The 43,359-nt window shown below is 64.7% G+C and carries 45 protein-coding genes and 1 pseudogene (1 of these 46 running past the window's edge); 24 read left to right on the plus strand and 22 right to left on the minus strand.

Annotation, left to right across the window (positions count from 1 at the left end; genetic code table 11):
• The 3 genes from A3M7_RS44885 to A3M7_RS0124710 all read left to right on the plus strand — a co-directional run.
• Positions 1 to 663, plus strand: partial view of a glycosyltransferase 87 family protein gene (locus A3M7_RS44885; protein WP_049823659.1) — the 3' portion only. 654 nt of this gene lie to the left of the window's left edge; only the last 663 of its 1,317 coding nucleotides appear in the window; its start codon lies off the left edge, out of view; it ends in the stop codon at positions 661 to 663.
• Positions 664 to 764: 101 nt separating this feature from the next.
• Positions 765 to 3,122 carry an Orn/Lys/Arg decarboxylase N-terminal domain-containing protein gene (locus A3M7_RS0124705; RefSeq protein WP_027546310.1) on the plus strand — a complete coding sequence of 786 codons (2,358 nt, stop codon included), beginning with the start codon at positions 765 to 767 and terminating at the stop codon, positions 3,120 to 3,122.
• Positions 3,123 to 3,128: 6 nt separating this feature from the next.
• The gene (locus tag A3M7_RS0124710; RefSeq protein ID WP_027546311.1) at positions 3,129 to 3,707 is read left to right on the plus strand and encodes a GNAT family N-acetyltransferase; all 579 of its coding nucleotides are present in this window, start codon (positions 3,129 to 3,131) and stop codon (positions 3,705 to 3,707) included.
• A 3-nt stretch (positions 3,708 to 3,710) separates the two neighbouring features.
• On the opposite strand, the gene A3M7_RS49850 is transcribed toward A3M7_RS0124710, so the two are convergent.
• From A3M7_RS49850 to A3M7_RS0124725, 3 genes are all read right to left on the minus strand, one after another.
• Positions 3,711 to 3,923 (minus strand): hypothetical protein, encoded by a 213-nt coding sequence (locus A3M7_RS49850; RefSeq protein WP_027546312.1) that lies wholly within the window; start codon positions 3,921 to 3,923, stop codon positions 3,711 to 3,713.
• Between the two features lie 195 nt (positions 3,924 to 4,118).
• Positions 4,119 to 4,568 (minus strand): flagellar basal body rod protein FlgC, encoded by a 450-nt coding sequence (locus A3M7_RS0124720; RefSeq protein WP_027546313.1) that lies wholly within the window; start codon positions 4,566 to 4,568, stop codon positions 4,119 to 4,121.
• A gap of 118 nt (positions 4,569 to 4,686) precedes the next feature.
• Positions 4,687 to 5,736: a hydroxyacid dehydrogenase gene (locus tag A3M7_RS0124725; RefSeq protein WP_027546314.1), complete on the minus strand. Its 1,050-nt coding sequence runs from the start codon at positions 5,734 to 5,736 to the stop codon at positions 4,687 to 4,689.
• Positions 5,737 to 5,988: 252 nt separating this feature from the next.
• On the opposite strand from A3M7_RS0124725, the gene A3M7_RS0124730 reads away from it, so the two are divergent.
• From A3M7_RS0124730 to A3M7_RS0124740, 3 genes are all read left to right on the plus strand, one after another.
• Positions 5,989 to 6,540 (plus strand): thiamine pyrophosphate-binding protein, encoded by a 552-nt coding sequence (locus A3M7_RS0124730; protein ID WP_027546315.1) that lies wholly within the window; start codon positions 5,989 to 5,991, stop codon positions 6,538 to 6,540.
• A 10-nt stretch (positions 6,541 to 6,550) separates the two neighbouring features.
• Positions 6,551 to 7,159, plus strand: coding sequence for a thiamine pyrophosphate-dependent enzyme (locus A3M7_RS0124735; RefSeq protein WP_027546316.1), 609 nt, complete (start codon positions 6,551 to 6,553; stop codon positions 7,157 to 7,159).
• Positions 7,160 to 7,235: 76 nt separating this feature from the next.
• Entirely contained in the window at positions 7,236 to 7,613 is a 378-nt protein-coding gene (locus A3M7_RS0124740; protein WP_027546317.1) for a VanZ family protein, read from the plus strand.
• A gap of 36 nt (positions 7,614 to 7,649) precedes the next feature.
• Here A3M7_RS0124740 and A3M7_RS0124745 read toward each other — a convergent pair whose 3' ends face one another.
• From A3M7_RS0124745 to A3M7_RS0124795, 11 genes are all read right to left on the minus strand, one after another.
• Positions 7,650 to 8,033: a DUF1236 domain-containing protein gene (locus A3M7_RS0124745; protein WP_027546318.1), complete on the minus strand. Its 384-nt coding sequence runs from the start codon at positions 8,031 to 8,033 to the stop codon at positions 7,650 to 7,652.
• Positions 8,034 to 8,145: 112 nt separating this feature from the next.
• Entirely contained in the window at positions 8,146 to 9,033 is an 888-nt protein-coding gene (locus tag A3M7_RS0124750; protein ID WP_027546319.1) for a 2-hydroxy-3-oxopropionate reductase, read from the minus strand.
• A gap of 12 nt (positions 9,034 to 9,045) precedes the next feature.
• Positions 9,046 to 9,831 (minus strand): hydroxypyruvate isomerase, encoded by a 786-nt coding sequence (gene hyi, locus A3M7_RS0124755; RefSeq protein WP_027546320.1) that lies wholly within the window; start codon positions 9,829 to 9,831, stop codon positions 9,046 to 9,048.
• 11 nt (positions 9,832 to 9,842) lie between these two features.
• On the minus strand, positions 9,843 to 11,633 hold the full coding sequence (gcl, locus tag A3M7_RS0124760) for a glyoxylate carboligase (protein WP_027546321.1): 1,791 nt from the start codon (positions 11,631 to 11,633) through the stop codon (positions 9,843 to 9,845).
• Between the two features lie 151 nt (positions 11,634 to 11,784).
• Positions 11,785 to 13,587 carry an adenine deaminase C-terminal domain-containing protein gene (locus A3M7_RS0124765; protein WP_027546322.1) on the minus strand — a complete coding sequence of 601 codons (1,803 nt, stop codon included), beginning with the start codon at positions 13,585 to 13,587 and terminating at the stop codon, positions 11,785 to 11,787.
• Positions 13,588 to 13,672: 85 nt separating this feature from the next.
• Entirely contained in the window at positions 13,673 to 14,473 is an 801-nt protein-coding gene (locus tag A3M7_RS0124770) for an NYN domain-containing protein (RefSeq protein WP_027546323.1), read from the minus strand.
• Between the two features lie 54 nt (positions 14,474 to 14,527).
• A complete protein-coding gene (locus A3M7_RS0124775; RefSeq protein ID WP_027546324.1) occupies positions 14,528 to 16,027 on the minus strand; it encodes a tripartite tricarboxylate transporter permease in 1,500 nt (499 codons plus the stop codon).
• A complete protein-coding gene (locus tag A3M7_RS0124780) occupies positions 16,027 to 16,512 on the minus strand; it encodes a tripartite tricarboxylate transporter TctB family protein (protein ID WP_027546325.1) in 486 nt (161 codons plus the stop codon). Before A3M7_RS0124780 ends, A3M7_RS0124775 begins: the two co-directional genes overlap by 1 nt.
• Positions 16,509 to 17,477, minus strand: a complete 969-nt coding sequence (locus A3M7_RS0124785) for a tripartite tricarboxylate transporter substrate binding protein (protein WP_027546326.1) — start codon at positions 17,475 to 17,477, stop codon at positions 16,509 to 16,511. Before A3M7_RS0124785 ends, A3M7_RS0124780 begins: the two co-directional genes overlap by 4 nt.
• Positions 17,478 to 17,590: 113 nt before the next feature.
• Entirely contained in the window at positions 17,591 to 18,433 is an 843-nt protein-coding gene (locus A3M7_RS0124790; protein WP_027546327.1) for an IclR family transcriptional regulator, read from the minus strand.
• Between the two features lie 177 nt (positions 18,434 to 18,610).
• Positions 18,611 to 20,740: an acetate--CoA ligase family protein gene (locus tag A3M7_RS0124795; protein WP_027546328.1), complete on the minus strand. Its 2,130-nt coding sequence runs from the start codon at positions 20,738 to 20,740 to the stop codon at positions 18,611 to 18,613.
• A 349-nt stretch (positions 20,741 to 21,089) separates the two neighbouring features.
• On the opposite strand from A3M7_RS0124795, the gene A3M7_RS0124800 reads away from it, so the two are divergent.
• The 4 genes from A3M7_RS0124800 to A3M7_RS0124815 all read left to right on the plus strand — a co-directional run bounded on the left by A3M7_RS0124800 (position 21,090) and on the right by A3M7_RS0124815 (position 25,561).
• The gene (locus A3M7_RS0124800; protein WP_166819518.1) at positions 21,090 to 21,785 is read left to right on the plus strand and encodes a GntR family transcriptional regulator; all 696 of its coding nucleotides are present in this window, start codon (positions 21,090 to 21,092) and stop codon (positions 21,783 to 21,785) included.
• 60 nt (positions 21,786 to 21,845) lie between these two features.
• Entirely contained in the window at positions 21,846 to 23,579 is a 1,734-nt protein-coding gene (oxc, locus tag A3M7_RS0124805) for an oxalyl-CoA decarboxylase (protein WP_027546330.1), read from the plus strand.
• A 145-nt stretch (positions 23,580 to 23,724) separates the two neighbouring features.
• Positions 23,725 to 25,002 carry a formyl-CoA transferase gene (frc, locus tag A3M7_RS0124810; RefSeq protein ID WP_027546331.1) on the plus strand — a complete coding sequence of 426 codons (1,278 nt, stop codon included), beginning with the start codon at positions 23,725 to 23,727 and terminating at the stop codon, positions 25,000 to 25,002.
• A 361-nt stretch (positions 25,003 to 25,363) separates the two neighbouring features.
• Positions 25,364 to 25,561 (plus strand): hypothetical protein, encoded by a 198-nt coding sequence (locus A3M7_RS0124815; RefSeq protein ID WP_027546332.1) that lies wholly within the window; start codon positions 25,364 to 25,366, stop codon positions 25,559 to 25,561.
• A gap of 58 nt (positions 25,562 to 25,619) precedes the next feature.
• Here the strand turns inward: A3M7_RS0124815 and A3M7_RS0124820 are convergent, their stop codons facing one another.
• The 3 genes from A3M7_RS0124820 to A3M7_RS0124830 form a co-directional block, all read right to left on the minus strand.
• The gene (locus tag A3M7_RS0124820) at positions 25,620 to 25,844 is read right to left on the minus strand and encodes a hypothetical protein (RefSeq protein WP_027546333.1); all 225 of its coding nucleotides are present in this window, start codon (positions 25,842 to 25,844) and stop codon (positions 25,620 to 25,622) included.
• 156 nt (positions 25,845 to 26,000) lie between these two features.
• Positions 26,001 to 26,243 carry a hypothetical protein gene (locus tag A3M7_RS0124825; RefSeq protein WP_027546334.1) on the minus strand — a complete coding sequence of 81 codons (243 nt, stop codon included), beginning with the start codon at positions 26,241 to 26,243 and terminating at the stop codon, positions 26,001 to 26,003.
• A gap of 98 nt (positions 26,244 to 26,341) precedes the next feature.
• Positions 26,342 to 26,551, minus strand: a complete 210-nt coding sequence (locus A3M7_RS0124830; RefSeq protein WP_011085938.1) for a cold-shock protein — start codon at positions 26,549 to 26,551, stop codon at positions 26,342 to 26,344.
• Between the two features lie 364 nt (positions 26,552 to 26,915).
• Here A3M7_RS0124830 and A3M7_RS0124835 point away from each other — a divergent pair, with 364 nt between their 5' ends.
• Positions 26,916 to 27,113, plus strand: coding sequence for a hypothetical protein (locus A3M7_RS0124835; RefSeq protein ID WP_027546335.1), 198 nt, complete (start codon positions 26,916 to 26,918; stop codon positions 27,111 to 27,113).
• Between the two features lie 94 nt (positions 27,114 to 27,207).
• Here the strand turns inward: A3M7_RS0124835 and A3M7_RS44890 are convergent, their stop codons facing one another.
• Together A3M7_RS44890 and A3M7_RS0124845 are read right to left on the minus strand one after the other, a co-directional pair.
• Entirely contained in the window at positions 27,208 to 28,182 is a 975-nt protein-coding gene (locus tag A3M7_RS44890; RefSeq protein ID WP_049823660.1) for an alpha/beta fold hydrolase, read from the minus strand.
• A gap of 150 nt (positions 28,183 to 28,332) precedes the next feature.
• The gene (locus A3M7_RS0124845) at positions 28,333 to 28,563 is read right to left on the minus strand and encodes a helix-turn-helix transcriptional regulator (RefSeq protein ID WP_049823661.1); all 231 of its coding nucleotides are present in this window, start codon (positions 28,561 to 28,563) and stop codon (positions 28,333 to 28,335) included.
• Between A3M7_RS0124845 and A3M7_RS50640 the strand changes: the two are divergent.
• Positions 28,510 to 28,653 (plus strand): annotated as a pseudogene (locus tag A3M7_RS50640) (DUF2147 domain-containing protein); the annotation flags it as partial. The gene A3M7_RS0124845 and the pseudogene A3M7_RS50640 overlap by 54 nt on opposite strands.
• A 139-nt stretch (positions 28,654 to 28,792) precedes the next feature.
• Here the strand turns inward: A3M7_RS50640 and A3M7_RS0124850 are convergent.
• A complete protein-coding gene (locus A3M7_RS0124850) occupies positions 28,793 to 29,344 on the minus strand; it encodes a TetR/AcrR family transcriptional regulator (protein ID WP_027546337.1) in 552 nt (183 codons plus the stop codon).
• A 175-nt stretch (positions 29,345 to 29,519) separates the two neighbouring features.
• Here A3M7_RS0124850 and A3M7_RS0124855 point away from each other — a divergent pair, with 175 nt between their 5' ends.
• The 3 genes from A3M7_RS0124855 to A3M7_RS0124865 all read left to right on the plus strand — a co-directional run bounded on the left by A3M7_RS0124855 (position 29,520) and on the right by A3M7_RS0124865 (position 32,003).
• Positions 29,520 to 30,374: an oxidoreductase gene (locus tag A3M7_RS0124855; protein ID WP_027546338.1), complete on the plus strand. Its 855-nt coding sequence runs from the start codon at positions 29,520 to 29,522 to the stop codon at positions 30,372 to 30,374.
• Between the two features lie 67 nt (positions 30,375 to 30,441).
• Entirely contained in the window at positions 30,442 to 31,446 is a 1,005-nt protein-coding gene (locus A3M7_RS0124860; RefSeq protein ID WP_027546339.1) for an NADP-dependent oxidoreductase, read from the plus strand.
• A 113-nt stretch (positions 31,447 to 31,559) separates the two neighbouring features.
• Entirely contained in the window at positions 31,560 to 32,003 is a 444-nt protein-coding gene (locus A3M7_RS0124865; protein ID WP_027546340.1) for an SRPBCC family protein, read from the plus strand.
• A 263-nt stretch (positions 32,004 to 32,266) separates the two neighbouring features.
• Here the strand turns inward: A3M7_RS0124865 and A3M7_RS0124870 are convergent, their stop codons facing one another.
• The gene (locus A3M7_RS0124870; protein ID WP_027546341.1) at positions 32,267 to 33,598 is read right to left on the minus strand and encodes an Hsp70 family protein; all 1,332 of its coding nucleotides are present in this window, start codon (positions 33,596 to 33,598) and stop codon (positions 32,267 to 32,269) included.
• A 290-nt stretch (positions 33,599 to 33,888) separates the two neighbouring features.
• On the opposite strand from A3M7_RS0124870, the gene A3M7_RS49855 reads away from it, so the two are divergent.
• Together A3M7_RS49855 and oxlT (A3M7_RS0124880) are read left to right on the plus strand one after the other, a co-directional pair.
• Complete coding sequence (locus A3M7_RS49855) at positions 33,889 to 34,026, plus strand: hypothetical protein (protein WP_198033808.1); 138 nt, start codon at positions 33,889 to 33,891, stop codon at positions 34,024 to 34,026.
• Between the two features lie 246 nt (positions 34,027 to 34,272).
• Positions 34,273 to 35,559, plus strand: a complete 1,287-nt coding sequence (gene oxlT / locus A3M7_RS0124880; RefSeq protein ID WP_027546342.1) for an oxalate/formate MFS antiporter — start codon at positions 34,273 to 34,275, stop codon at positions 35,557 to 35,559.
• Positions 35,560 to 35,638: 79 nt separating this feature from the next.
• Here oxlT (A3M7_RS0124880) and A3M7_RS48830 read toward each other — a convergent pair whose 3' ends face one another.
• Complete coding sequence (locus A3M7_RS48830) at positions 35,639 to 35,911, minus strand: hypothetical protein (protein WP_198033810.1); 273 nt, start codon at positions 35,909 to 35,911, stop codon at positions 35,639 to 35,641.
• Here A3M7_RS48830 and oxlT (A3M7_RS0124885) point away from each other — a divergent pair.
• The 7 genes from oxlT (A3M7_RS0124885) to A3M7_RS0124915 all read left to right on the plus strand — a co-directional run bounded on the left by oxlT (A3M7_RS0124885) (position 35,823) and on the right by A3M7_RS0124915 (position 42,693).
• Positions 35,823 to 37,145 (plus strand): oxalate/formate MFS antiporter, encoded by a 1,323-nt coding sequence (gene oxlT / locus A3M7_RS0124885; protein ID WP_027546343.1) that lies wholly within the window; start codon positions 35,823 to 35,825, stop codon positions 37,143 to 37,145. The genes A3M7_RS48830 and oxlT (A3M7_RS0124885) overlap by 89 nt on opposite strands.
• Positions 37,146 to 37,347: 202 nt before the next feature.
• A complete protein-coding gene (locus A3M7_RS0124890) occupies positions 37,348 to 37,776 on the plus strand; it encodes a CBS domain-containing protein (RefSeq protein ID WP_027546344.1) in 429 nt (142 codons plus the stop codon).
• A gap of 101 nt (positions 37,777 to 37,877) precedes the next feature.
• Positions 37,878 to 38,897, plus strand: coding sequence for a 2-dehydropantoate 2-reductase (locus A3M7_RS0124895; protein ID WP_027546345.1), 1,020 nt, complete (start codon positions 37,878 to 37,880; stop codon positions 38,895 to 38,897).
• Complete coding sequence (locus A3M7_RS0124900; RefSeq protein WP_245284314.1) at positions 38,897 to 39,682, plus strand: fumarylacetoacetate hydrolase family protein; 786 nt, start codon at positions 38,897 to 38,899, stop codon at positions 39,680 to 39,682. Before A3M7_RS0124895 ends, A3M7_RS0124900 begins: the two co-directional genes overlap by 1 nt.
• A 318-nt stretch (positions 39,683 to 40,000) precedes the next feature.
• A complete protein-coding gene (locus A3M7_RS0124905; RefSeq protein WP_027546347.1) occupies positions 40,001 to 41,407 on the plus strand; it encodes a hypothetical protein in 1,407 nt (468 codons plus the stop codon).
• A gap of 376 nt (positions 41,408 to 41,783) precedes the next feature.
• Complete coding sequence (locus tag A3M7_RS0124910) at positions 41,784 to 41,987, plus strand: hypothetical protein (protein WP_049823662.1); 204 nt, start codon at positions 41,784 to 41,786, stop codon at positions 41,985 to 41,987.
• Between the two features lie 58 nt (positions 41,988 to 42,045).
• Positions 42,046 to 42,693, plus strand: coding sequence for a hypothetical protein (locus tag A3M7_RS0124915; RefSeq protein WP_027546349.1), 648 nt, complete (start codon positions 42,046 to 42,048; stop codon positions 42,691 to 42,693).
• The last annotated feature ends 666 nt before the right edge of the window (positions 42,694 to 43,359 follow it).

Genomic DNA, 43,359 nt, shown 5'->3' on the forward strand with positions numbered 1-43,359 from the left:
GCGCTCGTGCTGAGGCGAACGATCCATTGGCTTTGGCTTGCAACGATTCCGATCGTTTATCTCGCCGTCGCGGCTCCCGCCTGGCTGCTTGGCCAACCTCTCTCCGACATCCTGACGGTCTATTTCAATCAGGCTGAAACCTACGCCCGGTTGTCAATGAACGCAGCAAACATGTGGTTGCTCGTGCCAAACCGGTTCTATGGACCCGGTGTAGCCGCCGGAATGGCCATTGCAGCGGCGGCAGGGCTCGTATTCTCAATCGTTGCCGCGCGAGCGAAAGACCTGCGCAAGCTCGAACATCTGGTCGCAGCCGCAGCCGTGTCTCTGCTCTTGATGCCATTCGTGCTGCCGAAAATGCACGACCGATATTTCTACGCGTTTGAAGTCATGGCGATCATACTGGCCTGCCTTAAGCCGCGCTTCTCCGTAGTTGCCATCGCCGCGCAGATCAATGGCGTGATTGCCTATCTGAGCTATTACGGCATTGCAGCGCCGTTGATGGGTCCGGCGGTCATTGGGAATGGCTGGATTCTGCTGCAGCTCGCTCTTTACACGCACCGCAAAGCGAAAGACCCGGAGCAGCCCGATTCAGTTGCATTCTCTCCGACGACATTCGCCGTCGGCGCGATCGCCTTCTGGGCCATCTATTTACTCGCCGCTTGAAGAGACCGCGGGGAGAGGCGAAAACGCGGACCGCGGCCGCTGTCATCCAATTGTCATCGAATGTGCCGAGAGCTGTGTCTCCAGTACATTCGGGACCGACAATGGACTATTTCAAGCGCTTCAACTTCCTGTTCGCCGCACCCGTGTTCGACGCCGACGACCTCGAAGGCGTCCGCTTCAACCAGATCATCGAGGAGATCCAGCGCTCCGGTTTCGAGGTGGTCCGGGCCCGCAAGCTGGAGGACGCGGAGATGGCGGTGCAGACCGACGCCGCGATCGGCTGCATGGTGGTGGACTGGGGCAAGAAGGGCCTGGAGGGCAAGACCTCGGCACTGATCAATTTGATGCGGCGCCGCGGCCTCGACTTCCCGATCATCCTCCTGATCCGGCGCAAGCGCTTCGAGGATTTGCCGGTCGAGGTGCTCGACTTCATCGACGGCTATGTCTTCCTGTCCGAGGAGACGCCGACCTTCATCGCCAAGAACCTGATCAGCCGGCTCAAGCAATATGCCGAGACGCTGAAGACGCCGTTCTTCGGCGCACTGGTCGACTATGCCGAGGAAGGCAACCAGCTCTGGACCTGTCCGGGCCACAATGGCGGCGTGTTCTACAATCGAAGCCCGATCGGCCGGGTCTTCGTCGAGCATCTCGGCGAAGCCGTGTTCCGCGACGACCTCGACAATTCCGTGCTCGATCTCGGCGACCTCCTCACCCATGAGGGCCCGGCGCTGAAGGCGCAGAAGGAGGCCGCGCAGATCTTCGGCGCGGAGAAGACCTATTTCGTGCTCAACGGCACCTCGACCTCGAACAAGGTCGCGCTCGGCGCGCTCGTCACCGACGGCGATCTCGTGCTGTTCGACCGCAACAACCACAAGGCCGCCCATCACGGCGCGCTGATGATCAACGGCGGCATCCCGGTCTACGTTCCGACCATTCGCAACGCCTGGGGCCTGATCGGCCCGATGCGCTGGGACGTGCTCGATGAGAAGGCCCTGCGCGAGGCGATCCGCAACCATCCGCTGGTTGGGGATCGCGACGCCTGGCGCAAGGAACGGCCGTTCCGCGTCGCCGTGGTCGAACAATGCACCTATGACGGCACGATCCACAGCGCCGAGATGATCCTGAAGCGCATCGGCCATCTCTGCGAGTACATCCTGTTCGACGAGGCCTGGGCCGGCTTCATGAAGTTCCATCCGCTCTATGCCGGCCGCTTCGCGATGGGCCTCGCCAATCTTCCCCCCGAGGCGCCGGGCATCATCGCGACGCAATCGACCCACAAGCAGCTCGCGAGTTTTTCGCAGGCCTCCCAGATCCACATCAAGGACCGTCACATCCGCGGCCAGAAGCGGCGGGTCGAGCACCGCCGCTTCAACGAAAGCTTCATGCAGCACGCCTCGACCTCGCCGTTCTACCCGCTGTTCGCCTCGCTCGACGTCGGCGCGCAGATGATGAAGGGACGTTCCGGCGAGGTGCTGTGGGACGACACGATCCGGCTCGGCATCGAGCTGCGCAAGAAGATCCGCGCAATGCGCCGGGAGTTCGAGGAGAAGGAGCAGAACCCGGACCGCCGCTGGTTCTTCGAGCCCTTCGTGCCGGATCGCGTCGCCATCCCCGACGTCAGCCGTCCCGGCGCCGCCCACAATGTCGCCTGGGAAACGCTCTCGACCGACGAGCTCGCCACCAATCCCGCCTTATGGCAGCTCTCTCCGGATACCAGCTGGCACGGCTTTCCCGATCTCGCGGAAGGCTTTGCCATGACCGATCCGAACAAGCTGACGCTGCTCACGCCCGGCTTCGACCGTGCCACCGGCGCCTATGCCGAGCACGGCATCCCCGCCCCTGTGGTCGCGCAATATCTGCGCGAAAACCGCATCGTGCCCGAGAAGAACGACCTCAACTCGCTGCTCTTCCTGCTCACTCCCGGCGTCGAGGCGAGCAAGGCCGGCACGCTGATCTCCGGCCTCGTCGCCTTCAAGAGACTGCACGACGACAATGCGTTGCTGGCGGACGCGATCCCGGAATTCCATCAGCGACGGCAGGCACGCTATGCCGGCGTGCGGCTGCGCGACCTCTGCGGCGAGATGCACCGCTTCTTCCGCGCCGCCGATGTCAGCGCGCTCCAGGCGCGGCAGTTCATGCCCGAGCACATGCCTGAGATCGCGATGTCGCCCCGCGATGCCGCGCGCTATTTGTTCCGCAACGATGTCGACTATCTGCCGATCGAGGCGATCGCGGGCCGCATCGCCACCACGCCCTTCGTGGTCTATCCGCCCGGCATCGCCACCATCGTGCCCGGCGAGCGGCTAACGGAACGGGCCAAGCCCATGGTGGATTATCTCAAGATGTTCGAGACCTGCTTCAACACATTCCCGGGCTTCGACGTCGAAATCCAGGGCGTCTACAAGGAGGTCGATGCGAATGGCCGCATCGGGCTCTATACTTACGTCGTTGCCGAGTAGGTGCCGATGACCGAAACAGCCGCAATCCTCGCGGNNGNCGAGCCGGTCCTGGTCCGCCCCTCACGCGAGAGCGATGTCGAGGCGATGCTGGCGATCTACCGCCATCACGTCCGCAACGGGGTGCCGCGCGATGTCGAGGGAACCGGCGCGCCGGAGCCGGACGATCTGCGCGACCGGCGCAAGAACCTGAAGCAGACCCGCCTGCCCCATCTGGTCGCGACCTACCGCGGCGAGGTCGTCGGCTATGCCTATGCGGTGCTGTTCCGCAAGCGCCCGGCCTATCGCTACACCGCCAAGCACTCGATCTACGTCCACCACGCGCATCTCGGCCGCGGCGTCGGACGGCTATTGCTTCAGGAGCTGGTCGATGTTTGTGCCGCGGCCGGCTTCCGCCAGATGATCGGCTATATCGATGCCGACAACGCGCCCTCGCTGGCGCTGCACGAGAAGTTCGGCTTCGCGCGCGCCGGCCTGCTCTGCGGCGTCGCCTACCGGCACGGCCGCTGGTCCGACACCGTCATGGTGCAACGCTCGCTCGGCGCGGGCGCAACCGCGCCGCCGCCGGCAACGGCACCCGGCCGGTAAGCCTTACGAGGGAAAGTCAGCCGGTTTGACGTGGATGCGATCGGCATGCAGCGACCAGTGACACAACGCCTGGTCCTTGCAAAACCGCGCCTTCGCCCGTTCCCTGGCCTCGTCCTCGTCGGCGGCGTCGATCTCGAGCGTGCCCTGACAGACCTCGATCTGCCGGCCGTACTCCCCGAGCACGTCCTTCATGAACCTGACGACATAAGTGGACATGGGACCTCCTGCTGCCCCGGCAGCACTCTTATCCCATTTACCCGATTTCGGGGAGGCAGATTTTGACCGGGATCAAAGCCGGCAACGGTTCCCGCCGACGATCCAGGCGCCGGTTCGATCCGTCAGCCGCCCCGCCCTGCCTGGAGCCTCGCGGAAGGCGAGCGCGACGCGGGGCGCACGGGACGACATCAACGATTACGTCGTGTTATCGAGCAGCGACTCTGTCATCTCGGAGTAGGCTTGAATGACCTTCGCATTGGCAATGAAGCTGTACTTCGCGGTCGCCAGTTCAACGAACTCGCCGGCGAGATCGACATTCGGCGCTGCGACCAGGCCGTCCTGGTTTGCGAAGGGCGCGCCTGGATCGGATTGTGCGGTAAAGCTCGGCGAAACGGCCGACACGGTCGCGACCGTACCGCCCGGGATCGAGCCGCTCGATTGGCCGACCTGTTCGACTCGCAACGGCACATAAGCCGCGGGAAAGGTCGGAGCAATGCCCGAACTGCCCGCACCGGCCGATGTGCTCGATCCGCCTGACGCAGGCAACGGGCCGGTCGTGCTGATATTGGCGATATTGCTCGCGGCCACGCTCACGCGCAAACTCGCTGCAGAAAGTCCGGATGTAGCAATCGAAAAAATGCTCATGACCCCTGATCTACAGGACAAGTCATACGCGTTCATTCACCCAATCGATAGGATGCGCCGCTTTGTATTTTCATCGCGGTAACCAATGATGGGAGCGCAATCGGACCTTGCGCGCCCCCTACCCCGGCGTCACGCCGAAAGCCTGCTTGAAGCGCTCGGCGTAGCGTGGCCAGACCTCGGGATTGATGATGCGCGGCGGGCGCTTGCCGTCGAGCGTGTCCAGCACCTGCTCGGCGGCGATACGGCCCATGTTCTGGCGCGCCTCGGTCGTCACCCCTGCGGTGTGCGGGCTCGCCAGCACGTTGTCGAACTGGAGCAGCGGATGCTCGGGCGGCGGCGGCTCCTTGGACCAGACGTCGAGACCGGCCCCCGCAATGCGCTTGTCGCGCAGAGCCTGGAGCAGCGCGTCCTCGTCGTGGATGAAGCCGCGCGCGGTGGTGATGAAATAGGCATGCGGCTGCATCAGCGCGAATTCGCGCACGCTGATCAAGTTGCGGCTGCCCTTGTTCAGCGGGCAGGAGATCGAGACGAAATCGGCGCGGCGCAACAGCTCGTCGAGCTCGACCTTCTCCCCGCCCCGCTCGGCCATCACCTCGGCCGACAGATACGGGTCATAGGCCAGCACCTTCATGCCGAGCAGGCCCTTGCACAGCGCGGCGATGCGGCGGCCGACATTGCCGAGACCGATGATGCCGACGGTCTTGTGCTCGACCTCGTTGCCGACGAGCTCGTTGCGGTTGACGTTGCGCTCCCGGCGCAACCGGCGGTCGGACTGGATGATGCGCTTGGACAGCGTCAGCATCATCGCCAGCGCATGCTCGGCGACCGAATGGGCGTTGCCGCCGGACTGGTTGACGACCACAACGCCCGCGTCGGTGCAGGCCTCGACGTCGACGGGATCGAAGCCCGCGCCGTTGCTGGAGACGAGCAGCAGGTTCGGCGTACGCTTCAGGAAGGCGGCATCGACATGGAAATGCGGGGCGAGCTCGTCGCGGGCGGCGCCGATCTGGTAGACATGGGCCGCGCTCAGGATGGGCGCATAGAAATCTTCAGGGCTTGCGTTCTCGATGCGATCGAGCCGGACGTCGGACCGCGCCTTCAGGATGTCGATATAGATCGGATTGGCCAAATAATTGGAGTAGACGACACGCTTGCTGTTGACCGACATCAGGACCCTTCCGACTCTCCAGGGATCAGCTAAGGCCAGCGCGGCGCGCGCCCCCTTCCGTGCTTCCTCCCACACTTTCTTTGCCCACATATGACATGGCGGTGCCGGCCACGGCAGGCCGTCCGGCGCAGATCACGGTGACGGCCCGGACATGTTGACAATCCCGCGGCCTGCGTCAAGTTCGGCAGATCGCCGCGACGGCCAGGACAATGGCAAAGACCAAGAAGCATGCGCGGCCGAAGGGAGAACGCAATGGCGATTGCGGAACAGGCGACACGGGGGTCCAGCGACAAAAGCTGGCATGGCATCGTCCTGCAAACCCTGAAGCGAAACGAGATCAGCCTGATCCCTTACGTGCCCGACCGCGTGCTGACGCCGCTGATCAAGAACCTGCATGCCGATCCGTTCTTCACCACCTTTGCCACCGCCCGCGAGGAGGAAGCCGTCGGCATCGTCGCGGGCGCCTGGATGGGCGGACGGCGCGGCGCGATCCTGATGCAGACCTCGGGCTTTGCGACGCTCGCCAACGTGCTCGCCTCGCTCGCGGTGCCCTACCAGATTCCGCTGATCATGTTCGTCTCCGAGCGCGGCACGCTCGGCGAGTTCAACTACGGCCAGTCGCTGGTCTGCCGCACCATGCGCCCGGTGCTGGATTCGCTGGCGCTGGAGCACCACACCATCACCCGGCTCGACGAGCTCGAATTCATCGCCGACCGCTCGATCAAGCAGGCGGTCACCACGCAAGCGCCGGTGGCCCTGATCCTCAGCCCGCTGCTCACCGGCGGCAAGGTCTTTGACAAGTGAGCGCCGCCAAATGAGTTCGAATATGAACACGCGCAACACCAAGGTGATGAACCGCTTCGACGTGACGTCGCGCCTGATCGGAAAGCTGAAGCACGAGGAGGCCGTGATCGGCGGCATCGGCAACACCAATTTCGACCTCTGGGCCGCCGGCCACCGCCCCCAGAATTTCTACATGCTCGGCAGCATGGGGCTCGCCTTCCCGATCGCGCTCGGCGTGGCGCTGGCACAGCCCGAGCGCCGTGTCTTCGCGCTCGAAGGCGACGGCTCGCTGTTGATGCAGCTCGGCGCGCTCTCGACGATCGCGATGTTGAAGCCGAAGAACCTGATCATGATCGTGATGGATAACGGCATCTACCAGATCACCGGCGCGCAGCCGACACCAGCCGCTGACGTGGCTGACATCGTCGCCATCGCCATCGGCTCAGGGCTCGCCAACAGCGCCTGGGCTGCCGACGAGGAGGATTTCGAGCGCCTGGTCGAGGAGGCCATGTCGGCCTCCGAGCCGAGCCTGATCGCGGTCCGCATCGACGACAAGCCCGGCGTCGGCACCACAAGGCGCGATCCCGTGCAGATCCGGGAGCGTTTCATGCACGGCCTCGGCGTGCGCGAGCCACTTTGACATTTCGTCATTAACTACACGCCGATCTGATCCGCAGCCCGCGGCAGACCCGCAAAATCCGTGCTAAGCGGGGCGGATGCCCATTTTGGTTCGTGCCTTTGCCTGGCTGCTCGCCACCGCCGTCACCTTCGCAACGCTCGGTCCGCCCGGCCTGCGTCCCCATTCCGACCTCGGCCAGGACGGCGAGCATGCGCTCGCCTTCATCCTGGTCGGGCTTGCGTTCGGCCTCGCCTATCGGAAGCAACGCCTGGCAGCGGCGGCCGTCTCGGTCATCCTGATCGGCCTGCTCGAGCTGATGCAGTTCTGGGCGCCGGGGCGCCATGCACGGCTGGAGGATTTTCTGGTCGATGCCGCCACCGCCTGCGCCGGCTTTGCACTCGCAGCCGCAGCCGATTGGGTCATGACACGCCTGCGCGCGAGCGTATCCGTCACAAGCGAAGGCCCCGCGGAGTGACGCTCCGCAGGGCCCGTTTTTCACTGACGTCTATGATCAGTCGATGATCTTGACGACGCGACGCGTCCGCGGCTCGACGATCACGCGGCGATCGTTCACGACCGCATAGCGATATTCGGTGTAGTTCGGCACGGGACGCAGCACCACGGTCGGGGGCAGCGGCTCGCCGACCACGACGCGCTCGTGGATCACGACGGAGTCATCGCGCGGAATTCCGCCCAGGATCGCATTCGGAATCTCCAGGCCGGCGCCGACGGCCGCACCGACGGTGCCGCCGACCATTGCTCCGACCGGGCCACCGATATCGCCGCCCGCACGCGCGCCGTCCCGGGCGCCCTGTTCGGTCGTCGACTGGGCAAAGGCTGCACTCGACGCCAGCAGCGACACGGCAGCCAACGAAATCGCAAGACGGGTCTTCATGTCCACACTCTCCAGTAGTTGTTCTGCGCCTTCAACCGCGGGGTCGGACCATTGTTCCGGTTCCCGCGCGACGAAAGACACGCCAAATCTAGAGAGTGTTACTGCGTAACACTTACGCTGCGGCGATCTCGTGCCCTGCCATCAGTTCCAGCGCGCGCACCATCGCCGAATGATCCCAGCCCTTGCCGCCATGCGCAGTGCAGGAGGAGAACAATTGCTGCGCCACCGCCGTGCTCGGCAGCGACAGGCCGAGCGCGCGAGCACCCTCGAGCGCGAGGTTGAGATCCTTCTGGTGCAGCTCGATGCGGAAGCCAGGATCGAAATTGCGCTTCACCATGCGCTCGCCATGCACTTCGAGAATCCGCGACGAGGCAAAGCCGCCCATCAGCGCCTTGCGCACCAGCGCAGGGTTCGCCCCGGCCTTCGATGCGAACAGCAGCGCTTCGCTCACGGCCTCGATCGTCAGCGCGACGATGATCTGGTTGGCGACCTTCGTGGTCTGGCCGTCGCCATTGGCGCCGACATGCGTGACGTTCTTGCCCATCCTGTCGAAGATCGGCCTCATGGTGCCAAAGGCGCGCTCGGGGCCGCCGACCATGATGGTGAGGCTCGCCGCCTTGGCGCCGACCTCCCCGCCCGACACCGGCGCGTCGAGATAGTCCGCGCCCAGCGCCTCGATCTTCCTGGCAAACTCCTTCGTCGCCAGCGGCGAGATCGAACTCATGTCGACGACGATCTGGCCCTTGGAGATGCCGCTCGCGACGCCGTCCTTGCCGAACAGCACGGCCTCCACATGCGGCGTATCCGGCACCATGATGATGACGGCATCCGCCTCCTCCGCGACCTCCTTGCCCGACTTGCAGGCGATGCCGCCCGCCGCGATCAGCTCGGGCGACACCGGCGCAACGTCATGCAGGAGCACGCGATGGCCCGCAGCCAGAAGATGGCCGGCCATCGGCCGTCCCATGGTGCCAAGTCCGATGAAGCCGATGTCGATCATGTCTAATTTTCCTCAGGTCTCGAAGGTTTGCGCCGCGTGCCAGGACAAGCCTTCCAGCGTCGTCGTGCGCGGCTTGTATTCGCAGCCGATCCAGCCGCGATAGCCGATCGCGTCGAGATGGCGGAACAGGAAGGGATAGTTGATCTCGCCGGTGCCCGGCTCGTGACGGCCGGGATTGTCGGCGAGCTGGATGTGGGCGATCTGGGGGAGATATTCCTGCATGGTACGGGCGAGATCGCCCTCCATGATCTGCATGTGGTAGATGTCGTACTGGATGAACAAATTGTTCGACCGCACCTCCGAGATGAGCTGCACCGCCTGCTCGGTGCCGTTGAGGTGGAAGCCGGGAATGTCGAGCGTGTTGATCGGCTCGACCAGGAGCTTGATGTTCTCCCGCGCCAGCGTCGAGGCCGCGAAGCGCAAATTGCCGACCAGCGTCTCGTTGAGCTCGCGCGGATCGGCATTATCGGGCGCGATGCCGACCAGACAGTTGAGCTGCTCGCAATCGAGCGCCTTGGCATAGTCGATGGCGCGGAACACGCCGTCGCGGAATTCGCTGACGCGATCCGGCAGGATCGCGATGCCGCGCTCGCCCTTAGCCCAGTTGCCGGCGGGGAGATTATGCAGCACCTGCGTCAGCCCGTGGGCCTCCAGCTGCTCGCGCAGCTGCGCCTTGTCGAAATCATAGGGAAACAGATACTCGACCCCGGCAAAGCCTGCCGCTTTCGCCGCAGCAAAGCGGTCGAGGAACGGCATCTCGTTGAAGAGCATGGTGAGGTTGGCGGCAAATTTCGGCATGATGCTGTCCCCTATTCCGCCGGCTGAAGCACGCCGGACCGCTTGGTCCCGACCTCGTCGAGGGCCAGGTCCAGCACCTCCTCGAACTCGACGATGTTGTCGATCTCCGTCCCCATCGCGATGTTGGTGACGCGTTCGAGGATGAACTCGACCACCACGGGCACGCGGTGCTTCGCCATCAATTCGCGCGCGGTCGCGAATGCGGCCTGTGAGTCCTTGGGATCGGTGACGCGGATCGCCTTGCAGCCGAGGCCTTCGGCGACGGCGACATGATCGACGCCGTAGCCGCCGAGCTCGGGCGCGTTGATATTCTCGAAGGAGAGCTGGACGTGGTAGTCCATGTCGAAGCCGCGCTGGGCCTGACGGATCAGGCCGAGATAGGAATTGTTCACGACGACGTGGATGTAGGGCAGGTTGAACTGCGCGCCGACCGCGAGCTCCTCGATCAGGAACTGGAAGTCGTAATCGCCCGACAGCGCGACGATGTCGCGATCCGGGCACGCCGCGCGCACACCGAGGGCTGCCGGCAGCGTCCAGCCGAGCGGCCCGGCCTGCCCCGCATTGATCCAGTTGCGCGGCTTGTAGACGCCGAGGAACTGCGCACCCGCGATCTGCGACAGGCCGATCACGGTGACATAGGCGGTGTCGCGGCCGAAGGCCTTGTTCATCTCTTCATAGACGCGCTGCGGCTTGATCGGGACGTTGTCGAAATGGCTCTTGCGCAGCATCGCGCGCTTGCGATCGCGGCAGGCCGCGGGCCACGCCTGGCGCTCGCGAAGCCTGCCCGACCGGCGCCACTCCCTGGCGACGGTGACGAAGAGCTCGAGCGCGGCCTTGGCGTCCGAGACGATGCCGAGATCGGGATTGAACACCCGGCCGATCTGCGTCGGCTCGATGTCGACATGCACGAAGGTGCGGCCCTTGGTGTAGGTCTCGACCGAGCCGGTGTGCCGGTTGGCCCAGCGGTTACCAATGCCGAGCACGAAATCGGATTCGAGCATCGTGGCGTTGCCGTAGCGGTGGCTGGTCTGAAGGCCGACCATGCCGGCCATCAGCACGTGATCATCGGGGATCGCGCCCCAGCCCATCAGCGTCGGCACCACGGGCACGTTGGCAATCTCGGCGAATTCGACCAGGAGATCGGAGGCATCGGCGTTGATGACGCCGCCACCTGCGACGATCAGCGGCCGCTCGGCCGCATTGAGCAACTCTAGCGCCTTCTCGACCTGCTTGCGCGTCGCGGCCGGCTTGTAGACCGGCAGCGGCTCATAGGTCTCGTCGTCGAACTCGATCTCGGCGAGCTGCACGTCGAGCGGCATGTCGATCAGCACCGGTCCAGGGCGGCCGGAGCGCATGACGTGAAACGCCTGGCTGAACACCCGCGGCACCAGCGCCGGCTCGCGCACGGTCACCGCCCATTTGGTCACGGGCTTTGCGATCGACTCGATGTCGACGGCCTGAAAATCCTCCTTGTAGAGCCGCGCGCGCGGCGCCTGCCCGGTGATGCAGAGGATCGGAATGGAATCGGCGATCGCCGAATAGAGCCCGGTGATCATGTCGGTGCCGGCCGGTCCCGACGTGCCGATGCAGACCCCGATATTGCCGGCCTTCGCCCGCGTATAGCCCTCGGCCATGTGCGAGGCGCCCTCGACATGCCGCGCCAGGATGTGGCGGATCGAGCCACGCTTCTTCAGTGCCGAGTAAAGCGGATTGATCGCGGCCCCGGGAACACCGAAGGCGGTCGAAATGCCTTCCTTCTCCAGAATTCGCACGGCCGCATCGATAGCTCGCATCTTCGCCATATCGGACCTCGCTCAAATTGCGTCAGCGAGCGAGATCATCGGGCGCGCAGAAGCCGATCTCAACGAGATCGATTTTATTTTCCACGATGCGGCAGCCGTGGAAAAATCGTGGACGTCTCAATCAGTTAGATCGAGACATCCGTGAAAGCGATCATTCGAACAGCGGCGCCAGTTCCATCTGCGGCACCAGCACGAGGCCCTTGTCGGTGATGCGAATTTCCGGAATGACCGATAGCGGAATCAAATTGAAGCCCATGTAGGGGATGGTGCAGCCGGCTTCCGCCCATTCCTTCTTCAGCACCTTGACCTCTTCGGCCACCTCCGTGACGCGCTTGTCGGACAGGAGCCCCGCGATCGGCAGCGGCACCAGCGCCCTCACCTTGCCGTCGGCGACGACGCAGACGGCGCCCTGGTGCTCCTTGATCGCCGCGATCGCGACCTGCATGTCGCCTTCGTTGGTTCCGGCGACGATGATGTTGTGGCTGTCATGCCCGACGCTGGAGGCGACCGCGCCGCGCTTCAGGCCGAAATCCTTCAGCAGGCCATAGGCGACATTGCCGGCCGATTTGCCGTGGCGCTCGACCACCGTGACGAAGCACAGGCCGTAGCTCGCGAAGAGCGACGGCCAGTCCTTGGCCGGCTCGATTCTGACCTTCTCATGGATCAGCGTGATGCCGGGCAGCGCGGTCTTGATGGCGTTGACGGTGCAGGCCTTGGCCGGCAGCTCCGGCGTCAGCTTCATCTTCTCCGGCAGCTTCACGGTCGCATAGGCCGCCTTCGGATATTGATAGCGCTGCGACAGCGCCTGATCGAGACGCGGCGTGATCTTGCGATCCTCCACCACCAGCTCGCCGCCATACCAGGTGCATTGCGGCTTGAGATTGTCGTCCATCAGCACGAGATCGGCGCGGCGGCCGCCGCCGAGCCCGCCGATATCGCCTTCCATGCCGAAGCGCGTGGCGCCGTGCAACGAGCCCATCGACCAGGCCTGCTCCGGCGACATCCCGGCCTTCACCGCCTCGCGCACCACCCAGTCGAGGCCGAACAGCAGGAGATCGTCGGCGTCGCGATCGTCGGTGCACACGGCGGTGCGCTTGTGCGAAGCCCCAAGCTCGGTGATCGTCCGGATCGCCTGCGGCAGCGAGTGCCAGGGCGTGGTCGGCGGGCCGCCGCGCAGGAACACCCAGACGCCGGCGTCGAGCAGATCGTCGGCGATGTCGCGGTCGATCGCTTCATGGGTGTCGGTGACGCCGCTCGCCGCATAGGCCGCGACGAACTCGCGGCCGTAGACGTGGCCGGACACCGGGCGGCCGCGCTTCAAGGCGGCGGCGAGGATCGCGTGGCTGCGCTCGTCGCCCATGGTCACCGGCACGAAATCCATCTTCTCGCCGAGCGCCACTGCCTCGGGCCAGCGGTCGAACAGGCCGGCGATCTTGTCGGGCGTGAGGTCGCCGCCCGCGGTCTCAAGCTCCGCCGACGTGGCCGGCACGGTCGACGGCACCGTCAGGAAGATCGAGAGCGGCGCCTCGCGCGCGTCCTCCAGCATCGCCTCCACGCCGGCGACGTCCATGACGTTGCCGATCTCGTGGCTGTCGCAGAAGATCGTGGTGGTGCCGTTCAGCAGTGCGGCCTCGGCATAGGCGCAGGCCGTCACCATTGAGGATTCGATGTGGATGTGCGGATCGACCAGCCCCGGCGCGATGATGCCGCCGGCCGCGTCGTAGGTCGTGACACCGCTCCACGCCTTCTTCGCTGTTCCAGCCGGCTTGACCGCGGCGACGCGACCCCCGGTGATCCAGACCTCGCGGTTCGCGTGGATGCGCTCCGAATAGGTCGACAGCACCCGGGCTCCCGTGACCACGAGATCCGGCGCGACGCGCGCGGAGGCGACATCGGCCAGACGCCGGGTCATCGCGTGCAGGGGCGAGACGGTAAAGCGGGTAAGTCTGGTCATCGGGACCCTCGCGTGGCGTTACGGCCCCGCGATGGTTACGCCCCGCGCCATAGCGGGCAAGCGCAAATATAACGGCAGGCCCTGCTTACGCCTTAGGCGCCGAACCGCCCGCCGCTCCCGCCCTTGCAGGCCGGCGCGGGTTCCGCCGTCTCGGCGGTGCTGCGGCAGCGGGCTTGACCCGAATCCGCATCGCCCGGCCTTTTGACTCGTCGATCTCGAACGAGTTCGTCTTCCGCACGAGATCGCTCAGCTTGCGGAACCCGAACGTTCTCGGATCGAAATCCGACGCCAGGTTGGCGAGCTGCCGTCCGACTTCCCCGAGCGCGACCCAGCCGTCCTCGCTCTCCATCTGGGTGATGACCTTCTTGATGATGGGGGTCGCGGCATCAGGCGGCTGAAGCGATGTCGATCTCGCGGCGGCGTCCTGGGTGGTCGCCGGGGCGGCAAGCAGGTTCTCGGTGTAGACGAACCTTCGGCAGGCCTGCCTGAAGCTTTCCGGCGTCTTCTGCTCGCCGAACCCGAAGACATCGACGCCCTGCTCCCGGATGCGGGCGGCCAGACGGGTAAAGTCGCTGTCTGACGACACCAGGCAGAAGCCGTCGAACCGGCCGCTGTGAAGCAGGTCCATGGCGTCGATGACCAGGGTTATGTCGGACGCGTTCTTTCCCGTCGTATAGGCGAATTGCTGCTGCGGGATGATGGCGTGCTTCGACAGGATGTCGGCCCAGCCCCTCGATCGCGCATTGGAGAAGTCGCCATAGATGCGGCGAACGCTTGCTTCGCCGATCTTGGCAATCTCCTCGAACAGTCCATCCGCGATCTTTGCGGAGGCGTTGTCGGCATCGATCAGGACGGCGAGACGGGGCGAGCGAAGTTCCGACGGCATGGCGTTTCCTCAACGGGATGGACGCAGCATTCAAGGACGCGCGCGCCGGGACGGCTAGTCCTCGTTCGCCTTGAAGCGCCCCATCCCCTTCAGCACGAATGGGGCCAGCAGCGCAACCAGCGCAATGCCGAGCAGCGTCGCCGAGATCGGGCTCTGGAGCAGCGTCATGGGATCGCCGAGGCTGATCGCGAGCGCCCTGCGCAACTGGCTCTCGGCGATCGGGCCGAGGATCAGGCCGACGACGACGGGCGCGATCGGAAAATCGAACCGCCGCATCAGGAAGCCGAGCACGCCGAAGCCGGCCAGCATCGACAATTCGACCACCGAGGGCTTTGCTGCGATGGTGCCCATGGTCGCGAAGACGAGGATGCCGGCATAGAGCCATGGCTGCGGGATCGCAAGCAGCCGCACCCACAGGCCGACCAGCGGCAAATTGAGCACCAGCAGCATGCAATTGGCGATGAAGAGACTTGCGATCAGGCCCCACACGAGGTCAGGCCGCTCGGCGAACAGCAGCGGCCCCGGGTTGAGGCCGTATTGCTGGAAGCCCGCCAGCATCATCGCGGCCGTCGCCGAGGTCGGCAATCCCAGCGTCAAGAGCGGCACCAGCGTTCCGGCGGCCGAAGCGTTGTTGGCGGCCTCCGGTCCCGCGACGCCTTCGATCGCACCCTTGCCGAATTCTTCCGGGTACTTCGTCAGCCGTTTCTCGGTCGAATAGGACAGGAAGGTCGGGATCTCCGCGCCGCCCGCCGGCAGCGCGCCGATCGGGAAGCCGAACATGGTGCCGCGCAGCCACGGCTTCCACGACCGCTTCCAGTCTTCCTTCGTCATCCACAGCGACCCGCGCACCGGCTCGAGCTTCTCCTCGGTGTGGTGGCGGCGCGATGCGACGTAGAGCGCCTCGCCGACTGCGAACAGACCGACCGCAAGCGTCGTCACCTCGACGCCGTCGAGCAGCTCGGGGATGCCGAACGCGAGCCGCGCCTGACCGGTCAGCTTGTCGATGCCGACGAGGCCCAGCGTCAGGCCGATGAACAGGCTGGTGAGGCCGCGGATCGGGGAATCGCCGAAGGTCGCCGACACAGTGACGAAGGCAACGCACATCAGCGCGAAATAATCCTCGGGGCCGAAGCGCACGGCGAAATCGACCAGCCAGGGCGCGAGAAAGGCGAGCCCGATGGTGGCGATGGTGCCGGCCACGAAGGAGCCGATCGCGGAGGTCGCGAGCGCCGGCCCGCCGCGGCCGGCCTTGGCCATCTTGTTGCCTTCGAGCGCGGTCGCCATCGACGCGCTCTCGCCCGGCGTGTTGATCAGGATCGCGGTGGTCGAGCCGCCATACATGCCGCCATAATAGATGCCGGCAAACATGATCAGCGAGCCGCCGGGATCGAGCTTGTAGGTGACAGGCAGCAGCAGCGCGACCGTCAGCGCCGGGCCGATGCCGGGCAGCACGCCCACGGCCGTGCCGAGGAACACGCCGATCAGCGCATAGAGCAGATTCATCGGCTGGACGGCGACCGCCATGCCATGCGCCAGCGCGGCAAAGGTGTCCATCACAGCAGTCGCTCCAGGGGGCCGGCGGGAAGGCTCAGCGTCAACAGCCGGTCGAACGCGAGATAGATGAGGGTCGACATCACGAGGGCGATGACGGAATCGACAAGGACGGCACGGCGTCCGAATGCCGCCGACGTCGTGACGAACAGCGCCGACGTCGCCAGGATGAAGCCGCCGCCGAAGCCGATGATGGCGATCAGGAGCGCAAGTCCGGCGAGGATCAAGACCACAGGCACGGGATCGGCGCTCTCGCGCGCCGGCAGATTGCCGCGCAGCGCGTCGATGAGATTGCCGATCGCGAGCAGCGCAAGGCCGGTCGCGATCACGACCGGCATCGCCTCCGGCCCCATCCCGTACATCGCGGTGGATTGCAGGCCGCGCGCGTCCCAGACCAGCACCGCAGCGAGACCTGCGAGCAGTGCGGCGATGACGATGCCGGCGCGATCGACGCGCCGCGGCGGCTGGGCCGGATCGCCTGAGGTCATGACTTGACCAGGCCGACCGATTTCAGCACGTCGGTGACACGCACGGTTTCCTTCTTCAGGAAGTCGGCGAAGGCGTCGCCGCCGAGATAGGCGTCCTCCCAGCCCTTCTGCTTGAGGATCTCCTTCCAGGCGTCCGACTTCACCATCTTCTCGACCGCATCGCTCAAGGTCTTGCGCTGCTCCGGCGTGATGCCGGGAGGCGCGACCACCGAACGCCAGTTGGCGATCACGAGGTCGATGCCCTGCTCCTTGAAGGTCGGGATGTCGCTGCCGGCGATGCGCTTCTCCGAGGTCACGCCGATCGCGCGCAGCTTGCCGGACTTGATCTGGCCTTCATATTCGCTCATCCCCGAAATGCCCGCGGTCACCTTGCCGCCGAGGATCGCCGCCAGAGACTCGCCGCCGCCGGAGAATGGGATGTAGTTGATCTTCTTCGCATCGGCGCCGACGGCGCCGGCGAACAATGCCGCCATCACATGGTCGACGCCGCCGGCCGAACCGCCGGCGAAGGTCACCTTGGCGATATCGGCCTTGACCGCGGCGGCCAGATCCTGCGCATTCTTGATCGGCGAATTCGCCGGCACCACGATCACCTGGATTTCCTCGGTGAGGCGCGCGATCGGCGTCACCTGCTCGAGCGTCACCGGCGACTTGTTCATGGCGAGCGCGCCGACCATGACGAAGCCATTGACCATCAGCTGGTTGCCGTCGCCCTTGGCGCCGTTGACGAACTGCGCGATGCCGACGCTGCCGCCGGCGCCGGGAACGTTGGTGACCTGCACGCTGCGCGCGACGCCCGCGGCGACCAGCGCCTGCTGCATCGAACGCGCGGTCTGGTCCCAGCCCCCGCCCGGTGCCGCCGGTGCCATCAGCTTGAGCTCGAGCTGCTGGGCGAAGGCAGGCGTGGCTGCCGCAAGGGTCAGCGCCACGGCTGCGCCGACAAGGCGCGCGGGAAATCTAAACATGGGGGCATTCTCCAGGCTCGTGCGGACGTCGTTGATCGTTTGCCGCATTGTGTCGTTTGGTCGCATATCAGCCAAAACGGCCGATGCTGTCCAGCGACAGGCCCGGTTCCTTGTTAGCCAGACTTCGGCATCACCCCGCCGAGCGCGACGGTCAGCTCGCCGGCGACTTCGCGCACGATTTGGCCGATTTCCGGCAACCTGTCGTCGGTCAGACGACTGGTCATGCCGGAGACGGAGATCGCCGCCAGCGGCTCGGCGCAGTCGTTGTAGACGACTGCGGCAATACAGCGCAGGCCCATGCAGGCCTCTTCGTCATCGATCGCAAAGCCCTGTTTGCGGATCGTCGCGAGCTCCTTGAACAGGTCGCCCGGCCGCACGATCGACTTCTCGGTCAGGCGGGGCATGCCGTGATGGCGGATGACCGCGCCGACGTCCTCGTCGGAATAAGTCGCAAGCACCGCCTTGCCGACGCCTGACGTCACCATGGCGACGCGGCCGCCGACCTGGGTCAGCGAGCGCATGATCTCGCGACTCTCCATGCGGGTCAGCACGATGATGAACTCGTCGTCGACGACGGCGAGATTGGCGGTCTCGCGGGTGAGATCGCGCAGCTTGCGCAAATAGGGAATCGCCTGCGTGGAGAAATTACGCCGCCGGGCAAAGCTCGCGCCGACCGTGAAGCTGCGCACGCCGACATGCCATTTGGACTCGGCGCGGTCGAACTGCACGAAGCGGCGGCTTTCCAGCGTCGCCAGCAGGCGGTGCACGGTCGAGGCCGACAGGCCGGTGCGCACGGCAAGGTCGCTGAGGCGATAGCCTTCGTCGTCTTCGGCCAGCGTCTCGAGGATCGACAGCGCGCGATCGACGGACTGCACGCCGCCATCGCGCGCCTCGTGGTCGGCCTCCGATGGCGATCGAGGCTCGAGCGATTTGCGCCGGATCACGTTCTTGCTCATCGCGACCTGCATTCGTACTTCTTCCCCTCTCCCCGCTTGCGGGGAGAGGGTCAGGGTGAGGGGGAGCCTCCGCAAGGACGGTAGCAGTCAGACTCGCGGAGAGTCCCCCTCACCCGGAATTTGCTGCGCAAATTCCGGCCTCTCCCCGCAAGCGGGGAGAGGCGAAGGTCGTCATGCTCAGAGCAGCCCTGCCCCGCGCGCCCACTTGTACTTGGCGCCGAGCACCTCGACCGGAAGCTCGGTGGAGTAGGCGTAGGCCGGGATGCCGTTCTGGTAGAGATATTCGGCGGCCTCCTCGACCTCGACGTCGCCGGCGAGCGAGGCGACGATCGGCTTCACGAAGCCCTTGGCCTCCATCTCCTTCTTCACCTCGACCATGTTGCGGGCGAACACCATCGGCGGCGTGACGATGGTGTGCCAGTAGCCGAGGATCAGCGAATGGATGCGCTCGTCCGACAGGCCGAGCTTCACCGTGTTGACATAGGTGATCGGCGGCTCGCCACCGGTGATATCCACAGGATTTCCGGCCGCGCCGAACGGCGGGATGAACTTGCGGAAGGCCGCGTCCAGATCCGGCGGCATCGACATCAGCGACAGGCCGTTGTCGACGCAGGAGTCCGACAGCAGCACGCCCGAGCCGCCCGCACCGGTGATGATCAGCACGTTCTCGCCCTTCGGCGTCGGCAGCACCGGCACGCCGCGGGCGAATTCGAGCAGCTGCCGCAAGCTGCGGGCGCGGATCACGCCCGACTGCGCCAGCACGTCCTCGTAGATCTTGTCGTTGCCGGCGAGCGCGCCGGTGTGCGAGGACGCCGCCTTGGCGCCGGCAGAGGTGCGGCCGGCCTTGAGCACGACGACCGGCTTCTTCTTGGAGACGCGCTTGGCGGCTTCCGCGAAGGCGCGGCCGTCCTTGAGGTCCTCGCAGTGCTGCGCGATCAGGTTGGTGTTGGGATCCTGCTCGAAGAAGGCGAGCAGATCGTCCTCGTCGATGTCGGACTTATTGCCGAGGCCGACGATCGCCGAGACGCCCATCTTGGCCGAGCGCGAGAAGCCGATGATGGCCATGCCGATGCCGCCCGACTGCGACGACAGCGCCGCGTGGCCCTTGACGTCGTAGGCGGTGCAGAAGGTCGCGCAGAGATTGGCGGGCGTATAGTAGAAGCCGTAGATGTTCGGCCCCATCAGGCGGATGTCGTACTTCTTGCCGACCTCGACGATCTCGGCCTGCAGCTCCGGCGCGCCGGCCTCCGCAAAGCCCGACGGAATCAGCACCGCACCCGGGATTTTCTTCTCGCCGCATTCGGTGAGGGCAGCCGTCACGAACTTCGCGGGAATCGCGAACACCGCGGTGTCGATCACGCCCGGCACGTCCTTGACGCTCTTGTAGGCCTTGTAGCCGAGGATCTCGGTTGCCTTGGGATGGATCGGATAGATGTCGCCCTTGTAGCCGCCGTTGATGAGGTTCTTCATCACGGAGTTGCCGATCTTGCCGTCCTCGGCGGAGGCGCCGACCACGGCGACCGCCTTCGGCTGCATGATGCGGCTCATGGCAGCTACAATCTCTTCGGTCGGGCGCGGCTTCGGCTTGGGCACATAGGCGAAGTCGACGACGATACGCACGTCGGCCGCAATCGCGCTCTTCGCCGTCGCGAACACCGGATTGAGGTCGAGCTCGACGATCTCAGGGAAATCGGTGACGAGCTGCGAGACCTTGACGATGACGTCGGCGAGCGCCGTACGGTTCACCGCCTCGCCGCCGCGCACGCCCTTCAGGATCTCATGGGCCTGGATGCCGTCGAGCATCGACAGCGCGTCTTCCTTGGTCGCGGGCGCGAGGCGGAAGGTGATGTCCTTCAGCACTTCGACCAGCACGCCGCCGAGGCCGAAGGCGACCAGCTTGCCGAACGAGCCGTCGGTGATCGAGCCGACGATGACTTCGGTGCCGCCAGCCAGCATCTGCTGCACCTGGACGCCCTCGATCTTGGCGTCGGACTTATATTTCTTGGCGTTGGAGAGAATGGTCTCGTAGGCCTTCTCGGCCTCCTCGGCCGTCTTGAGGCCGACGATGACGCCGCCGGCTTCGGTCTTGTGGAGAATGTCGGGCGAAACGATCTTCATCACGACCGGGAAGCCCATCGAGGACGCCATCTTGCCGGCCTCGCCCGCCGACCTTGCCACGCCCTCCTTCGGCACCGGAATGCCGTAGGCGTCGCAGACCAGCTTGCCTTCCGGCGCCGTCAGGCTGGTGCGATTGTCCGCCTTGACCTGGTCGAGCACCTTGCGGACGGCATCTTTGGAATTGGACATGTGGCTTTCTCCCTTGACCTAGTTCGTTCTTTGCAAAGCGCGCGCGTGTTGCGGCTGCCCGTGATGCTTGCCATTCGCCGCGCTCTGTTCCATGCGGCGGGACGGAGTGGCATAAAGCCCGAGATTACTCCGCCCGCTTGGATCAAAAATGGCTGGCGATGGCATTTGGTATGCCAGAAGCCAATTTGTCAAGCTGCGGCACTGCCTGGAATGCCGCAAAAAATAGGCAGCTTGACATTCTGGCATGTGGTATGCCAAAAACTTTCCCGTTAATAATCCTGTAAAAGACGACTCCCAACGGAGGAGATTCGTCGTGTCACTGCGGAAACCAACCAAGGCGTTGCCGAACATGGCCGAGGCAGATATCGCAATCGTTCGTATTGCCCCGGAGAGCAGCTTCAAGAACAAGGCGTATGACGCCTTGAAGGAAGCCATCCTCAAGATGGACATCTACTCGACGCCCGAGCCGGTGATGCTCGACGAGCGCGCACTGTCCGAGCGCCTGGGTGTCAGCCGCACGCCGATCCGCGAAGCGATCGCGATGCTCGAGCAGGACGGTTTCGTGAAGACCGTGCCGCGCCGCGGCATCATGGTGGTGCGCCGGACCAAGAGCGAGATCGTCGACATGATCCGCGCCTGGGCGGCGCTGGAGAGCATGGCGGCCCGCCTCATCACCACCACCGCGCGCAAGAAGGACATCACGGCGCTGCGCGACTACTTCAAGGACTTCGGCAAGGACCGCCTGCCCGAGGATCACGTCGAGGAATATTCGCGCGCCAACATCGCCTTCCACCAGGCGCTGATCTCGCTGTCGGAATCGCCCGTGCTGGTCGATCTCACCAACGACCTGCTGCTGCACGTGCGCGGCTACCGGCAACTGACCATCGGACGCAAGGACCGCACCGCGACCTCGCTGCCCGAGCATCTCGGCATGATCGAAGCACTGGAAGCGCGCGACACCGAGCTCGCCGAGAAGCGCGCTCGCGACCACACCCTTGGCCTTGCCGCTTACGTCGAAGCGCACGGTCAGGAACTCTTTACCTAGCAACGTTCACCAGAAGGGCGAAACATTCGCCCCAGTATTGAGACCAGGGAGACAAGGCCCATGCTGAACACCGCGACCAAGTCCGAGGCACCGGGCACCGAGCAGGAATTGACGGATGGCTTCCATCTCGTCATCGACGCGCTCAAGCTGAACGGCATCAACACCATCTATAATGTGCCGGGCATCCCGATCACGGACTTGGGCCGCATGGCGCAGGCCGCCGGCATTCGCGTGATCTCCTTCCGCCACGAGCAGAACGCCGGCTATGCCGCGGGCATTGCCGGCTACCTCACCAAGAAGCCCGGCGTCTGCCTCACGGTCTCCGCGCCCGGCTTCCTCAACGGTCTCACCGCGCTCGCGCACGCGACCACCAACTGCTACCCGATGATCCTGGTCTCGGGCTCCTCGGAGCGCGAGATCGTCGACCTGCAGCAGGGCGACTACGAGGAAATGGACCAGCTCGCGATTGCCAAGCCCCTGTGCAAGGCGGCCTATCGCGTGCTGCACGCCCAGGACATCGGCATCGGTTTTGCCCGCGCCATCCGCGCCGCCGTCTCCGGCCGTCCGGGCGGCGTCTATCTCGACCTGCCGGCCAAGCTGTTCGGCCAGGTGATGAACGCCGAGGCCGGCCAGAAGTCGCTGGTCAAGGTGATCGACGCAGCGCCTGCGCAGATCCCCTCGCCTGCGTCGGTGAAGCGCGCGCTCGACGTGCTCAAGAGCGCAAAGCGTCCGCTCATCATCCTCGGCAAGGGCGCGGCCTACGCGCAGGCCGACGAGGAGATCAAGAGCTTCGTCGAGAAGAGCGGCGTGCCGTTCCTGCCGATGAGCATGGCCAAGGGCCTCCTCCCCGACACGCATCCGCAATGCGCCGGCGCGGCCCGCTCGACGGTGCTGAAAGAGTCCGACGTCGTCATGCTGATCGGCGCGCGGCTGAACTGGCTGCTCTCGCACGGCAAGGGCAAGAGCTGGGGCGAAGCGCCCAAGAAGTTCATCCAGGTCGACATCGAACCGCGTGAAATGGACTCCAACGTCGAGATCGTCGCGCCCGTCGTCGGCGACATCGGCTCGGTCGTATCGGCCTTCAACCAGGCGATCAGCACGGGTTGGACCGCGCCGCCGGCCGAATGGACCAAGGCCATCGGGTCCAAGCGTGACGAGAACGTCGCCAAGATGGCGCCGAAGCTCATGAACAACAAGTCGCCGATGGACTATCACGGCGCGCTCGGCGTGCTGAAGAACGTCATCAAGGACCATCCCGAGGCGATCCTCGTCAACGAGGGCGCCAACACGCTCGACCTCGCCCGCGGCGTCATCGACATGTTCAAGCCGCGCAAGCGTCTCGACGTCGGCACCTGGGGCGTGATGGGCATCGGCATGGGCCAGGCGATCGCCGCCGCGCTCGAGACGGGCCATCCCGTGCTCGCGGTGGAAGGCGACTCGGCCTTCGGCTTCTCCGGCATGGAGGTCGAGACCATCTGCCGCTACAACCTTCCGATCTGCGTCGTCATCTTCAACAATGACGGCATCTATCGCGGCACCGACGTCAACAGCGTCAACGCGGATCCCGCGACGACCGTGTTCGTCAAGGGCGCGCGTTACGACAAGATGATGGAAGCCTTCGGCGGCGTCGGCGTGAATGCCACCTCGCCCGACGAGCTCAAGCGCGCCGTCAACGAGGCGATGGCCTCGGGCAAGCCGACGCTCATCAACGCGGTGATCGATCCGGCCGCCGGCTCGGAGAGCGGCCGCATCGGCAACCTCAATCCGCAGAGCGTCTTGCAGAAGAAGAAGTAAGGCATGATCCGGAAAAGTGTGAAGCGGTTTTCCGGAAAGATCATGCCCAAACAAAAAGCTAAAGCGCGAAACGCGCTTTAGTCCTCCCCTTCAACCCATTACTCCCTGCGGGTGCAGGGGCAGACAGAGTATACGGAGCAATACGATGACCAAAGCGCTCACGGGCGTTCGCATTCTCGACTTCACCCACGTCCAGTCCGGACCGACCTGCACGCAGCTGCTCGCCTGGTTCGGCGCCGACGTGATCAAGGTTGAACGCCCGGGCGTGGGTGACATCACCCGCGGCCAGTTGCAGGACATCCCGAACGTGGACAGCCTGTATTTCACCATGCTGAACCACAACAAGCGCTCGATCACGCTCGACACCAAGAACCCCAAGGGCAAGGAAGTCCTCACCGAGCTGATCAAGAAGTGCGACGTGCTGGTCGAAAACTTCGGCCCCGGCGTGCTCGACCGCATGGGCTTCCCCTGGGAGAAGATCCACAGCCTCAACCCGAAGATGATCGTCGCCTCGATCAAGGGCTTTGGTCCCGGACCGTATGAGGACTGCAAGGTCTATGAGAACGTCGCGCAGTGCACGGGAGGCGCCGCTTCCACCACCGGCTTCCGCGACGGCCTGCCGCTCGTCACCGGCGCGCAGATCGGCGACACCGGCACTGGCCTGCATCTCGCGATCGGTATCCTGGCCGCGCTCCACCAGCGCACCACGACCGGCAAGGGTCAGAAGGTCACCGCTGCGATGCAGGACGGCGTGTTGAACCTCGCCCGCGTCAAGCTGCGTGACCAGCAGCGCCTCGCCCACGGTCCGCTCAAGGAATATAGCCAGTTCGGCGAAGGCATTCCGTTCGGCGATGCCGTGCCGCGCGCCGGCAACGATTCCGGCGGCGGCCAGCCCGGCCGCATCCTGAAGTGCAAGGGCTGGGAGACCGATCCCAACGCCTACATCTACTTCATCACCCAGGCCCCGGTCTGGGAGAAGATCTGCGACGTGATCGGCGAGCCGACCTGGAAGACCGATCCGAACTACGCCAAGCCGGCCGTCCGCCTGCCGCGCCTCAACGAGATCTTCGCCCGCATCGAGCAGTGGACGATGACCAAGACCAAGTTCGAGGCGATGGAAATCCTCAACAAGGACGACATCCCCTGCGGCCCGATCCTGTCGATGAAGGAGATCGCCGAGGACCAGTCGCTGCGCGCGACCGGCACCGTGGTCGAGGTCGACCACCCCACCCGCGGCAAGTACATCTCGGTCGGCAACCCGATCAAGCTGTCGGATTCCCCGAGCGAGGTCGAGCGTTCGCCGCTGCTCGGCGAGCACACCGACGAGATCCTGCGCTCCGTGCTCGGCTTCTCGGATCACCAGGTCGCCGATATCCACGAGTCCGGCGCGCTCGACCCGCCGCAGAAGCAGGCCGCGGAGTAAGCGGTTCGATTTGAGACACGAAAGGCCGCCGGTTTTCGGCGGCCTTTTTGTTGGCGGCGAGAGGAACTGCATCGCGCAATCGGCACGCTTGCGGCGATGACCAGCCGACGCCGAATTAAGGACGGGGCCGGTGGAACCGATGCGGTCGCCGGCCGTTATTCTTTCGCCGGCGCGCTCCCGGAAATGCGAGCGAGCCGCCTCCACAGCGAGTGACCGAGCGCCTCGCAGAATACCTGCCCAACGCTGAAGAATTGTCCTCCTCGTTCCGAGGATGACAAGTCGATCCATCTCAGCTTGCGAGCGGGAGGCGTCGCGTCCGGCACTTGCCAGGACCACGCCCGTTGATCAAACCGAGGTCGATATGTTGAGACATCAATCCTCTGATCGCGCCAAGCGTGAAGCCGACAAGGCGTTCAAGCCTGCCAACACGCACAAGCCGATGAACGACTATGCGAAGGACCAGCACTCCTTCAACGAGAACCGTGAGCGGTTGAAAGCGGAACGGTTGGCCCGCGAAGCCAAGCCCCGCGAGGCCAAGCCGAGGGGTCGCTCCGAATAGGGAGCGGCATGAAGGGGCGCCTCACGATCGGCGCCCGCGCCTGGCCTATAGCATCGGCCTAGAGCATCGAGAGCACGACGATCCCGTCTTCAAGTTCGCCGGAAGCCAGCCGTATCCGCGCGATCCGCTCGAACTCCGTCCGGTACTTCTGGAGATAGCTGAAGGCCTGCTTCTGCGTCTGAAACGTGGTGGCAAGCCGGCACATCTGTCGACCCGCGCCAAGCGCGAGGAAAAAGGTGATGGTGCCGCCCTTGTCCGGCTTGATCCTAGGCACGACCCGCACTCTTTGGCATGTGACCGGCCCTCCTGGAGTGATCGTCGGCGCTATCGAACCCGACTAGAGCCCTTCACGTTCCGATGGAATCGGAACGGGGCTCTAGATTCTTGTTTTGACGCGTTTTCCTGCCGCGAACCGGTATCCACTTCGCTCGAAAACACTCTAGCGCGGCGATTTCCGCGCGCGCTTCTTCGGCACAGGCGCCGGCAACGACGCGCGAATATCTGCGTCGGCCGCTTCCTTGGCCTCCCGCAACTCGCGTAGCCGCGCCATGTTCTTGCGGAGTTCGGCAGACTGCCGTTCGGCATCCGCCATCGCGCGCGCGCCTTCTTCAGCCGCCAGACGTTGGCGGTTGGAACGCGCGATACCTGCGGGCGAAGGTTCTGCCGATTTCCTGGCGCTCATCTTCCACCGTGCTTGGCAACGGACAAAACCCGCTCAATCCAGGGATCGAGCGGGTCGCACGGCCGTTTCAGTACATCCGTGAAACGGCACTGGAGAGCTTAGGCCAGCGAGAGATTCTCAGCGCTGACTTTGCCCCGCATCTTGTCGGTCTTGGCCTCGAAGTTGACCTTTTGGCCCTCGGCGAGACCCGAAAGCCCGGCCCGTTCGACCGCGCTGACGTGAACGAACACGTCGTTGCCACCGTCGTCCGGCTGAATGAATCCAAAGCCCTTCTGGCCGTTAAACCACTTCACTGTTCCTGTCGGCATTCTTCTTCTCCAAAGCGCGCATGCGCGTAGCCCGCGTGACGCTCACGCAGAATCGATTCAATTCGTCGATGTCTCTGGAAAAAGGAGCCCGCGGGCGCATTCAACAAGGCACAGCGGCTGAACGAATGGCGACAAGGTATACCCCATCACGGTCGGTTACAAGGCTTGGACCGGATTTAATTGGGCGCCGGCTTCGGCGGAATGTTTGAGGCTCGCGACACTTTCGACGAGCAACGTATCTTAGTGGACATACACGCCACGGATTTGTGGGTATGGTTGCTCGTCACCGCCCGGCCCGTGGCTTTTACCGGTGATGAGAACGCCAGTTGCGCTCCCGCCCCATCCGAACAAGGGGAGCATTGCTATGGAACGGCGTCGCTTCAAACAGAGTCAAACTCTCAAACAGCGGCTCATCAATGAGGTCGGCCGTCTGCGCGACGAGGCCCGCTTACTCCCTCCCGGCCGGCGCCGCGAGATGCTGCTGCGAAGGGTGCGGCAGGACGAGACGGCCATCCAGATCGATGCATGGCTCAGCTCTCCGGGCCTGAGGGCGCCGACGTAACACAACAATATCGAGTCGATTTCGCGGGACAGAGCGGCGTGATCAATCCGCCAAGGCGACCGCGCGTCGGATAACCTCGATTTTAGCTGCGCCCTCAGCGATCTCCGCTCCCGAGCTGCTCGCGAAAAAACTGCACAACGGCCGCATTGAACTCGCGATGGAAGGCAACCCGGTCGAACCCCGCCGGCACGTCGGTGCAGATGCGCGGCACGGCCGCCGCAAGCTCGGCCGAGCAAGGCGCGAGGAAGGCGAAGTGGCCGGCCGGCACGACATGTATCTCGGGCTTGCCCGGCAGCCACCCCGCGACGCGCGCCACGGGCGAACCGTCGCCCACGCCGGGACCGCCGAACTGCGAACGCCAGAACTGGAAAGCGATCTTGATGACAGCGACATTCTTCCTAGTCAGAACCGCCGGTGCGGGATCGACGATCACTGCCGCGCGGATCCGAGCATCCTGCGGCGGGTCAGGTAGCGTTTCCCCGTTGTGGAGCTGCGCGCATGTTCCAGTCGTCTCCTTGCAGTTTCCGGCAAGCCAGGTGAAATCCGGCTTGATCCCCATCAGCGCCAGTCCGGTATAGCCACCGAGCGAGAAGCCGAAGAAACCGACCTTGGCGGGATCGATCACCGCCCTGTCCTTCCAGTCCTTCAGCATGAAGTCGAGCAGACGCACCATGTCCGCCGGACGCGATCCCCACACCGGCAGCGTATCGCGCCGCGACGAGTCGTTGGTGGTGTCGCCTGGATGATTGATGGAAGCGACGACGAAGCCGGCATCGGCCAGCGCCTCCGCGGTGTCATGGTTCGCGCCGAACCAGCCGCCCCGGCCGTGCGAGAAGATGACGAGCGGGAGCTTTGCCCCGGTGACGGGACAATCCTTCGTGCCCTTCAGGTCGAAATCGGCACCGACCGAAAGACTGCCAAGCGCGACATGCGTCGGCTCCGCCGCGCACGGATACCAGATCGCACCTGCGAGAGCGGGATCGGATTGGAGAAGCTGAATGCCTGCGGCTTCGGCTGGCAAACCAAGACAGCAGAGTATGGCGGCAAAAGCCCAAAGCGTGCTGCGCAACGAAAGCCCCCTCGATTTCGCGCAAGAGTTGAAAGAGGAACGATAGCGGAATTGTGGCTTCAACTGATCGGAATCCAGCGCGGCACATGGGCGATGTATTCCAGGTCCTCGCGCCCAGCACCAAGGCGGACAAGACACGCCAGGTGTGAGCTAGCTCCCCTCGCCTGCGTCCCCGTCGCTTCCCTCGTCGCCCGCGACATATTCGAGGATGTCTCCGGGCTGACAGTCGAGCTCGCGGCAGATCGCTGCCAAGGTCGAGAAGCGCATCGCCCTCGCCTTGCCCGTCTTCAGGATCGACAGGTTCTGGATGGAAATGCCGATTGCGTCGGCGAGGTCAAATGGTCGGGCAGGATCTACAATGCCGACGACGGAAAGACCTATGCGAGCACCGTCACCTTGCTGCCATCAGGCAATCTCAACGTCCGGGGCTGCATGGGGACGTTGTGCGCGGGTGAAGACTGGACGCGGTGAGCGGCAAACCGATCCAAGACAACTTCAAGGACAACTTCAAGGACAACTTCAAGGACAACTTCAAGGACAACTTCAAGGACAACTTCAAGGACAACATCAAAGGCCGCCGGTTTCGGCGGCCCCTAGGCGAACGCCCCCGTCAGCCGCCCAACCCGTTCCGGGCCGCGCGAAGAATATCGTCCGACAGTTTGGGATCGTTCACGGCCCGGGCGAGCACGAGCGCCCCGACCAGGGAGGATAAGGTCGCGAGCGCCTGGTCATCGCGCCGCTTCAGCTTCGTCCCTTTATCCATCCGGCTGCTCAGCCACCCCACCATACCCCTCACCCCGGCCGTGAAGCGCTCGCGTGCGCCTTTGCTCTGCTGCCGCATCTCGCAACACAAGGCTGCAAAGGGGCAGCCGCTTCCCGGGTCGTCGCGGTGCTCCGCCGAGAGATATTCGGAAACATAGTCATCGACAGTCGCGTCTTCGCGCAGTTCCCGCCCTTTGGCCGCAATCGCGTCGGCGACCGCCTCCTCGACCAGCCGCTCCTTTGAGCCGAACTGGCTGTAGAGGCTGCCGTGGGTCATCCCGGCGGCTTCGGTCAGCGCATCCACGCCGACCCCGGAGATGCCTCGTTCCCGCATCAGGCGGGATGCGGCCTTGAGAATGCGATCGCGGTTCTCGGCCGCTTTTTCCTTCGAGATGCGCATGTTGCAGACCTTTGGCCCGTGGAAAACCGGGGAGCCTTGACAATTATAATTACGATCGTCATTTTATGCAATGATTACGATCGTAATCAAAGAGAGACCGAACCAGAACGAACCGATGCCGGCCCGCGTGCGCGATGTGATCGCCCACCGCCGCCCGGCATCATCAGGAGAAGAGATGGCTGAGCCCCATGGGAAGATCGCCCTCGTGACCGGCGCCTCGTCAGGCATCGGCGAGGCAACCGCAGAGCGGCTCGCGAAAGGCGGCTACAAGGTTTACGGCACCAGCCGTCGCGGGGCCGAGGCCGGCAAACGATCGTTCGAGATGCTGTCCCTCGATGTGACCAGCGACGAATCCGTGGACGCCGCCGTCAACGAGGTGATCCGGCGCTCCGGCCGCATCGATCTGCTCGTGAACAATGCAGGCTTCGGCGTTGCTCCTGCCGGCGCGGAGGAGAGCTCGCTCGATCAGGCCCGGTCGATCTTCGAGACCAATTTTTTCGGGCTGGTACGAATGACGCGCGCCGTCGTGCCCCACATGCGCCGCCAGGGACGCGGCCGCATCATCAACATCGGCTCCGTGCTCGGCTTCCTGCCGATGCCGTATGGCGCGCTCTATGCCGCCACCAAACACGCGGTGGAAGGCTATTCGGAATCGCTCGATCACGAGCTGCGCATGTGGGGCATCCGCGTTTCGGTCATCGAGCCCGCCTACACCAAGACGCCGTTCGATGCGAATTTCATCGAACCCGACGCCAAGCTCGAGGAATATCGCGCCGTTCGTGCCGACGTCAGCAAGCGGGTGAACGAAGTGATGGCAACGGCCGAGCCGCCCGGCGTCGTCGCCGATGCCGTCCTCGCAGCCGCCGATGCGGCGCGCCCGAAGATCCGGTACACGGCCGGCCGCCTTGCGGGCCGCCTGCGCTTGCTTCGCCGCTTTGCGCCGGCCGGACTGGTGGATGCCGGAATTCGAAAGGACCTGCGGCTTGATGCCGGTCGCGTCGCAGCCGCCAGCCGCGCGCGCGCGTTCTGAAAAGCCGCCGCGGCGCGCCGACGGCCGTCATCACAGCCAGCTCCGAACATCCCATGCGCAGGAACACATGAAAGCACTTGTCTTGAAACGTTATGGCCGGCCGGATCAGGTCGCATTGACCGAAATGCCTCGGCCTGCACTCAAGCCGGACGACATCCTGGTTGAGGTTCACGCCGCCGGCCTCAATCCCATCGACACCATGATTCCGAAAGGGACATTCAAGCCCATTCTCAAGCTCGATCTGCCGGCAACGCTCGGCAGCGACCTCGCCGGCGTCGTGGTGGAGGTTGGACGCCAGGTGACCCGCTTCAAGCCGGGCGATGCCGTCTTCGCCAGCATCTTCGATCTCAGCAGCACTGGCGCGCTCGCGGAATTCGCGCGCGTGCCGGAGAACGCGGCCGCACTCAAGCCCGCCAATCTGGACTTCGTGCAGGCAGCCTCGATCCCGATGGTCGGACTGACCTCGTGGCAGGCACTCAAGGAGCGCGCGCAGCTCAAGCCCGGCCAGAAAGTCTTCATCCCCGCAGGCTCTGGCGGTATCGGCACTTTCGCGATCCAGCTTGCAAAATATCTCGGCGCGAAAGTCGGGACGACCACGAGCACGGGCAATGTCGGCCTGGTCCGCAGCCTCGGCGCCGACGAGGTGGTCGATTACAAGAAGCTGCAATTCGAGGACGTGCTGAAGGACTACGATGCCGTGCTGGGGACCGTCAGGGGCGATGCGATCGAGAAATCGCTGCGAATCCTGAAGCGCGGAAGCACGATCGTCTCGCTCGTCGGCCCACCGGACGCCGCGTTCGCGCGCGCCCGCGGCATGAACTTCGTCATGAAGTTCCTGTTTGGGCTGCTGAGCCGCAAGATGATCCGCGGCGCCAGGACCTGCGGTGCGGCCTATTCGTTCCTGTTCGTGCGTCCGGACGGCGGCCAGCTCGCGGAACTCGGCAAGCTCCTCGAAGCAGAGCGTATCCGGCCCGTGATCGACAGGATATTTCCGTTCGACCAGGCCAAGGAGGCGCTCGCCTATCTTGAGCAGGGCCGCGCCAAGGGGAAGGTCGTCGTACAGATGAGGTGAGGCAAGAAAATCCGGGACGTCGTGTCGGATCGGCGACGTCTCGGTCGTCCTCGGGACATGAATGGGCCGTAGACGCTAATGTCGGGTCCATCAATGCAAGAGGATGAATGAACATGCCCAGCACTGTCCGCCTGCACCGCGTTCTCACGACCAGCCCCGAGAAAGTCTATCGCGCCTTCCTCGAGGCCGATGCGCTGGCAAAATGGCTTCCGCCGAACGGCTTCACCTGCACCGTGCATCATTTGGAGCCGAAGGTCGCGGGCACGTTCAAGATGTCGTTCCGGAACTTCACGACGGGCAACAGCCACGCCTTCGGCGGCGAATATCTCGAGCTCGTTCCCGGCGAACGTCTCCGCTACACCGACAGGTTCGACGATCCCAACCTGCCCGGCGAGATCCAGGTGACCGTGATCCTGAAGAAAGTTTCTGTCGGCACCGAGGTGGACATCACGCAGGCCGGCATCCCCGACGTGATCCCGCCGGAAGCCTGTTATCTCGGCTGGCAGGAATCGCTGCGAAACCTGGCAAAGCTCGTCGAGCCCGAGATCAATCAATAGGGCCAAAGCGGAGCGAGCGCCTCGTCCTTCGAGACGACCGCGGAGCCTGTCATCGGGCCGCGCTTTGCGCGGACCCGGTGGCGGTCTCCACAGGATGAGGCTAAACGGCATCGGCGCCCGTTGAAACTACGGCCACGCACTCCATCCTCATCCTGAGGGCCCGCCAAAGGCGGGCGTCTCGAAGGATGGCCGCAGAAACGGTCTTCAATGCCATAGCCGTGTCCGCAAGCGGGGCGAGCAATCGAGCCCGGTCGCCTCGCGGCCTACGCGCCCGCCTTCGGCGCGATCCCGCCGCTCGCGGTCCAGCGGTCCGGGTCGGGACTGTGGCCGATCAGCGCGAGGCCGTAGGCGATCGACTCGAACTGGTCGCCCGACATCAGGCGTTCGTTGCCGAACCGATCGGCGAACAGCTTTCGGACGGCGGGCACGAAGGAGGTCCCGCCGGTCAAGAACACCTTCTCCACCTCGCGCGCGGTGATGCCGGCCTCGCCCAGCACCTTGTCGACGGTCGCACCCAGCCTGGCGATATCGTCGGCAATCCAGGATTCAAAATTCTTCCGCGTGATGGTCGAGCCGATGTCGACCCCGCCGCCTTTGAAGCGGAAATCCACCTGATCCTGCCCCGACAGCGCGACCTTGGCGTTCGACACCGCGCGGTACAGCGAAAAGCCGAGGTCGAGATCGACGATGGTGATGAAATCCTCGAGCAATTCCGGCTTCAGCGCGGTGCGCGCCAGCTCGCGGAGCTCGCGCAGATCGCCGTTGCTCTTCATCATCGCGAGCTGATGCCAGCGCGCAAGGTTGGTGTAGTGGCCGGTGGGGACCGGCAGCACCTTGTCGAACGAGCGGAAGCTCGAGCCTTTTCCCAGCCGCGGCGAGACGACGTGGTCGACGATGCGGTAGTCGAACGTGTCGCCGGCAATGCCGATGCCGGCATGTCCAAGCGGCTCGGCGCGCAAGCTACCTCCCGTGCGCGAGAAGCGCATCACGGAGAAGTCGCTGGTGCCGCCGCCGAAATCCGCGACCAATACGGTGGCATCGCGCTCCAGGCGGCGGGCAAAGGAGAACGCGGCGCCCACGGGCTCGTAAACATAGCGCGCGTGGCCGGCGCCGAGACGCTCGAACGCGGCCCGGTAGCGCTGCATCGCCAGCGCCTCGTCGGGATTGCCGCCGGCGAAGCGCACCGGACGGCCGACCGTGATCGTCGACGTCTCGAAGCCGAACCTGTCGCCGCCATGGCGCGCCAGCGTCCGCAGGAACGCCGCCAAAATATCCTCGAACTTGAAGCGCTGCCGGAACACCTGCGTGGTGTTGAAACGGCTGCTCGCCGCGAAGGTCTTGAACGACTGGAGGAAGCGGTAGACGTGGCGTCCTTCGAGAAACTGCTCGATCGCCCACGGGCCACCCTCGGCCTGGGCGCCGGCTCCCGGCCGGTCCTCCCAGAAGCACAGGGCCGAGACGAAAGTGCTGTGGCGTTGTCCGCCGTGATCGAAGCGGATGGCCTCGACCCGGCGGTCGTCCGCCGCAAGCGCTACGACCGTATTGCTGGTCCCAAAATCGATGCCGATCGAGACGGCGGGCGAGGCGCTCGACATGAACCACTCTGACAGTTGATTGGAAAAGGGGGCAGACCACTAACGACTTTGACCTGCCCTGCCAAGGCCCGGATCCCCAGGGATTCCGCCCAAATCCGCCCCAATGCGCGGCTTCAGCGGCTGTTTTGCAATTTTCAGCCCGGAACGGCCCCTTTAACGCATCATTATGCTGCAATGCGGGATAGCACATGCTGCTATGCAATGGCATGCATGGACATTGGCATCTGGTATACATAAATTGCCTTTCGAAATGAGACAGCACTACTGACCGTCTCAAGAAAGGAATTCCGATGTCCAAGACCGCTTCCGTCGCTTTCGCCCCCTCCTCCACCCTGTTCGCGCGTTTCATGGCCGCGGTGGACCGCTTCCTGATGGCCAGCGCCGAGATCTCGAATCACAACGGCGACCTGCCCCGTTTCGGCCTGTAAGCGCGCGCTTTCTGCGCCGCGGGAGCCGCACGCCGGTTTCGCAGGTGTCGACATACTACTTTTGATGAATGGCCCCGCAGGACGGGGCCATTTCTATTTGTGCTGTCCTGAGTCACTGCCGCAGTCGGAGAAGGATCCTGCGGCATTTGCGCACGGTGACCGGACCAGCGCTTGAACCTTGGCATAATGAATACAAGAATGCCGCTCCAGCGCTCGCAGAAAATTAGAGGCGCCACGGGAGGCTTTATGACGGACATGGTGCAGGCAACGGCCCCTACAACCGCGCGCGTTAGCGACACGTATCGCTGGGCGCAATTGGCGATCGGTGTAGCGGCGATGGTGATGATCGCCAACTATCAATACGGCTGGACATTCTTCGTCCCCGACATCCAGAAGAAATTCGGCTGGGATCGCGCGTCGATCCAATGGGCCTTTACTCTGTTCGTCCTGTTCGAGACCTGGTTGGTGCCGATCGAAGGCTGGTTCGTTGACAAATACGGTCCGCGCATCGTCGTGCTGGTGGGCGGCGTGCTCTGCGCCATGGGCTGGGCGATCAACGCACAGGCCACCACGCTCAACGGCTACTATCTCGGCATGATCATCGCGGGCATCGGCGCGGGCGGCGTCTATGGCACTTGCGTCGGCAACGCGCTGAAATGGTTTCCCGACAAGCGCGGTCTCGCTGCGGGCATCACGGCGGCCGGCTTCGGTGCAGGCTCCGCGCTGACCGTCGCGCCGATCCAGGCCATGATCAAGGACAGTGGCTTCCAGACCACCTTCCTGTATTTCGGCCTCGGACAAGGCATCATCATCTGCATCCTCGCCTTCTTCCTGCTGGCGCCGAAGGCCGGCCAGGTGCCGACCGTGGTGGCGAACGCCGCGCTGGTGCAGACGCGTCGCAACTACCAGCCGACAGAGGTGCTGCGCCAGCCGATCTTCTGGCTGATGTACTTCATGTTCGTGATCGTCGGCGCCGGCGGCCTGATGGTGACGGCCAACCTGAAGCCCATCGCGGTTGACTGGAAGGTCGACAGCGTTCCGGTGACGCTGATGGCGGTGACGATGACCGCGGTGACGTTCGCAGCCACGATCGACCGCGTGCTCAACGGCCTGACGCGTCCGTTCTTCGGCTGGATCTCCGACATGATCGGCCGCGAGAACACGATGTTCATCGCCTTCGGCATGGAAGGTTTCGGCATCTGGATGCTCTACCTCTGGGGCCACGATCCCATCTGGTTCGTGCTGCTCTCGGGCTTCGTGTTCTTCGCCTGGGGTGAGATCTACTCGCTGTTCCCCTCGACCTGCACCGACACGTTCGGCGCCAAGTTCGCGACCACCAATGCGGGCCTGCTCTACACCGCAAAGGGCACGGCCGCGCTGCTGGTTCCGATCGCCAATTACATGCAGCAGTCGTCGGGAACGTGGGACAGCGTGTTCATCATCGCGGCCGGCGCCAACATCCTGGCTTCGCTGCTCGCGATCGCGGTGCTCAAGCCCTGGCGCAAGGTTGTGGTCGCGAAGTCGACCGCCTGACGCGCCTCGCCACACTGCATTCCGACAGGACGCCCGGCCTCGCGGCCGGGCGTTTTCGTTTTTCCAGAACCCGCCTTGCCTACCGCTGACCTGAAGGGAACCGCGCACTTTTCTTGCGCTGCATCACAAGATTGGGCTTGCCTTCTGGAATATGGTATACCAATGTCCCCGCCGCGCTTGCGACGATAAGCCACAATATTTGCGACACTGGGTCATCTTGCAATCCCAGGTCGTAATCAATCAGGCGCGTTGGGAGGTTCTTGATGATTTCCAGCACGGACGGCGCCGTCACAGCCGCGCCTCTTCGCACCGGTTTCCGTTGGTTCCAACTCGCCATGGGGATCGTCTGCATGGCGATGATCGCCAACCTGCAATACGGCTGGACGCTGTTCGTCGATCCGATCGATGCGGCCCACCATTGGGGACGCGCCGCGATCCAGCTCGCTTTCACCATCTTCGTCGTCACCGAGACCTGGCTGGTGCCGGTCGAGGCCTGGTTCGTCGACAAATACGGCCCGCGCATCGTCATCATGTTCGGCGGCGTGATGATCGCGCTGTCCTGGGTGCTCAACTCCTACGCCGACTCGCTCACCCTGCTCTATGCGGCCGCGATCGTCGGCGGCATGGGCGCGGGCGCCGTCTACGGCACCTGCGTCGGCAACGCGCTGAAATGGTTTCCCGACCGCCGCGGCCTTGCCGCCGGCGCGACGGCCGCCGGCTTCGGCGCGGGCGCCGCGCTCACCATCGTGCCGATCGCGACCATGATCGCCGCGAGCGGCTATCAGAGCGCGTTCTTCACCTTCGGCATCGGCCAGGGCCTGATCGTCTTCGTGCTCGCCTTCTTCATCCAGCCGCCGCGGCTCTCGATCCCGCCGAAGAAGAAGCAGCTCAATCTGCCGCAGACCAAGATCGACTTCACCCCGCCGCAAGTGCTGCGCACCCCTATTTTCTGGGTGATGTACCTCGTCTTCGTCATGGTCGCGTCCGGCGGCCTGATGACCGCGGCGCAGATCGGCCCGATCGCACACGACTTCAAGATCGCCGACACGCCGGTGACGCTCGCCGGCTTCCAGATGGCGGCGCTGACCTTCGCGATTTCGCTCGACCGCATCTTCGACGGCTTCGGACGTCCCTTCTTCGGCTGGGTCTCCGACACGATCGGCCGCGAGCACACCATGTTCATCGCCTTCGGCACGGCGGCAGTGATGCTGCTCCTGCTGTCGGCCTACGGACACGTGCCTGTCGTCTTCGTGCTCGCGACCGCGGTCTATTTCGGCGTGTTCGGCGAAATCTACTCGCTGTTCCCCGCAACCTGCGGCGACACCTTCGGCTCGAAGTTCGCGACCACCAACAACGGCATGCTCTACACCGCGAAGGGCACCGCCTCCCTGCTCGTCCCGCTCGCCAGCGTGATCTCGGCGGCGTATGGCTGGAAGGCCGTGTTCGTGGTGGCGGTGGCGCTGAACGCAACGGCCGCACTGATGGCACTGTTCGTGATCAAGCCGCTGCGCCGCTCCTTCATCCTCGGCAAGGAAGCCGAGAGCACCGGCACCGCGACGGGCAGCGCCAAGACCGAGACGGCGTGACAAGCCACACACTTTGCACGGTTGAAAAAGGGGCGCAGAATGCGCCCCTTTCTTTTTGGCCAAGGTTCTTTTGGCCGACGCCGGAGGCACCGCAAACGTCAATAATGCTGTCGCAAGATTTTTCGGATCCGCCAAATCCATCGCTTGACGATTGGCATTATGTATACCACACTTACCTCGTCATTCACCTAGGGAGGTTGCAATGCTGGTCGGAGACATTCTGCGCAAGAAGACGCCGCGCGTTGTCACGGTGCGAATGAACGAAACGGTGGGTATCGCCGCCAAGCTGATGCGCGCCAACAACATCAGCGCCCTCGTGGTGAAGGACGTGGTCCGCTCCGAGGGCAACACCGCGGTCGGCATGTTCACCGAGCGCGACGTGGTGCGCGCCGTTGCCGAGCACGGCGCGAACGCCGTCAACGTCAAGGTCTCACAGCTCGTCTCGGTGCAGCAGCTCGTCTCCTGCACCTCGAACGATACGATCGAGCACGTGCGCCATCTGATGAACCGTCATCACATCCGCCACCTGCCCGTGATCGACGATTACAGCCTCGTCTCCGTCATCAGCATGCGCGACATCGCCGCTGCCGTTGACGAGGCGATCAACGGCACGCCGCAAGCAGCAGCTTAAAGCGCCACGCCCCTTCCCCTGCGACTGCCGGCCCCGGCTCGGATCCCTCCGCGCCGGACCGGATCTTTCGTCCCAAAATTCCGGTCACCCGCGAGGATTTCATGAAGATCTGCATCTACGGCGCCGGCGCAATCGGCGGATATCTCGGGGTTCAGCTCGCGCGGGCTGGCGCCGACGTCAGCCTGGTCGCACGCGGCGCGCATCTCGCCGCGATGCGCGAGCGCGGCCTGACGCTGCTCGCGGGCGAGGAGAAGCACACCGTGCATCCGCGCTGCACCGACAATCCCGCCGAGCTCGGCGTGCAGGACTACATCATCATCACGCTGAAGGCGCATTCGATCACCGGCGTGATCGAGAAGATGCAGCCGCTCCTGGGCCCGCACACCCGCATCGTCACCGCGGTCAACGGCATCCCCTATTGGTACTTCTACAAGCACGGCGGCGATTACGAGAATTCGACGCTGGAGAGCATCGACCCCGGCGGTCGGCAGTGGCGCGAGATCGGCGCCGAGCGCGCCATCGGCTGCATCGTCTATCCCGCCACCGAGATCGAGGCGCCCGGCGTGATCCGCCACGTCTACGGCAACAATTTCCCGCTCGGCGAGCCCTCCGGCGAAATCACTGATGACGTGCAGCGCCTCGCCGACCTGTTCGTCGCGGCCGGCCTGAAGGCGCCGGTGCTCGACCGCATCCGCGACGAGATCTGGCTCAAGCTGTGGGGCAATGTCTGCTTCAACCCGATCAGCGCGCTGACCCATGCGACGCTCGACGTGATCTGCACCGATCCGGCCACCCGCGCGCTGTCGCGCGCGATCATGATGGAGACGCAAGGCATCGCCGAGACCTTCGGCGTCAAATTCCGCGTCGATGTCGAGCGCCGCATCGAGGGCGCCCGCAAGGTCGGCGCGCACAAGACCTCGATGCTCCAGGACCTCGAGCGCGGCCGCCCGATGGAGATCGACCCGCTCGTCACCGTGGTGCAGGAGATGGGCCGCCTCACCGGCATCGCCACGCCCGCGCTCGACTCGGTGCTGGCGATGGTGACCCAGCGCGCCCGCATCGCCGGGCTCTATGACGGCGTCTCCGCGCCTGTCGATCCCCGTGCACTGGCGGTGGCGTGATGACCGGCGAGATGAAACAATGGCTGCGCTACCGCCATAGCGGCGCAACCGGCTTCGGCACCCTGACGTCCTCAGGCATCAGCGTGCACGAGGGCGAGATGTTCGGCCGCCATGCCGCCACCGGCAAGATGCTGGCGTTGTCGGAGGTCGAGTTGCTCGCACCCTGCGCGCCGAGCAAGATCGTCGCGCTCTGGAACAACTTTCACGCGCTCGCGGCCAAGCTCAACCAGCCCGAGCCGCCGGAGCCGCTCTATCTGCTGAAGGCGACCACCACGATCACGACGCCGGGCGCGGTGATCCGCCGTCCCTCTTATTACGACGGCAAGACCACCTATGAGGGCGAGCTCGGCATCGTCATCGGCAGAACCTGCGCCCGCGTCTCGCCCGCGGAAGCAGACCACTTCATCTTCGGCTACACCTGCGTCAACGACATCACCGCCAACGACATCCTCACCCGCGATCCCACCTTCCCGCAATGGGCGCGCGCCAAGGGCATCGACGATTACGGCCCGTTCGGCCCCGTCATCGCGACCGGCCTCGATCCGGCGAAACTGGTGGTCCGCACCATCCTCAACGGCGCGGAGCGGCAGAACTATCCGATCTCGGACATGATCTTCACCGCGCAGGAGCTGGTGAGCAGGATCTCCCACGACATGACCCTGCTCCCGGGCGACCTCATCGCCGTCGGCACCTCCGTCGGCGTCGGCGTGATGAAGGAGCCGGTGAACACCGTGACCGTCGCGATCGACGGCATTGGCGAATTGACCAACGAGTTTCGGCTGTAGCTGCCAGCGCGGCCGTACTCCCCTTTCGCTGTCATTCCGGGGCGCGCGCAGCGCGAACCCGGAATCCATCGGGCGGCAGTGACGGTGGATAGATGGATTCCGGGCTCGCGACTTCGTCGCGCCCCGGAATGACAGCGAAGGGCCGCAGCCCTCTCGGGAAAACTCGGCACCTCATGCCGCTCTCCACCGGTCGGCCGATGCAATCAGTCGTGGATCGCGCCACCGGATGCATACCGCTCCCGCGCGCGCCCCTTGATCTCGGTTCCGCTCTCCCATAGCAAATATGGCGAGAATGTGTCCCGGCTTGAGGACGTCGCGATGTGGCTGTTTTTCCTGGTTGCCTGGTTTGTCCTGCTCGCTGCCATCGCGCTTCTCGCCCAGCAGGCGTTTGGTTACGACCTCACCCACTTGCCCGCCCTGTTGGCGGGCCTCCCCATGCCTCAGCGCATCGCGACCGGCGCGCTCCCGGCCGTGGCGCTGGCGCTGATCGGCGCAACCGCCTGGCGGCTCTCGCGTCAGGACCGGCGTCTGGGCACGCTGCGCGACCGCCTGAAGAAGACCCGCGAAGACGTCGTCGCCGCCCACGCCCTGCAAAACCACCTCGACGCCACCGTCCAGCACCTGATCGAGAGCGACCCAAGGGAAGCCGTCTCCGCCCTCCACGACAAGCTGGGCGAGACCGAGCAGCGCGCGCGGCTGCAGCAGGGCCGCAACGAATCCACCGACATGCACGACCAGCTCGCCGAGATCCGCCGCCGCCAGCAAGGCCTGCGCGAGATGGTCGGCAAGGTCGCCGAGCAGCGCCGCGCCGTCGAGCCTGTTTTCACCGAGATCCGCGACCGCCAAAACCAGCTCGAAAGGTCGCTCCACGACCTCGAGACCGACGACCGCAAGAACAACCTCGCCGACCGGCTCAAGGACATCGCGCGCGACGTCTCGGCGCTGCTCTCGCGGGTGAACACGGTCCAGGACATTTTCGCGACCCTGAACCAGTACAAGGAAGATCTGGCGAAATCCCACGCCGAGCTGGTGCCGCTGCGGTCGACGGACGCCGGCATCAACGCGGTGATCAGCGAGCTCGGCCTCAGCCATGACCGCCTCGCCAAGAGCATCGACGAGCTCGAGACCGGCGGCGAAGCGCCGCTCGGCACGCGGGTCGAGGCGCTGTCGAAGAACAAGATCGAGATCGAGCAGCGCCTGGCGCGCATCGACGACAGTTTCAACATCCTCAAGGCGATCCGCCTCGACTTCGAGGAGCTCGGCGAGCGCCAGGCCCAGCTGGAACGCTCGCTCGCGGATGTCGAGACCGACGCCGACGGCAAGACCCTCGCCGACCGCCAGAACGCGCTGAACGATTTCGTCATCCAGTCGCGCCAGCGCCTCGGCGCCTTGCAGGAGACGCTGGCGACGCTGAACGCCTTCAAGACGGAGCTGTCGAAGTCGCAGGCCGACCTCGTCCCGCTGAAGGCCCCGGTGTTCGGCATCGAGGCGCTGATCGCCGAGGTCGGCACCACCCGCGACCTGCTCGCCACGACCGTCGGCGAGATCGAGGCGAACGGCGGCGTGCCCCTCGCCTCGCGCGTCGACGCGCTGACCAAGAGCAAGCGCGAGGTCGAAGACCGCCTCGCCCGCATCTTCGACAATTTCAACGCCCTCGATGCCTTGCGCAAGGACATCGGCGGCATCTTCTCGACGATCAGGAACAGCCTGAACCGGATCGGGTGAGAACGGACCGCCGGTAGCCCGGATGAGCGAAAGCGAGATCCGGGAGACGACCGTCCCGGGTGTCGCTGCGCTCACCCGGGCTACGAGCTGGAGTGTTTCGCGAGGGTCTCGTAGCCCGGATGGAGCGAAGCGAAATCCGGGGAGGTCGTGCGATGCGGCTACACTGGTCCCGGATTGCGCCGCGCTCCATCCGGGCTACGAATACTCTCCGCCGCGAACCGACGAAACATCCAGACACACATCACTTCTGCGCGCGCCCGACATATGCCGCCAACATGTCCCGCTCGCGCCGCAACTTGGACGCATTCGGCCGCCCTTCTGTTGGGCGTGTCTGGGGGCACGGCACTGCCGTGTTTGGACCAAACCTTCTAGGGGTATGACTGTGAAGAAGATTGCAATTGTTCTGGGTGCGACGTTTGCTCTGGTGACGGCTGCGAACGCTGCCGATCTGCCGCGCCGGCAGCCCGTGCCTGTCTATCCGGCGGAGCAGGCGCCGATCGGCAAGATGCCGATTGGCAAGAGCCCGGTTGGCAAGGCCCCGATCGGCAAGGCGCCCGGCCCGGTCGCAGCGCGCTACTGACGCGTAGCGACAAACGCGCAGCATCTGCGTAAGCGGCCGACAGCCGAGGGGGCACAGCGTGACGAACAAACCTGATCGATCGGGATCCTGCATCCTTGCGGGGTTCGCGCTTGCGGCGATGATCGCGTGCACGACGCCCTCGGCCTCGGCCCACGAAGCGAACAAGCGCATGGCCGATGCCAATGCGCTTGCGACGACCGACCCCGCATCGCGACCGACGCCGCAGTCGCGGCGGCCCGTCGCGCGTGCGGAGAAAGGCCCCTACTACGTCGACTTCCGCGCCCGGACGGCGGCGAGCTGGGGCCACGCCTTCGTCTGGTACGGCAAGACCAGCGAGCGCGCCGTCGAGGTCGCGGGCCTGACGCCCGCCGGCGACACCCTTGCTTACGTGCTCGGTCACCTCACCTTTGTGCCGTCCGAGACCGGCGCGAGCTACGGCGATCTCGATCCGGAATATCTGACGGCGAGCTATCGCGTCTATCTGAACGAAGCCGACGCCAAGCGCGTGTTCGCCTACATCAAGAAATTGCAGGCGAGCTCGCCGGTCTGGAACGCCGAGACCACCAACTGCACCGGCTTCATCGGCGACATCGCCGAGTTCATGGGCTTGAAGGTCCCCTATCGCTGGCAGCGCCCGGAGAACTTCGTCAACAGCCTGAAAGACATGAACGGGGGCCGCCAGATGGTGCGGCTGTCGGCGGAGTAGCCGAAGCCTCGTAGCGGCAATCTTGTAGCCCGGATGGAGCGCAGCGAAATCCGGGGAAGTGTCGCACCGTTGAACGACCTCCCCGGATTGCGCTTCGCTCCATCCGGGCTACGAGCTCCTCGTGAAACACTCCGGCCTTGCCATCCCCTCGCTGTCATTGCCCGCGCAGGCGGGCAATCCAGTATTCCAGAGACAGCGCGGTGATCCAGAGACGCCGCGGCGTAGTGGATGCCCCGGTCAAGCCGGGGCATGACAGCGTTGGGTGGAGCAGCACCTCGCCCGTCGGGCAAAACACCCCGCACAAATCTCCCGCCTCGCCTGTCAATCCTCCGCCGCAAATATATTCCACTTTACCGAAATTCGGATTTATCGTACAAACCGGACAACCTGGCCCGAGACAAGGGGCGGATCGCGATCGTCACGAACCGCGGGCCGGGCAGCGATGGACGCGACGGCGTCGGGCGCGAGCGGCATTGCAGGGCGGGAAACCGTGAGCAATTGCCTTCGCGCGAACGACACGGCGNCGACAGCGTCTTCGCATGGCTTCGGGTGCGAGCACACGCCAGCTCTCGAAGGCCCAGCGAGGACGTGCGCGGACGGCGAAGTCGTGTGGTCCTGACGCCCGGGGTCTGTGCGTCAAGTCTCGTGGTGATGTGCGCTGCCCGA

Origin of the sequence: Bradyrhizobium sp. WSM2254 (assembly GCF_000472645.1) — a bacterium.
Taxonomy (GTDB): domain Bacteria; phylum Pseudomonadota; class Alphaproteobacteria; order Rhizobiales; family Xanthobacteraceae; genus Bradyrhizobium; species Bradyrhizobium niftali.

Bases quoted from the DNA above. Each gene is read 5' to 3' on its own strand.
- A3M7_RS0124705 (WP_027546310.1), top strand. From the start codon at position 765: ATGGACTATTTCAAGCGCTTCAACTTCCTGTTCGCCGCACCCGTGTTC.
- A3M7_RS49850 (WP_027546312.1), bottom strand. From the start codon at position 3,923: ATGTCCACTTATGTCGTCAGGTTCATGAAGGACGTGCTCGGGGAGTAC.
- A3M7_RS0124720 (WP_027546313.1), bottom strand. From the start codon at position 4,568: ATGAGCATTTTTTCGATTGCTACATCCGGACTTTCTGCAGCGAGTTTG.
- A3M7_RS0124725 (WP_027546314.1), bottom strand. From the start codon at position 5,736: ATGTCGGTCAACAGCAAGCGTGTCGTCTACTCCAATTATTTGGCCAAT.
- A3M7_RS0124730 (WP_027546315.1), top strand. From the start codon at position 5,989: ATGGCGATTGCGGAACAGGCGACACGGGGGTCCAGCGACAAAAGCTGG.
- A3M7_RS0124735 (WP_027546316.1), top strand. From the start codon at position 6,551: ATGAGTTCGAATATGAACACGCGCAACACCAAGGTGATGAACCGCTTC.
- A3M7_RS0124740 (WP_027546317.1), top strand. From the start codon at position 7,236: ATGCCCATTTTGGTTCGTGCCTTTGCCTGGCTGCTCGCCACCGCCGTC.
- A3M7_RS0124745 (WP_027546318.1), bottom strand. From the start codon at position 8,033: ATGAAGACCCGTCTTGCGATTTCGTTGGCTGCCGTGTCGCTGCTGGCG.
- A3M7_RS0124750 (WP_027546319.1), bottom strand. From the start codon at position 9,033: ATGATCGACATCGGCTTCATCGGACTTGGCACCATGGGACGGCCGATG.
- hyi (WP_027546320.1), bottom strand. From the start codon at position 9,831: ATGCCGAAATTTGCCGCCAACCTCACCATGCTCTTCAACGAGATGCCG.
- gcl (WP_027546321.1), bottom strand. From the start codon at position 11,633: ATGGCGAAGATGCGAGCTATCGATGCGGCCGTGCGAATTCTGGAGAAG.
- A3M7_RS0124765 (WP_027546322.1), bottom strand. From the start codon at position 13,587: ATGACCAGACTTACCCGCTTTACCGTCTCGCCCCTGCACGCGATGACC.
- A3M7_RS0124770 (WP_027546323.1), bottom strand. From the start codon at position 14,473: ATGCCGTCGGAACTTCGCTCGCCCCGTCTCGCCGTCCTGATCGATGCC.
- A3M7_RS0124775 (WP_027546324.1), bottom strand. From the start codon at position 16,027: ATGGACACCTTTGCCGCGCTGGCGCATGGCATGGCGGTCGCCGTCCAG.
- A3M7_RS0124780 (WP_027546325.1), bottom strand. From the start codon at position 16,512: ATGACCTCAGGCGATCCGGCCCAGCCGCCGCGGCGCGTCGATCGCGCC.
- A3M7_RS0124785 (WP_027546326.1), bottom strand. From the start codon at position 17,477: ATGTTTAGATTTCCCGCGCGCCTTGTCGGCGCAGCCGTGGCGCTGACC.
- A3M7_RS0124790 (WP_027546327.1), bottom strand. From the start codon at position 18,433: ATGAGCAAGAACGTGATCCGGCGCAAATCGCTCGAGCCTCGATCGCCA.
- A3M7_RS0124795 (WP_027546328.1), bottom strand. From the start codon at position 20,740: ATGTCCAATTCCAAAGATGCCGTCCGCAAGGTGCTCGACCAGGTCAAG.
- A3M7_RS0124800 (WP_166819518.1), top strand. From the start codon at position 21,090: ATGGCCGAGGCAGATATCGCAATCGTTCGTATTGCCCCGGAGAGCAGC.
- oxc (WP_027546330.1), top strand. From the start codon at position 21,846: ATGCTGAACACCGCGACCAAGTCCGAGGCACCGGGCACCGAGCAGGAA.
- frc (WP_027546331.1), top strand. From the start codon at position 23,725: ATGACCAAAGCGCTCACGGGCGTTCGCATTCTCGACTTCACCCACGTC.
- A3M7_RS0124815 (WP_027546332.1), top strand. From the start codon at position 25,364: ATGTTGAGACATCAATCCTCTGATCGCGCCAAGCGTGAAGCCGACAAG.
- A3M7_RS0124825 (WP_027546334.1), bottom strand. From the start codon at position 26,243: ATGAGCGCCAGGAAATCGGCAGAACCTTCGCCCGCAGGTATCGCGCGT.
- A3M7_RS0124830 (WP_011085938.1), bottom strand. From the start codon at position 26,551: ATGCCGACAGGAACAGTGAAGTGGTTTAACGGCCAGAAGGGCTTTGGA.
- A3M7_RS0124835 (WP_027546335.1), top strand. From the start codon at position 26,916: ATGGAACGGCGTCGCTTCAAACAGAGTCAAACTCTCAAACAGCGGCTC.
- A3M7_RS0124850 (WP_027546337.1), bottom strand. From the start codon at position 29,344: ATGCGCATCTCGAAGGAAAAAGCGGCCGAGAACCGCGATCGCATTCTC.
- A3M7_RS0124855 (WP_027546338.1), top strand. From the start codon at position 29,520: ATGGCTGAGCCCCATGGGAAGATCGCCCTCGTGACCGGCGCCTCGTCA.
- A3M7_RS0124860 (WP_027546339.1), top strand. From the start codon at position 30,442: ATGAAAGCACTTGTCTTGAAACGTTATGGCCGGCCGGATCAGGTCGCA.
- A3M7_RS0124865 (WP_027546340.1), top strand. From the start codon at position 31,560: ATGCCCAGCACTGTCCGCCTGCACCGCGTTCTCACGACCAGCCCCGAG.
- A3M7_RS0124870 (WP_027546341.1), bottom strand. From the start codon at position 33,598: ATGTCGAGCGCCTCGCCCGCCGTCTCGATCGGCATCGATTTTGGGACC.
- A3M7_RS49855 (WP_198033808.1), top strand. From the start codon at position 33,889: ATGTCCAAGACCGCTTCCGTCGCTTTCGCCCCCTCCTCCACCCTGTTC.
- oxlT (WP_027546342.1), top strand. From the start codon at position 34,273: ATGACGGACATGGTGCAGGCAACGGCCCCTACAACCGCGCGCGTTAGC.
- oxlT (WP_027546343.1), top strand. From the start codon at position 35,823: ATGATTTCCAGCACGGACGGCGCCGTCACAGCCGCGCCTCTTCGCACC.
- A3M7_RS48830 (WP_198033810.1), bottom strand. From the start codon at position 35,911: ATGCAGACGATCCCCATGGCGAGTTGGAACCAACGGAAACCGGTGCGA.
- A3M7_RS0124890 (WP_027546344.1), top strand. From the start codon at position 37,348: ATGCTGGTCGGAGACATTCTGCGCAAGAAGACGCCGCGCGTTGTCACG.
- A3M7_RS0124895 (WP_027546345.1), top strand. From the start codon at position 37,878: ATGAAGATCTGCATCTACGGCGCCGGCGCAATCGGCGGATATCTCGGG.
- A3M7_RS0124900 (WP_245284314.1), top strand. From the start codon at position 38,897: ATGACCGGCGAGATGAAACAATGGCTGCGCTACCGCCATAGCGGCGCA.
- A3M7_RS0124905 (WP_027546347.1), top strand. From the start codon at position 40,001: ATGTGGCTGTTTTTCCTGGTTGCCTGGTTTGTCCTGCTCGCTGCCATC.
- A3M7_RS0124910 (WP_049823662.1), top strand. From the start codon at position 41,784: ATGACTGTGAAGAAGATTGCAATTGTTCTGGGTGCGACGTTTGCTCTG.